Genomic DNA, 55,081 nt, shown 5'->3' with positions numbered 1-55,081 from the left:
TGGTGATCACCAAGGGCGCCGCCCGTATGGCCGAGGTGGGCGCAAGGTTTGCGCTGGATGGGATGCCGGGCAAGCAACTTGCAATTGACAGCGACATGTCCGCAGGGGCCATCGACCATCAGCAAGCCAAGGAACGGCGCGAAAGAGAACAGCAGGAAACGACTTTCTTCGGCTCGCTGGACGGTGCGTCCAAATTCGTCAAGGGCGACGCCGTTGCCGGGTTGCTGATTACGTTGCTGAACCTTGTCATGGGTTTGATCATGGGCGTGATTGTGCATGGGATGCCGGTTGCAGCCGCCTTCGAAACCTATGCGATCCTGACGGTTGGTGATGGGCTGGTCTCACAAATCCCTGCGGTCATTATCTCAATCGCGTCCGCCCTGCTGCTGGCGCGGGGCGGCACGCAGGGGGCAACCGACAGCGCAATCTTCTCGCAGTTGGGGCGGCACCCGGCTGCACTGGGCACAGTCTCGCTGCTGATGGCCCTGTTTGCGTCGGTGCCAGGCCTGCCGTTTCTGCCCTTCATTCTAGGCGCGGGGGTTTTGGGATACTCAGCCTACAGCGTTTACAGCAAACAAAAATCCGAGCTGACAAAAGCGCACTCACCGGCACCCGAGACCGATGCCCCGACCCCGCAGACCATCGGAGACATCCTGGACCTGGACGACGTTCATCTGGAATTCGCACCGGATCTGGTCAGCATGGTTCTAAACCCAGGCACCGGTCTGGACGCGCGGATCGCAAATATGCGGACATATGTCGCCTCTGGCTTTGGTCTGATCCTGCCCGAAATTCGGTTGACCGATCGCGCCGATCTTCCAACCGGCACTTACGTTATCAAAGTTCAGGGCGTCGAACAGGCGCGCGGTGTTCTGAACCCCGATCTCGTATTGGCGCTGGTTCAGGAAGGGCCGGACATTCTGCCGGAAGGAAATGATGTGACCGAACCCGTCTACGGCGCACCGGCCCGTTGGATCCTGCCCAAAGATCAGGAGGCTGCGGCCCTGAGCGGCGCGACGATCGTCTCGCCCCCCGAAATCCTGGCGACCCATCTGCTTGAAATCATCAAGCAGAATTTCTCCCGACTGCTGACACTCAAGTCGCTGCGGCGTCTTTTGTCCGAAATGACTCGGCTGAGCGATCTGGGCCGGGCCGAGGCCAACCGCAAGTTGCTGGACGAACTGATCCCGGACAAGGTCCCGATCGATACATTACATTCCGTTCTGCGGCTGCTGCTGGACGAACGGGTGTCCATCCGAAACATGGCCCTGATCCTGGAAACCGTGGCCGAGGCTCGGCTGACTACAACTCTGCCCGAAGGGATTTGCGAACTGGTGCGCCAACGTCTCGGGTTCCAACTGGTCGCCGACATGAAGCGCGAAGATGGGTCGATTCCACTGATCCAACTGGCACCGGAGTGGGAGGACACGTTCGCCACTTACCAAATCGACGCCCAAAGCGCAGGTCTCGACGTCGCGCTTCCGCCCAACCTGTTCAACAAGCTTGCAGACGGTGTCGTGCAAAGCATTGCGCAAACCGCGGATCGGGGCGTGTTTGCGGCCGTTGTGACTTCGACACGTCGACGCAGGTTGCTGCGCACGATCCTGCATGCACGCGGTGTCTCCAACCCGGTTCTGTCATTTGAAGAAATCGGCTTGGAAGCCAGGCCGGCACTTGTCGGTACGGTGCCCGCGTGATCGGCCTGCCCCCCGACTTGCTGCCGTTTATCAGTAGCGAGCTTGAGCACTTGTTCGCCGTTTTCCTGCGGGTTTCCGCTTTGGTTTCCCTTCTGCCTGCCTTCGGAGAGCGCAGCATTCCGGCCCGCGTAAAACTGGCGATAGCAGTGGCATTTACGCTCGTGGTTTCTTCCGCAATTGACCCGTCCGGGGCGATGTCTGGACTGTTCCCCGTAGTGCGGCTGATCGGCACCGAAATCCTGACGGGTCTGGCACTTGGCTTAAGCTTGAGGCTTTTCGTGCTTGCCCTTCAGACAGCAGGATCAATTGCCGCTCAGGCGACATCGCTATCCCAGCTTCTGGGCGGGGCGGCAGCAGACCCAGTGCCGGCCATGGGATATCTGCTGACCCTGGCCGGAATCACTCTGGCTGTTCTTATGGGGCTGCACATTCGTGCGGCGCAGTTTTTGATTGATAGCTACACTCTGATCCCAATGGGACAGCCCCCTGCGGCTGCGGATCTGTCCCAATGGGGTGTGCGACAAATTGCGCACAGCTTTGCGCTGGCTTTTGCGCTGGCAATGCCATTCGTTATCGCCTCGCTGATCTACAATCTTGCGCTTGGGGTCATCAACCGGGCGATGCCTCAGTTAATGGTCGCCTTTGTCGGTGCCCCGGCAATCACCTTTGCCGGTCTCTTTCTTTTGTTAGCCGGAGCGCCGTTGATCCTGTCCGCCTGGTCGGACGCACTCAACAGTTTTCTAACCAACCCGATTGGAGACAACTGATGAGCGCAGCAGACGACGACAGCGACAAGTCTTTTGACCCGACACCGCAGAAACTGAAAAAAGCCCGTGAAAAGGGCGAAGTGGCCAAGTCCGCCGATCTGTCGGTGGTTGCGGGTTATTCCGGGTTGCTCGTCGCGCTGGTAACAGCCGGTCAGCACGGCGCGGAAAATCTCGGCATGCTTTTTCTTGTAATGATTGATCAGGCCGACGATCTGTCCCGCCTGATGATTGATGGCCCGTCTGCAGGCCCGGTCGGCGGCATTCTGAAAACGTCCCTGGTCGCCATCGGGATTCTCTTTGCTATTCCGGCGGCTGCGGTCCTGCTCAGCCTCATTGCGCAGCGAGCTCTTGTCTTTGCCCCGTCCAAACTCAAACCCAAGTTGTCGCGTGTTTCCGTTGTGTCGAACGCTAAGAACAAGTTTGGCCGGAGCGGGTTGTTCGAATTCCTTAAGGCCTTTGTCAAACTGATAATCTATTGCACATGCCTTGCCGTTTTCCTACGCGCCAATCTGGTGGAAATCCTGTCTGCGGGTACGGCACCACCCCAATCTTCAATCCTGTTGATGATGAACCTGTTGTTTCGATTCTTGTTTATTGTGATTGTCATCGCCCTGGCCATCGGCGCAGCGGACTACCTTTGGCAATACTCCGAGCACATGCGCAAAAACCGTATGTCGCGCAAAGAGATTCAGGACGAAGCCAAGGATGCTGAAGGCGATCCTCATGTCAAACAACAGCGCAGGCAGCGCGCACAGGGCATTGCGGCAAACCAGATGATGGCGGCGGTTCCGGAAGCAGACGTTGTCATAGTCAATCCGACGCATTTTGCGGTTGCGCTGAAATGGTCACGGGCGGTCGGTGCCGCACCGGTTTGCGTCACGAAGGGCGTGGACGAAATCGCTGCCGCCATCCGGTCGGCAGCCGGACAGGCAGGGGTTCCGATCCATTCCGACCCGCCGACCGCGCGGGCGCTTCACGGCACCGTCGATATCGGGCAGGAGATCCAGGAAGAGCACTATCGATCCGTCGCGGCCGCTATCCGTTTCGCCGAAGCCATGCGCAAACGAGCAAAGAAGCAGGTATAATGCGACATACGCAGATCAAAGCATTGGTGCGGGTGACGGAGGCCGCGTTCCAAAAGGAATTTCAGGCCATTCGCCCCTTGGTCGAGGCCGAGACATTGGTTCTGAGGAAGCTGTCGCAACTGGACACGCAGGTAAAAGCGGCGCGCCTCGATAGTGCGCAGTCCCAAGGCTACAAAATCACAGGAACGGATATCTTGTGGAACGGCTGGGAAGCTTCAACACGCCGCCAGTTGAACATGGAACTGGCGCGCATCCGGGCGCAGAAGCTGAGCGCTCTGGACGCGCTGCGCCTTTCGTTCGGGCGCAAACGTGATGTTGAGAGCCTGTCGGAGTCGCTAGTGGCTGATCAGCTTTGCAACCCGTCAAAGGGCTTCTGTTCCACAACCGACTGAGTGGTCAGGTGTTCTGACGATTGACACTCATAATCAGAACCTGAGAAACGTCTTCACCCAAATCCTTACGCGCAACGTCCAGCAACGCTTTGCGCAACGCATTCAGGTTGCCGGACTCAGTAAAGGCACCGTCAAAGCCGCCGATATTGGCATGATCAAACAGCACCTGCAGGAACCTGTCGCGCAGTTTCGGTTCGGTCGCATAAAAAGTTTCCGAAAGCCCAGGCGTGGTTTCCAAACTCAAGGACACCGTCACCAGAGCTGAAATCTGGTCCTTCTTAACCACCGGAACAACGAATTGCTTGGTGAGTTTTAGATATTCGAACTCTCCCTCCTTCTTACCAGCTTTCTTTTCCTTTGGCTTTTCAGCCTCTGCAGTCGCCGCCTTGCTGTTGTCGTTTTCTTTCGGTCCGAGGAAGACCCCGGCCCCGACACCTGCGGCCAGCCCCAAGGCAAGACAAATCACCGGTACAAGTTTCCTGACCACAGCGGCACCTCAGAACGGCAGAAGCGAGTCGAGGATCTGCTGGCCGTAACGTGGTTGCTGCACATCCGTGATTTGCCCCCGGCCCCCGTAAGAAACCCGCGCCGAGGCGATCTTGTCATAAGTGATCTCGTTCTGGCGGGAGATATCCTGCGGTCGAACATAGCCGGTGACCAGCAGTTCCCGCAGTTCGAAATTGACACGCAATTCCTGCGAACCGGAAATCGACAATACACCGTTGGGCAAAACATCAATCACCGTGGCCGCCACCCGCAGGGTCAGTTTTTCCTTATGCTTGACCGAGCCTTTTCCCGAACTGTCCGATGAGGAATCGATGGACACGGCGTCATCCATCGAGGCACCTTCAGGCAACTTGTCTGCCACGCGCTGGGGCAGGCCGAACAATCCCGGAACGGCCAGACTTTCAGATCCGGCGCGCGATCGTTTCGTATCATTCGAAATCTCGGCTTTTTCGTCCAGCTCGATCACAACCGTCATGATGTCACCTTTTTTGATCGCTCTTTGGTCTCCCAGCAGCGACTGTTGCCCACCGCTCCAAAGCGAAGCGCGGTCCACACTCCGCTGCGGCTGAGTGTGTGTTGGCAGGCCTGGCCACAGCATGGCCACCTGTTCCGGAGACTCATCAGTGGGCGTAAAGCTCGGCGGTTTGCCCAGGTGGTCCAAGCGCCCGCACGCGGACAGGGCAATCAAAGTGACAAGCAGTTTGTAAGGCTCTACGGGCATTATCTTACCTCAATTTGGCCGTCGGGCCGGATATGCCCGGTTACAGTCGTTCTGGACGACAAATTCATGACCCGAATGCGGTCACCTGCAGCCCCGCGCCCCAGCGCACGGCCTTCTGCCGTGATCGACAGCGGCTGGCGGTTGAATACCAGGACAACCAGATCGTTCCGGTCCACAATGGCCGGAGGACCGACGTCCGTTTCCCGTATAGGGCGACCCGGATATAGCGCAACACGGGCTTCCTGGCCGATCAAAAGACCGGGATCCATGACAACGCCTTCAACCTCGGTGTTTGTCAGCTCGAGATCCGAGGCCACAATGATCTCCTTCGCACGAATGGTTCTGGTCGGCACGACTATCTCGGCCTGAACAGCCATGGGAGACATCACTATCAGCACCCAAAGAACACTGCGCATCATCGCACCTGAGTTGTCGCGCCCATCACCTGATCGACGGCGGATATGACCTTGGCGTTCATTTCGTAACCACGCTGAGCTTCGATCAGTTCCGTGACCTGTCGCACGGCATCAACCGAACTGTCCTCCAGGTACCCTTGACGCAAAGTTCCCAACCCGTCCTCACCCGGCGGACCCGTCACCGGTGCGCCAGAGGCTTCGGTTTCCTTGAACAGGTTGCTGCCGATCGCCTCCAGCCCCTTGGCATTCGAGAAACTGGCCAAGGTGAATTCTCCCAGCAGCTGACCCTCGGCTGTGTCATCGAAATAGGCGTATACTTCGCCGGATGCGTTGATGGATATCGACCGCGCATCATCGGGGATGGTAATCTCGGGAGCAACGGTAAAACCGTCCGAAGTCACGATCAGGCCCTCGGGCGATCGTTTCAGGCTACCATCGCGGGTATAGGCGGACTGGCCGCCCGGCATGGTCACTTCCAGATAGCCTCGCCCCTCGATAGCGACATCCAGATCGTTGCCAGTTGCGGACAAGGCACCTTGCGCCAGTTGGACGGTGACGGCTGCGGGCCGAACGCCCAGACCTAACTGGACACCGGTTGGCAAGACCGTGCCGTCAGAGGCATTCACCGCGCCCGCGCGGGCCATCTGCTGATAGTGCAGGTCCGCAAATTCGGCCCGCCGTGCGTTGTAACCGGTTGTGTTCATGTTTGCGAGGTTGTTCGAGATGGTCTCGACCCGCATCTGTTGTGCCGTCATTCCGGTGGCGGCAATCTTCAAAGCGCGCATTTCAAAATCTCCCCTGGTTAATAATCAGCGCATCAAGGCCTTGAGAGCCCCTCGAACCCGCTCGTCTTCGGCCTTAAGAAAGCTCTGTCCCAGCTCATAGGCCCGTTGAATTTCAACAAGCCGTGTGACCTGATCTATCGCGTTGACATTTGAACCTTCCAGGAACCGGTGCAGGACTACGGGTTCGTCAACCGGCTCAACGTCGCCCGCCGGGCGAAACCGGGTGCTGCCTTCGCGAATAAGCCCCCCTGTGTCGGCCACCTGATACACCCCGATCTGCCCCAGTAGCTGGCCATTGACGCTCAGAGTGCCGTCGCCGCCGACATCGAGTGTTGCGGCATCCGGCGGAACAAACAGGGGGGCGCCGTTGCTGTCCAGTACCCGCAGCCCGTCCATCGTCACCAGATCGCCATCCGCGTTGGGCGAAAAGCTCCCGGCCCGGGTCAGGCGATTGCCGTCGGGCGTTTCGATCATGAAGAACCCGTCACCTTCGATTGCAAAGTCGAACTGCCCGCCGGTCTCGGTCAGAACGCCTTGTTGCAGCGATGTATTGCGGACTTCGGCCCTGCTCATGGAGAGGGAAGGATCGTTTGACATGTCCCTCACGTACTCGGAAAACACCAGGCCTTGCTGCCTGTAGCCGGTCGTGTTTGCGTTGGCGATATTGTTGGCCACCAGCCGCATCTCGTTCATCAGCCCGGATTGGCGGGACAGGGTGACATAGGCGGTATCCATCAGCGGGCTCCTGCGATCAGAGGGATGAGTGTCGACGAGAAGAACGTCACGAGGGTTTGGGTCATGAAGCCCATGGAAATCCAGAACACGACGACTATCGCGATCAGCTTGGGGACAAAGGTCAGTGTCATCTCCTGCACCGATGTCAGCGCCTGAAAAAGGCCCACGACCAGTCCCGATACCAGCGCCACCGCCAGAATCGGCACAGACGTGATAACCGCAACCCACAGTGCCTGCCGCAGGATGTCGTAGAACTGCCCCTCGCTCAGCATCGATCAGACCGGCATCCGCAGGATTTCCTGATAGGCTTCGACGACTTTGTTACGCACGATAACCGCCGTTTCCACGGCAAGCTCGGTCTGCGCAAGGGCCTGCACCAGCGCATGCAGGTCGGCCTGCCCGACCATCGAAGCCTCTGCCACCTGCTCGCTATGTTTCAGGGTTTCCGCAAAATCTTGAAACGTTGACCGCAAGCCTTGCGCCATTCCAACGTGGTCTGTGGCAGCCTGAGTGGCTGGGCGCGCAACGGCGTAGTTCTGGGCGGCGGTTATTGAGCGGACATCCATTCTGGCTTCCTTTATTTTCTGAGTAGTTCCATCAGGCTCGACGACATCTGACGGGTCTGGTCGAACATCTTGAGGTTGGCTTCGTAGCTGCGCTGCGCCTCGCGCGCGTCGGCTATTTCGATCATCAGATCGACGTTCGACCCCCGGTAGTGCCCGGTCTCGTCCGCCATCGGATGGCCAGGATCGTAGATCCGGCTAAGGTCGCGACGGTCGAGCCTGACGCGCCCGGCCTGAACCGTTTCCCCGCCGCCTTGCGCAACCGCTTCGAACGGAACCGTCTTGCGGCGATACCCCGGAGTATCCGCGTTGGATATGTTTTCCGAAACATGGCGCAAACGAGCCGCCTGTGCTCGCAATGCGCTGGCCGAGGCTGTCAGGGAATGTGAAAAATCACTCATGTCTTCGCCCCTTTACGACCGGCCCAGGCTGGCGCGCAGGACATTCATCGAGGATCTGTAGAACGCCAGCGCGCGGTCATGCTGGCGCTTGACCTCGACGGCTTTCAGCATCTCCTCCTCCAGCGAGACACCGTTGCCGTTGGGATCGCCGGTCGGTTCTGCCTTGTACTCTGACCAGAGGTGATCACCGATGGTCGTTCCATGCAAATGGCCCGGACGGGTCGCAGACATGACCGATTCACGGTCTGTGTTGTCATACGCTGTGTGAAAGGCGTCAATATCGCGGGGCTGGAATCCCGGCGTATCCGCGTTGGCCATATTGCGCGAGATGACAGCCTGCCTTTGCCCGGCATGGGTTGCCATTGCGTACGCTGTTTTAAAGACGTTCAGGTCATAGAACATCGGGGCTTCTCCCTCGATCCGTTTCAATCAAGGCTTAACCCCGATTCCTTTAGAAAGCGTTTTCAGAACCAGGATGGAGGCCGGCCATGCCCGAGATCGAACCAACGCTTCTGAAATGTGAATTCGACCGGATGTCGGCCGTCCGAAACGTCGGGCTTGTCAGAGGCGTCTCTGGCGGTGTGATCGAAGTTGCCGGTCTGACGGGTCACGCCCGGATCGGAGACAACCTGACATTGCAGCGCCGGCCAGGTCCGGATTTGGCGGGTGAAGTACTGCGTGTGGATGCCGACCAAATTTACATGCTGCCCGAATCGGCACCGGACGGGGTCAGCCTTGGGGATCGGGTGCAGCTTGAACCGTCACCAGTTTTCGCGCCGGACACGCACTGGCTGGGCCGGGTTGTCGATCCGTTCGGCAAGCCGCTGGACGGCAAGCCCTTGCTGAGCGGTTCGCAGGAGAGGAACATTGTTCAATCTCCCCCTCCCGCCGTTGAACGCCGGGGATTGGGGCAGCGACTGGAAACCGGGCTGTCGATGCTGAACACGGTTCTTCCCATCGTGCAGGGCCAGAGAATCGGGTTGTTCGCCGGTTCCGGGGTCGGAAAATCCACATTGCTGGCGACGCTTGCCAAATCAGTGCAGGCAGATGTGGTTGTAGTCGCTCTGGCCGGGGAACGGGGCCGTGAAGTGAACGCGTTTGTCGCCAAAGCTCTGGGTCCTGAGACGATGAAAAGGTCTGTTGTCGTCGCAGCCACTTCTGATCAGTCCGCCCTTGCTCGACGGCGTTGCCTTTGGGCAGCGATGTCGGTTGCCGAATACATGCGCGATCAGGGGTTGCACGTTCTGTTCTTGGCGGATTCCATTACGCGATTTGCCGAGGCTCATCGTGAAATCGCCGTCACCACGGGCGAATCGCCATCGTTGCGCGGGTTTCCACCATCCGTCACACCACTGATTGCCGGTCTGTGCGAACGGGCCGGGCCCGGCACTGCCGGGCAAGGAGATATCACCGCGGTTTTCAGCGTGTTGGTTGCCGGGTCCGACATGGACGAACCGGTTGCCGACATTCTGCGCGGTGTTCTGGACGGGCATATCGTCCTAAGCCGTGACATCGCGGAACGTGGCCGGTTTCCGGCAATCGACCTCAGCCGGTCGGTTTCGCGCTGCCTGCCCGAAGCCGCGTCAGAAGACGAAAACAGGCTGATCTCGGAAACCCGCAAGCTCGTCGGCAGCTATGAGCAATCCGAGATCATGGTCAAAGCCGGGCTTTATACCGAAGGCACCGACCCGCTGCTGGATCAGGCCGTTCGCGCGCATGAAGATCTGGATGCGTTTTTCGCAAGACCCGATCCCGAAGGGATAGAGAACAGCTTTAACCGTCTGTCCCTGATCCTACGTCGTGCCGCTGGCGGATTGATGCGTTGAACGACGACAGATTTCGGAACAGTTTTAAGTGTTAAGCGGCCATTAAGACCTGCCCTGATAACCCGGTTGTGGGTGATAAAAGGTGGTGAAGATGGGTGCGCAATCCAATGCGGTGCCGGTCATCATCAAGAAGAAACGTGTTTCGGGTGGCGATGGCCATCACGGTGGCGCATGGAAAGTCGCATATGCCGACTTTGTCACGGCCATGATGGCGTTCTTCATGTTGATGTGGCTGCTGAATGCAACAACAGAAAAACAACGAAAAGGGTTGGCGGATTATTTTTCGCCCACAATACCGGTGAATCCGGTTTCTGGCGGTGGCGACGGCGCTTTTGGCGGCAACAACATGTTCTCGGAAAAGACCATGGTAATGGACGGCTCGGGTGCCAGCAGCCGACAGCCTACCATTGCCAGGCAGGCCCGCGGCGCAAGCGGCGTGGATGCCCGCAGCGGAAGCAAGGGGGCATTCGAGGATTTCACCTCGCTCGAAGCGAAACTGCTTGGACGCACCGGCGAAAGCCTGGTCTCGGACGAGGTCCTCAAACATATCGTGACCCGCGTCACGGATGAAGGCTTGGTGGTGGAACTGTTTGACACGGACGACCAGACCCTGTTCGAAACGGGAACGGACAATCCAACACCCGTCCTGCGAGCCCTGATGCTGCTGGTAGCCAGATCCTCGGACCTTGTGACCAATGCAATTGCTGCCGAAGGCCATGTCGCGTCGTCGCCGGTGGTGCTGGCACATAACCCCGCCTGGGAATTGTCCACGACACGTGCCCAAGCCGTGCGCAGGATGCTGCAGGACAAGGGCGTGGCAACGCACCGGCTGGATCGCGTTACTGGCCACGCGGACCGCGAACTGGTCAGCGAAAACCCCATGGCCACGCGCAACAACCGCGTTGAAATCATATTCCTTCGCAGGTCATGACCGCAAAAGGATAGGTCGCATTTTACCTGTTAGCGCGCTGTTAAGAGGCCGCGCGCTAGGTGTTGCATCAACGGTTGACGCAACAGAAGGGCGTTCCAATGACTATTTCTTCATCCCTGAACGCCGGTGTGGCTGCATTGAAGGCGAATGCGAACAGATTGGCCACTATTTCGGACAACATCGCCAATTCTTCCACGTTCGGATACAAGCGGGTCGAGACGGACTTTCACTCGATGGTCACATCCGGTCAGGGCGGCAGTTATTCAGCAGGCGGCGTCAGAACCACCAGTCAGCGCCTGATTGATCAGCGCGGCTCGCTGGTGACGACGAGCAATTCAACCGATCTGGCCGTCCGAGGCCGTGGCATGCTGCCCGTGCGCTCCAGTTCACAGATTGGGTCGAGTTCAAATGAGATGCTGCTGACCACCACAGGATCCTTTCGAACGAACGATCAGGGATATCTGGTCACGGAATCCGGCCTTGTCCTGCTGGGCTGGCGTGCCGGACCCGATGGTTCGATCCCCAGTGTTCCCCGCGACACCCCCGCTGCGCTGGAACCCATCCAGCTTAGCGTCAATCAGCTTTCGGGGGCGCCGACCACGCAGATGAACCTGCGCATGAACCTGCCCGCAACCGCGACGGATGCAGGGGCACCAGGCGATACCCAGCCCCTGTCGGTCGAGTATTTTGACAATCTGGGCAAGTCTGAAAACGTGGATATCGAACTTGCCCCGACTGTTCCGGCGACCGGGTCCAGCAATGAATGGGCCATGACCTTGCGCGATTCCGCGTCCGGCGGAACCATCATCGGAGAGTACACGCTGACCTTTACCGACAGTCGCACCGCCGGCGGAACGCTGGCCAGTGTCACGGCGGTTTCAGGAGGCGCCTACGATCCCGCAACAGGCAGCGTTGTCGTCAATGTTGCGGGCGGTCCAATGGAGATCAATATCGGACAGATTGGCGATACGGACGGCATCACGCAGTTGTCCGACACGTTTGCCCCGGTATCGATAACACGCGACGGTTCCGCTGTCGGCACGATGACCAGCGTTCAGGTTGACGAAAATGGCTATGTCTACGCTTTCTACGACACAGGCGTCAGTCGCCGCATGTTTCAGATCCCGCTGGTCGACGTCCCGAACCCCAACGGATTGACTGCCCTGGACAGCCAAACCTACGCGCCTTCCCGCGATAGCGGCACCTTTTTCCTTTGGAACGCAGGCGAAGGGCCGACGGGCGATCTGGTCTCATTCGCGCGTGAGGAATCGACGACGGATGTGGCAACCGAACTGACGTCGATGATCCAGACTCAGCGCGCCTATTCCTCCAGCGCCAAGGTGATTCAGACCGTGGATGAAATGCTTCAGGAGACCACGAATATTAAACGCTGATCCCTGTAACGGCCGATTGAAAGGACCTGTCTCATGAATATGTCGACTGCATTGCACAACGCTCTTGGCGGGTTGACGGCCGCAAGCCGCGGAGCCGCAGTCGTGTCGGGAAACATCGCAAACGCGTTGACACTGGGATACGCACGCAGAACCCTTGAACTGACGACCAGCCCGGTTTCAGGAAATGGCGTCCAAACAGTTGGCGTTGTCCGCCACCATGATCCCGTGATCACTGCGAACCGCCGCGTCACGGATGCCGATCTTGCGCGCCAAACCGCGATTTCGGACTTTCACGCAAGGCTCGAAACCTTTGTCGGAAAGCCCGACAACATGTCTTCCTTAACCGCTCGTCTTGCAACGTTTGAAGGCAGCCTTATCACTGCCGCCAGCCTGCCGGACTCTGCCGAAAGACTGGACCAGGTCGCCCGGGCCGGACGGAATCTTGCCGCAGGGCTTAACGCAGCGTCGGAAGGGGTTCAGCAACTTCGGTCGGATGCAGATCGCACGATCGGCAGTCATGTAAGTAAGCTGAACCAGATGCTTGCAGATATCGAGGCCCTGAACGCCAAAATCCCTGCAATTCGATATTCAGGCGGCGATATCGGGGCGCTGCTGGATCAAAGACAGGTTCTGGTCGATCAGGTCAATCAACTGGTCCCCGTCAACTCTGTTCCCCGGGAGAACGATCAAATCTCGCTTTATTCCGAAGGTGGTCTGATCCTGCTGGAAGGAAGCGCGGCAAAATTCTCGTTTGCAACGACGGGTGATACCAAGCCGCACATGACGGTGGCGAACGGGCTGCTGTCAGGCCTTCAAATGAATGGAAATCCTGTACGCACCAGCGGTGACTCGGCGCAAATTCGGGGCGGTGCGCTGATGGCGCAGTTCCAGATCCGTGATGAACTGTCGATCGACGCTCAGAGTGATCTGGACACCGTCGCGCGCGACCTTGTCGAGCGTTTCGAAACCCCGGGCCTGGATCCAACCGTGCTGCCGACAGAACCCGGCCTGTTCACCGATGACGGCGTACGTCTGAACCCAGCGCTCACCATAGGCCTCGCGTCCCGCGTAGGGTTCAATACTATCGCTGACCCTGACGCGGGTAGTGCAAGTTGGAAACTGCGCGCCGGTTTAGGCGCCACCCTTCCGGGTGCTCCCGGGGATTCCACTCAACTACAGGCTTTTGGAGCGATTCTAGAAACCGCGCGCCCGGTCGCAGGTTCACCGTTCGGAACCGGAAACATGCGGGCCACCGAGATTTCCGAGGCGATGATCTCTCGTGTCGGTGCCAAAGCACACACAGCCAGCGCACGCCTGGTCTTTGCAACAAACGCACAGCTTGAGATGGCAAAGATCGAGGCTGAACAAGGCGTAGGCACAGATCAGGAATTGCAACGCCTGATGCAGATCGAACAGGCCTACGCCGCGAACGCCCGGTTGATTTCGGTCGTGGACGAATTGATGGACACATTGCTGAGGTTGTAATCATGAATTTGACTGCCATTGGCGATTTGGCGCGGGGCATGACGCTTCGCTCTCGTGCGACGGAAATCAAAACCCAGATCGAAGATCTTTCATATGAGATGTCGAGTGGAAAAGTGCAGAACATGTCGCACCGACTGGGCGGTGACTATTCGCACTTACTGGATCTTGAGAACAAACTGACCCGGCTTGACGCTTACAAAGTCGCGACTGCCGAAGCTGGCCTTTTTGCGGATGCCATGCAGAAAAGCCTGACCATGTTCAGCAACTCGGTCGGAGAACTGTCCAACGCGCTGCTGGCGTTCGGCAGCGCAAGTCACGCTGTGACGCATGAACAGGCTTCGGTTCAGGCCCGGAACGAACTGGACACGATGATTTCCGCGCTGAATACAAGGATTGGCGGACGCAGCCTGTTTTCAGGGACCGCAACGGACAATTCTCCGCTGCCGTCGGCTGAAACGTTGCTGGCAGCGCTTCGCACGGAAGTGACCGGTCAGGTCACGGCATCTGACATCATGTTGGCGGCCGAGAACTGGTTCAACGACCCTCTCGGCTTCGACGCCGTCATTTTTCAGGGCTCCGCAACACCCCTTGCGCCCATGCAAATTTCGGAAAACGAACGTATTTCCCTGCCCGTAACAGCAACGGACCCATCCTTAAAAACCGCATTGAGGGACATAGCGCTTGCGGCGCTGGCTACGGATGCTTCATTGGCATTGGCGCCCGATCAGCGCACTGCGGTGTTCACGCAATTGGGTGTCAATTTGGCCAATACACGTGACGACGCCATGACGCTTCGCGCGCAGGTGGGCGCAGCCGAGGCCCGCGTCGACCAGGCAACGTCGCGCAACGCCGCCGCAAGGACAAGCCTGGAATACAGCCGGAATCAACTGATAGCTGCCGATCCCTATGAAACCGCAGCGCGATTACAGACCGTACAGTTTCAGCTCGAAAGTCTCTATTCCGTTACGGTTCGCAACGCCAACCTGTCGCTGGTGAACTTCCTGCGATGAAAATTCTGGTTCTCCTTTTGCTTCTGTTGCCGGGCATGGTTTCCGCAGGGGCAATACGATTAAAAGATCTCGTCAATTTCGATGGGGTCCGCGGCAATGACCTTGTCGGCTATGGCCTTGTCGTCGGCCTGAACGGAACCGGTGACGGGCTGAGAAATGCGCCTTTCACAGAAGAGATCATGTCCAACATTCTAGAACGGCTGGGTGTCAACGTTACCGGAGAAGACTTTCGCCCCAAAAACGTCGCCGCTGTTCTCGTCACCGCCAGCCTGCCCCCATTTGCACGAGTCGGTGGACAGATTGACGTGACCGTATCCGCCATCGGGGATTCAAAAAGCCTGCTTGGGGGGACATTGATCATGACACCGCTTAACGCGGCGGACGGTCAGATCTATGCAGTGGCTCAAGGCACGGTACTGGCCGGCGGCGCTGTGGCAGAGGGCGAGGCGGCATCCGTTGTGCGCGGAGTTCCGACGTCTGGCGTCATTCCGTCCGGCGCCCGGGTTGAACGTGAAATCGAATTTGATCTGTCGTCGCTCAGTCAAATCCGCTTGGCCCTGCGAGAACCGGATTTCACAACGGCTGAACGAATCGAAACTGCAGTCAATTCAGAATTCCGAAAGGCCGTGGCCATCATGAGAGATTCCGGCACGGTGGAACTGAGCATTCCTGCCACCGGCGCACGATCAGCTGCGCATGCACTTCGGCGCATCGAAAACATCCTGGTAGAGCCGGAAACCAAGGCTCGTGTCGTGGTTGATCAACGCTCGGGCACCATCGTGATGGGTCAAGAGGTGCGTATCTCGAGGGTGGCGGTATCCCAAGGCAATCTGACCCTCACCGTCGAAGAGGCTCCGATCGCAATCCAGCCCAACCCGTTCGCGCGTGGCGAAACGGTGGTCGTTCCCAGAACCGTCGCCGGTATTGACGAAGAAGAAGGCACCGGGCTGGCAGAAATACCCGAAGCGACAACCTTGTCAGAAGTGGTGGCAGGTTTGAACGCATTGGGCGTTTCTCCACGGGACATGATCGACATATTGAAGACGATCAAAGCCGCCGGTGCGCTGCATGCTGAATTCATTGTTCGGTGACACCAAGGCCGGCCCAGTCATATTCGGCCCCTACTTTGACTTCCAACTGTTCAGCCACCTGCGAAACCTGCTGCTGCGTTCCTCGATCGCGTCGCCTGCGGCATACAGGCCGTCTTCCACATTCTCCATCATTGGGTCGATGCGGGCTTCTCGGAACCTGCGCCAGCGCACCCAGATGGCCCAAACAAGGGCGAAGAAAACAGTCAGGAAGATGATGTTGAACCATGGAATGATCCGCACATCCGGGCTGTCGACCTGCCATATCTTAACGGCGTTCGGAAAGATCGAAAGGAATTCACTGCGCCAGCCGTAGTGACGTACCACCACCCAACGCGGCGCCTCGGTTGTTGATTTCAGGTCTGCCGCTTCTGCCTGCAGGTTCGAGGAGTTCAGCTTGAAGTAAGGCGGCCAGCCCCAGCCTGTATCCTCGTTCCGATAGACCATGACCTTGCCGTTGGTCTTGCGGGTCTGGATGAAGAACACATCACGGTTCGGTGTGGTCGGGTCGCTGCCGACATCATGAACCGACCAGAAGATGCTGTTCTCACCGGGGTCGATCCGTTTTTCATAGGTGTCCGAGATCCGAACCACGTCATGCTGCGGCAGGGTGTAGTTCAACACCGCCGCGATCGTACCCCAGAACAGGATGATGATGGCCCATTTGACATAACGCATTAGTCAAACCCTCACATGAAATTCGAAACATAAATCAGGATCGCGATCAGGCCCAGCGGCACGACATAGATCCCAAGGATCAGTTTGCGGCGAAACGATCCGTCGTACTTTTTCAGCCCGCGCTGGACAAAGGCGTCCCTGTCGCCTGTCATGCCCTTTTTCTCCCAATGTGCGATCAGTTTACTGCGTCGCACCCGGCGGGAATAGATCGACACGCCAACGTAAAGGACGGTCAGAACGATCAGCAACGGGATCAGAAAGCGGAGTGCGACCAACATTTAACTTCTCCCTACTGCGCCCCAGGGACCAACGCGCGCGATGATATCATCGCTGACCCGATCACTGCCACTCATGTCCGGCTCATGCCCGAACAGCGCGGCCCGGGCGCCTGCCTTGTCCACCTGATACTCTCGCGCAAGGAACTCGGCAACATAGGCTTTTTTGGTTTCCGGCCATGTCGAATAAGTGCGGTAGAACAGCTCTTTGTGGCAAATGAACATCTGGCGCGGATCCAGCGGGGCCAGTTCGGCCAACAGCATATTCACCAGATCGCGGTGCGGCGTATCGGCGGCGCGCAAAGTATAGAAATAGGCCGGATGATCCGAAGTTATACGCGGCCAGGGCCCGCCGTCCGTCGCCCAGCGCAGCAACTGCGCCAGACCGTGATAGGCCTCGGGCAGACGGTCCGAGTGGTTGCGCGCCAGACGGCGCATGTCGCTGCGGTCCAGCCCGGTCAGATCGACATCGGCATCCGCAGCAGCATCGATGGTCAGGAAATCCATCTTCTGCTGCAGGATTGCGGCGGCATCCACGCCGCGCGCCTTGACGATGGGTTCGACCAGATCGTTGTAGTCGAGAAATTTTGCAATTTGGTTCCGCTGCGACGGCCCAAAGATGTACTTGATCGGCAGGTCATCCGGCCTGCCCCCCATACAAATCGCCGCCGGGTGATCCAGATCCGGGAATAGGTACAAACCACCGAAATGCGCCGTCCAGAAGTTGCGCTGCTCAAACGCAGTATGGCGCAGTCGGACGGGGTTACGGGTGACGTCGCCGGTTTCCTTCGCGGTTGCGATCATCTTTGCAATCAGCACATCGTCGAACCAGGCATCCTCTTCGGACTTGAAGCGTTCGACCATGCCCGCCAGTTGCTGAGCCTTGCGCAGGGTGCCGCCTGCGGTATCAGCCTCAATCTCGATTTTGCGCAGGTTCAGCAAGTCGCGCGGCGTGGTGAGTTTGAAGACCGAGTTCACCAACTCTCCGGCCACCGCATCGGTGGCAGTCAGGGCGAATAGCTGCGCCTCGTTCATCTCGATGAATTCGCGCAGGATATCGCGCGAGGTCGAGAATTTGACGTTCAGCAAAGGCGCGCGTTTCTGTTCCGTCGTCAGCAGGATGAACTGACGGTTGACGCCGTTGGGGTTGAGGTAGAGCTCATCCTCCAGCTCAATCCCCACCTCCGGCGAATAGCCCGAGATATCGACATGAAAATCCGTCAGCTCTGTGGTTTTGCCCGCCAGATGCTGCAACGCGCGGTTATACCGCTCGACCAGAGCCGGGCTGGAGATGTGGACGAGGTTGCCGAACATCAGGCCTTGTTCGATGAGGCGGATCATCTGCCTACCCCGTTTCTCAGAAAGACCGGTGTTTTTCGCCCTTCAATTTCACCCACAAGCTCGGGCTCTAACCATAGCAATTTTTGTCTCGCGTTTCTATCCGGCAAGCGATCCAAAACTAATTCGGTTGCGATCAACTCGTATGCTTTGTTAGCCCACCGTGTCGCACTCAGGTTCCAGTCCAACCAGTCTTTCAGTAGCTGGTTTTTTTCCTCTTTAGTCCTAAGGGATGCGCCGGCTCGGTTTAGACGCCCACTAAACATTACTTCTTCGCCAAATGGATACCATGAGTTCCCATCTTTGTTGTGCAAGTACAGCTTGCAGTTCGCTCGATCTGAAACGTGACCCATGTTTTTTTTAGCGGCCTTGAAGGAATAGTGATTGGTAGCTTCGTGCCTTATGGCGCGGGCAATTTCGTATCCACTAAGTTCTTCAAGTTTTGAAAACGCATCGAAGGATTCCTTGGCGAGACGAATAACGTTATCGTCTTTTGTACCGCGGGAATTGGATATCTCAGAGATGCTTTCAAAAAACTCAAAGAGTTTTGCAGACCAGTATCTTAGCAAAACCATGATTTGAATTGAAATCGCCGAGTCCACGATTTCGTCCCCCGTCATCTTGTGAGTGGAAAACAAGTACAGCTTGCTAATCGTATTAGACTCAGAAGCGGCGTAGCTTGCCAACGCAAGAAGGGCTTTCTCGTCAAGTGAAAGCGATTTTAGGTCGTTCCAATAGATTGGGATTTCGACTATTTTCTCAATTGCTTTCATAAATGAATTCTACCCTTTCCCCTCCAGATACCGCCGCTTGGCCTCTTCCATCCGGCCCATCTCACGCACCGCGTTTTCGATGGCGACCTCGTCGCTCTTGTCGGCGTAGCGGAACTCGCTGTCAGCGTAGCGGTTGATTTCCTGGATCACCATTTCCACCGTGATCGGCTGGCGCAGGTCTTCGATCATCGCCTTCTTGGTGTCGTAGTCGCGGAACAGGAACAGGTCGGGGTTTTCCATCCATTCGTCGGGCAGTTCGAAATCCATCGCGCGGACCTTGACCGCGTCGGTGATGTTCTTGATCGCGCGGCCGGTAAAGCGCTCATCCGCCTGCTGGATCGCCTTGAGATAGGTGCCCAGCTTGGCGATCGTGTCCATATGGCCGATCTCGCTGGAAACCCGGTCATAGACCTGCAGCAAGGCATCCTCATGCGGGCGGGAATGGCTTTCGAAACTGGCGGCAACGGCCTTTTTGATCTCTTGCGCGGCATAGGCTTCGTGTTCGCCCAGCGGGATTTCGTGGTTGCGGCCCATCAGCAGGTGCAGGATGTCGATGTAATCCTCGCGCGTTTGCGGCCCGTCCACCAGAAAGCGCGCGCCCGCCCGCTGGCGCAGGGCGTCGTCCACATTCTCGGGGTAGTTCGAGAACATGCCAAAGGTGCAGTTGCCGCGCACGACGGTGTTGGCGCCCGCAAAGCTCTCCATCAGCACGGCGGTGATTTCCAGTTGCCCGGCCGAGGACTGACGGTCGCCGCGTTTGCCTGCCAGTTGGTCGATATCGTCGATGGTGCCGAACCCGATGACCGAGGGGTCGATAATCGTGTTGATAAACGCCTTGGCGTTCTGGCCTGATTTGCCCTGATAGCTGTCGATATTGTCGGTGCTCAGGTTCTGATAGCGGAACGGATAGCCCGCATTCTGGCAGTAGTCGTTGATCAGACCGGCCATCATCTGGATCAGGGTGGTCTTGCCGGTGCCCGGCTTTCCGTCACCCATGAAAGTAAAGATGAACCCGCCAAGCTCGGCGAATGGGTTCAAACGGCGGTCGAAATCATAGGCCATCACCATCTTGGCCAGCTTCATCGCCTGATACTTGGCGATATGGTTGCCGACCACCTCGTTCGGTTTCTTGAACGTCATGGTCAGGGTGGTGGATTTGGCCTTTGAGGCCGGCTCAAAACCCCGGATGGTCAGGTCATCGGCTTCGATATGCCATGCGGCGTTTTGGAATGGCGCCAGGTGACCCGCAGACTGTGCGCGCAGGGCCGCTTTCTCCATCAATTGCTCGGCATAGGCGCTGGTTGCGGCGATCAAATGCGCATCATCGGGAGCGTGTTTGGCAAAGGTCTGGTCCAGTTCCCACAACGCGCCGTGCAGAGCGAGTTGGCCGTTGTCGGTCAGAACCTCTTCGATCTCGCCGAGATCAACGGTTGTTTCGCCCAGATGTGAGGACATCAGGTAAGCCAGCGCATTGCCAAACACGTGCGACGTGATCAGAGCCTCCGCCGTCAGCAACTCCGAGAACTCGGTCTTGCGGGCGGCAGGCAAATCCCCGGCCAGATTGGCCCGCTTCAGATCGGCTAGCGGTGTCTGTTCCGCATAAGCCTCACCTATGGCCAGAGCGATGGCGATGGCGCGCCGGATGGCCTGCTGTGTGGTGGCCTGCGGTGGTGACACCAGCGCATCGCCCTCATCCGAGGCTTCGATCCGCTCAACCAGATGCACCCCATCGGCGCGCACCGTGCGCCGCGTCACCAAACCCGGTGTCGTCGACCGAAATCTTCGCCCAGTCGTAACGCCCGGAGACTGTTCAAGCGCCACCTCCACCGCCTTTGCAATCCGAGGCGCGTGTTCGAAACCGTTCAGCAAAGCGGTTGCCGCCGGATAATGCTTGCGAATATCCGCCTCACGCAATTCCATCTGATCTGACGTCAAACTCATCTCAAAAGCCGCCCTCACTTCATCTTTTCAAAAATACTCTCGCCGAAGGCGAAAACCTCAATATCTCAACACCTGCCCCGCCTTGCTGACCACGAACTTGCGCACATCTGCAAACCCCGGCGGGTTACGCTCGGCCAGCACCTGGAACGGGCGCTGGGGCAGGATGATCGACCGCTGGGTGCGCGTGGCCCCGGTCTCGGCCCCCTGCCCGCCGAACGGGTCCAGCGCAAAGACCTCGCGCTCAACGGTTGAGAACCAACCGGCGCGCTCCTCGATAACCTCTTCGCTTTGCAGTTCTTCGGTGGTCCAGGCCAGTGCCCAGTCCTGACCTTCGGGCGCCTGCGCATCCTCCAGCACCTGCCGCAGGGGGCCGGATTGCTCGGTATAGGCCGAGGAATACATCGGCCCCACATGGATGCGGCGCAGGTGCTTGGGGTGCAGGTCGTCGAAATCCTGATCGAAGCCCTTGGCGATGGTCACCAGCTTCAACCCGCCCAAGGATTGTGCCATCAAATGCGCCTGCACCTCAGGCCAGCGGCGCTGGTCTTTGGGCAGGGCCGTTTTGCCGCTGTCCTCCAACTGCATCAGATAGATGACCGGCAGGTTGATTTGGCTGTCATAGACCGCCCAGTGGATCATGAACTTGCGACGCTCGCCCTCATTCCCGATCCAGTGGCACTCGGGATCGTTGCGGGCCCAGAACAGCTGACCTTTCAGCAATTCCTCGTAATAGAGCCTTTGCGACAGCGCAAATTGTAGTTTGGTGGGGATTGCCTGATCACCAATGATCGTTCGAACCATGTCGGTTTTCAGATCATCCTCGGATGGCATATTCGCCAAATGCACCTGCGCCTGCTGCGCGTCATTGGCCATGGTCAGCAACTCGGCCGCCACCGGAAACCCGCTGTCACGCTTGTCCATCGCAAGGCTGCCAAAGAACCGCCCCGTGTCGCGCCCGACCAGCAGGTATTTCATGCTGAGCGCGCGGAAGGTGTAGAGCAGCCCCGAGAGGTAACGCGACACGATCCGCACCTCTTGCTTGCTGATCGCGCCCTCCGCCTCCATCGTCGCGGCCACGCGCAGAAGGTGGACGGTGATCACTTCGAATTTGCGGAAATAGCGGCGCGAGGCGAAAGTGTCGGTCAGGCCGATATGGTCTTGGGTGGGGTTAGTATTCATTAGTCTCCACCATCTCCATCACCATCGCCGTCACCCGAATGGTAGCCATCGTTCTCGTTGTAGAACGCAATTTCAGCGGAAACAGGATCTTCTTTCCGGTAATGGCGATAGACGATGTGACCGACCGCGAAGAATACCAGCATACTCAACGCAATAGCCCAATAGGACTCTGTGATCCAATATAGAACGACGCCAATCCCAATGGCGAACCACCGCACGATCATCGCCGTCTCAACCCAATCCGGTAGGTCAATGTCCTTGCGAGACAACGCCGGAGGAGGACGTCTTTCGCCTTCACTCATAGCGGAGCCTTTCCTTAAGAGCCCCCATACAAATTCTTATCATGCTTCTCGACAATCGAGGCGAACCGGCGGGCAAAGCGTTCATCGGCCTTGGCCTTTTTCTCCAGCACGTCGCGGGCAAAGACCATGTGGTCCTCATGCGCCTCAAGCATGTCGGCCATTTTCTGGTTGGTCGCCGTGCCGATGGCGGCCATGGCAGTTTGCGCTTCTTGGTCGGTCTGCACGCCGATCTCATTGATGCGGTGAGCCACGTCCTGCTGTTGCGCGGTTTTCAGCGATTTGGTCAGGGCGTCATACAGCACGACGCGCTGTTGCGTGTCTGTCTGCAGCTTGTTGATCAGCACCATCTGCGTCGCCGCTTGGTTCTGCAGTGAATCGACCCAGGTCTTGCCCTTTTCGATATAGCGCTCCAGCGTCTGAGATTTGGCCAGCTTGACCTGCTCCTCCTGAACCTTGGCGTTGTATTGCTTGTTCAACTCGGCCAGTTCGGTTTCCAACTGAGTGCGCGCGGCAGCGTCCTGTTCGACCGAAATCTTGTTCTCCAGCGTGATAATCGTCGGGTCCATATTCTGAATTTCAGCGCGCAGAGCCTCCAGCTCGGCAACAGTGGCCTCGCGATCATCCAGTGTGACGGTCAGGTTCTCTTCGACCTTCACGCGCTGTTCTTCCAGTACGGCCAGTTGCCCTTCCAGCAGCTTCACGATCACGTCGGATTTGGCGATCAGGTCCTGCAGCTTGTCGTCGATATTGGCGGTGCGCATCCGCTCCTGCCGCATCGACTCGGATTTGGCCTTGGCAAAGATGCCGACAAAGCTCTCCCACCCGGTTTTCGAGCGCATCTCGTCGAAATCCTTGGAAAAGGCGTTGGTCACGTCGTCCAGGCCCATGATCAGCTCGGCGATATTCGCATTCATCACCTCGGTATGGGCATGCACGTCCTCAAGCGTCGCGTTCTCGATGTCGATATCCGCCTCGGCAGTGCCGATCTTGGCGCGCGCGGCCTCAATCCGCGAGGTCAGCCCTTCGATCTGTGACTGACTTTCACGCACTTTGGTCTGAGTTTCCTGAATCAATGCCTCGAACTGTTGGTTCGACATCTGTCCTATCCTTGTTTTTTCTTATCTACCCAATGAGATAGTGGATGTTATGACAATTTACATCCCCATGGGTCTTGAAATCACCAGAACTTTGGCAAAATCAATAAGAAAAAGATAGGCGCGACGATACAATCCAAAGCTGTATTATCAGCCGACGCTGACGTTCTGTTGTCTATATTCTGGATTGATCCGTCCTCCGGAGTGGCCATGGACAAAACCCGCGGCACATGGTTGGGTGCGCGCAAATCTTTTCCTGCCGGAGACTGACTCATGCTGGACGCAACAACCGACCTTAAATCAATCCTGAAAAACCCCGATCTGCTGGTGACCAAAGCCTATATTGGCGGTCAATGGGTGGATGGCGACAATGGCACCTTTGCTGTAACCAACCCCGCGCGCGGCGATGTGGTGGCTGAGGTTGCGGACCTGAGCCGCGCCCAGGTTGCTGGCGCGATTGCACAGGCAGAGGCTGCGCAAAAGGAATGGGCCAAGCTGACCGGTAAAGAACGTGCGGTGATCCTGCGCCGCTGGTACGACCTGATGATGGAAAACGCCGAAGATCTGGGCAAAATCCTGACCGCCGAGCAAGGCAAGCCACTGGCCGAGGCCGTTGGCGAGATCGGCTATGGTGCATCCTTCATCGAGTTCTTTGGCGAAGAGGCCAAGCGCGTTTACGGTGAGACGATCCCCGGCCATCAGCGCGACAAGCGGATCATGGTTCTGAAACAGCCGATCGGCGTTGCAGCCTCGATCACGCCCTGGAACTTCCCCAACGCGATGATCACCCGCAAGGCAGGACCCGCGCTGGCCGCTGGCTGCGCGTTTGTCGCCCGCCCTGCAGCCGAAACACCGCTATCCGCGCTGGTTCTTGGCCTTCTGGCCGAAAAGGCCGGCATCCCGGCGGGTGTGTTCAACGTCGTGCCGTCCTCGCGTGCCAGCGAGATCGGCAAGGAATTCTGCGAAAACCCGGGTGTGCGCAAGCTGACCTTCACCGGATCGACCGAGGTGGGACGCATCCTGCTGCGCCAAGCCGCCGATCAGGTCATGAAGTGCTCGATGGAGCTGGGCGGCAACGCGCCTTTCATCGTGTTCGACGACGCCGATCTGGATGCGGCCGTCGAAGGTGCCATGCTGTGCAAGTTCCGCAATAACGGCCAGACCTGTGTCTGCGCCAACCGGATTTACGTACAGGCCGGTGTCTACGATGAGTTTGCAGCCAAGCTGAAAGCAGCGGTCGAAGCGTTGAACGTCGGCGACGGTCTGACCGCGGGCACCACGACCGGTCCGTTGATCAACGCCGAAGCTGTCGCCAAGGTGGAGGAACACATCAAGGATGTCACCGACAAGGGCGGTGCAGTTCTGACCGGCGGTCTGCCGCATGACCTGGGTGGCACCTTCTTCCAGCCGACGATCGTGACCGGCGTGACGCAGGACATGATGGTCGCGCAGGACGAGACATTCGGGCCGCTCGCGCCGCTGTTCAAGTTCGAGGACGAGGATGATGTGATCGCGATGGCCAACGACACGATCTTTGGTCTGGCCTCCTACTTCTACGCCAAGGACCTGAGCCGCGTCTACAAAGTGGCCGAGGCACTGGAGTACGGCATCGTCGGCGTGAACACCGGCATCATCTCGACCGAGCTGGGCCCGTTCGGCGGAGTCAAGCAATCCGGCCTGGGCCGCGAAGGCAGCCACCACGGCATGGAAGACTATCTGGAGATGAAATACGTCTGCCTGTCGGTTTGATTTGAAACGGCCCAGGTGCTGAACGCTTGGGCCGCTAAAATCTACGGCATCTCGTTGTCTGAACTAACCTCGATCGTTGGTTCATACTGGAAAAGATCGAATGTCTGGCTGTCGTGCCCGCTGGCGTAGCTTTGGTAATGGCCCAGAATGATGGGGTGCACGATGCCTCGGGCGAGACGATATTCTGGTCGATGGGATCAGTCACTGCTGGGAATTGATTGCCAGCCTAACAATGCCTGAAACCCCCGCGGGGAACTTGCGCGGGTTTTATGGATTGAAGCCTACTTTGAGCGGAAAGCGCTAAATTATTTGCTAGGTATTTCCTGTTTTGCAGTTTCGGAGTGGTGCCCTTGCAAACTGGGCTGTACTCGGGGTTAAAAAACCAGTCTCAACAAAAAGGAAAAAGACTGCAAATATCTTTCCGATTTCCGTTTGCGGAGACAAGTTTTCCAGTCCGACAGTAGTTGCTGGGGCGACGTCGAGTACAAAGTATCGACTCAGGACAATCCTTCAGCACCCCCGGTGATAGAGCGTTCCTGACGTTAAGAAACGACCGTCGAACCCAAACATTCGCGAAGCATGTGGCGGTTCAGCAAAATACACGCTGACCTTTCAAAAGTCGTACGATTTCAGGCGCAGTGCCAGCACCATAGACACCTTAGCCTATAGGACTTTAAATCAGGCAAAAGCGAAACTGACCAAGGTACTAACAGTTGCAAAATTTCAGTATGCTTTTGCGCAGGTTGAGCTATGTCTTGATCACTTTGAAGTTCTTACCTGACCCCAGTGAATTGAGGTGCTTTGAATGAAAATGCTTCTTGCTTGTTTGGCGTTATTGGGCGGAGCAGCCCAAGCGCAAACAGATGCGACGCCGATCTTGTTTACGAACGTGAACGTCTTTGACGGTCAGAACGAAGCTCTGATTGAGAACGCGAACGTCGTCGTTACCGGCAACTTGATAACGGCTGTATCGACTGAAACTCTCAGTGTTGCAAACGCGCAAATCATCGATGGCGGCGGACGTACAATGATCCCTGGTCTGATTGATGCACATTGGCACACGTCTTATGCCTATGCCCCGCAAGCAACAATTGTAGCTGGCGACATGTCTGAAGTAGCCATCCGAGGTGCCTTAGGTTCCCAAAAAACTCTGATGCGTGGGTTCACCACAGTTCGTGATGTAGGTGGTAACCCATTCACCATTAAGAAAATGATCGACCGTGGTGAGCTTGTAGGACCCCGTATTTTACCCTCTGGTCCGCCGATTAGCCAAACGTCTGGTCACTTTGACTACCGTGCACTTCAATCGACACCAACCAACCCCGGCGATGCGTTGGAATACTGGAACAGAAATTCGCTTCTTCTTGTGGCGGATGGTGTTCCCGATCTCCTAAAACGTAGCCGTGAGGTGCTGCGCATGGGAGCGGTACAATTGAAGTTCGCCGGGGGCGGAGGAGTATCCTCTGTTTTCGACCCACTGGATGTTCAAGAATACACGTTGGAAGAAATGGAAGCGATTGTAGACGTGGCCGAGACTTGGAACACTTATGTCGCAGCTCACATCTTTACCGACCGTGCGACGCAGACAGCCATCAGGGCTGGTGTCAAGTCAATCGAACACGGTTTCCTTGTCAGTGAAGAGACCCTTCAAATGATGAAAGATGAGGGCGTCTGGCTAAGCATTCAACCCTTGCTCAACGACGAAGACGCGTTCGTTTTCGATGATCCATTCAGCACAAAAAAATGGATACAAGTCACTGATGCGACTGATAAAATTTACCCTTTAGCCAAAGAGATTGGTGTCAATATCGCGTTTGGTACCGACATGCTTTTTGACCCGGAGACTGCGGAAAAACAGGGTAAGTTCCTGGCCAAGCTCGGCAAATGGTTTACGCCTTTTGAAGCGCTTAAGATGGCCACCCATGACAATGCGCAATTGCTCAAACTATCTGGTCCGCGCCATCCATACCAACAGGGTGAGTTGGGGATAATTGCCGATGGAGCCTATGCCGATCTGATCCTAGTGAACGGCAACCCGCTTGATGATCTGGACCTTGTGGCCGACCCGAATGCTAACTTTGATCTGATCATGAAGGACGGAATCATCTTCAAGAACGCGGTGGACTGACACCGCCGCCAGTTGGCTGCTCCATCTACTTTGCGAAAATTTTCGGACAAAAAACAACGCCCCGCGTCTGGAGGAACGCGGGGCGGGTGTTGCGACGGTCCGGGAGGAGGAGACCGTCGCAGGATCTTCAGGCGCGTTAGTTCACGGCCTTGGCGTCAACCACATCTTTTTCGATGGCTTTCGCCGAACTAATCTCAATCCGGCGCGGTTTCAGGGCCTCGGGCACTTCGCGCTTCAGGTCGATGTTCAGCATGCCGTTTTCATGGCTGGCGCCGGTGACACGGACATGGTCGGCCAGGGCAAAGCGGCGCTCGAACGCGCGCGTGGCGATGCCGCGGTGCAGGTAGCTGCGCTGTTTGTCTTCGGCGGCTTTCTTACCGGCGACGATCAGCGCGTTTTCCTTCACTTCGACCGACAGGTCATCTTCCGAAAAACCGGCGACAGCGACGGAAATCCGATAGGTGTCGGCATCGGTTTTCTCGATGTTATAGGGCGGGTAGCTGGGCTGAGCCACGTCGTTGGTCAGAACGCGGTCCATCATGTCGGCGATCTGGTCGAAACCGATGGTGGCGCGGTGCAGCGGTGCAAAATCAAATGTACGCATGTGTCGTATCCTCATGTTTGAGCGATTCACGATTTGTTGCCCTCCGTTCGGACGGGCGGTGATGTTTTCCGAACCCCGTTGTGGCGATCCGGTACAATTCACATGGGTAGCGATTTCGCCGAGTTCAAGACCCGCCAGCACCGATGAATTTCGCACCCGAGCTGGACTTGCCCGATCCCACCTGCAACCGGCGGATCGAGGCCTTGGGTTGCGGCGCATCCCGCCGCATGATCGACTTGAGTTCGGACACGACGCCGGCCAGTTCCATACCAAATCCGACCTTTTTTCCGTCATAGACTCCGACGGCGGACACCACGGACAGAATCTGCCAGCGCGGGCCATTTTTCGCCAGTATGGCCGAACCGGATGACCCAAAGGTAATATCGCAATCAAAGGTAATCAGACCCAGACGTCGTTCCAGAATTCGGCATGATCGTTCGCGCGTAATCGCCTCGGACCGGCCCAACCCGTATGAGGCAATGGTGATTTCCTTGTTGAGAATTTGCCCGCCATGCAAGGCGAAGGGATCGGCAATCGTGTAAGGGATTGGCTTTTCCAGACGCATGAGCGCGACGTCGGCGCGAACCGCTTCAGGCGAAAGCGGTTCATTCGCGCCATAGGCGGGATGGGCGGCGATCTGCACCACGTTGCGTTCGGCCAACGCCTTGCCGTTGCTCAGCCCGGCGCGGAAAACCACCTCGCCAGACCGGTAAGGTTTGCCGGTTTTCTTGTCCAGGGCGCAATGCGCTGCCGTCAGCACCAGGTCCTGCGCAATCAGCGTTCCGGTACAAAACGACCGCGACCCCACATCCAATCGTCCGACCGCTTCCCATCCATACAGATCATCGCGGTCCACCAGCGTGCGTTTGCTTGATGTCTGGGCGGATGCTGCACCGATCAGAACGGACTGGCAAAACAGGAAGAACAGCAGAAACCTGATCATGGCCTTACGAACCTTGCCCCGATGTTTTTGCCTGAATCACCGGTTTTAGAGCCGTATCCGCGCCCTGCCGACAGTTCTGCACGCAACAATTGCAGCGCATCCTCAACCGCCGTACCGATCGCGACGCTCTTGCCGCCCATCATCGCCTTGGCCGCAACGACCGAGACAATGCGGGGACGATTACCAGCAAAGGAAAACACCGGCGCGCCTGAAGCGCCAAAATCCACGTCGCAGGACATCACCAGAACACCCCCCTGCCCGGTCACGACAGAACAGACCTCCTGCAGGGATGGCGCCTCGGCCCTGTCCTGTGCGTAGGACACAACACCCACTTCTTCGCCCTGCACAGGGCGTTCACCAGTTTCGAAAGGAATGACCGTTGTGTTCCGGACCGGCTGCCACAATTCGATCAGCGCGATATCATGCCGGACACGTTCTGACGGGGTTCCGCCGTCAAAACGGTATTCTGGGTGGATTACGACCTGCCGGGCAGCGCGGTACGCCGATGCGCGGCCCAGGCGCCAACCGGCGAGAAACTCGATCAAAGCGGGGTCAATCCGACGGCGCGTCGATTTGTCGAAAAGGCAATGCGCTGCAGTCAGAACCAGTCCGGGTGCAATCAGTGTCCCGGTGCAAAAACCGGTTCCGGCGATATCCAACCGCCCGACGGCCATCCACTCGCGCCCGGAATCCGAAGTCTCAAGGCTTTTAAGCCCCGTGTCCTGCGCCATGGCTGCCATTGGCAACACAGCAAACGCTATGGCCCTGATCCAGTTTCGCACGCATGTCTCCGGCATTGCTAAAGACAGTTTGTTACGCAAACGGTGCGGCGAAAATAGGGCGCAGGCCCAGTCAGGGTTTTTCCATCACAATTGAGGCTGCGTTGCATCAACCGCGATTACTTCAGAATGGGTACGTCACCGGCGTCGGCTGGTCGGCTTTGTTGCAAGGCCCTGGGCATTGGGCCGCCTGTCGCCCAGTCCAGCAACTCGACCGTGTGCAGGACGGGCGTACCTGTTCCCGAACCGATCTGCACCATGCACCCAATATTTCCGGCGGCGATCACGTCGGGCTTTTTCGCTTCCAGTGTCCGCACTTTGCGTTGTCTGAGTTGGGCCGAAATTTCAGGCTGCAACAGGTTGTAGGTTCCGGCGCTGCCACAGCACAGATGACTGTCAGCCGGCTCGGACACGGTGAAACCTGCGCGCTTCAGCAAATCCTTGGGATAGGTTTTGATCTTTTGCCCGTGCTGCAGCGAACAGGCCGCGTGATACGCCACACTCATGCCCCGGCCTTCACTTTCGGGAAGTTCCAGCTGCATCAGAAGCTCGCTGACATCCATGGCAATTGCAGATACACGTTCCGCATCCGCAGCCAGCGCGTCGTTGCGGAACATGTGACCGTAATCCTTCACGGTTGTCCCGCAGCCCGATGTATTGATGACGATGGCATCCAGTCCCTTGCTGTCCATCTCGCGCGTCCAGGCCCGGATGTTGGTCGCGGCAGAAGCGTGACTTTCGCGCGTCTTGCCCATGTGATGGGTCAACGCTCCACAGCAACCGGCGCCATCGGCGACCACGACCTCGCACCCCAATCTGGTCAACAGGCGGATTGTGGCGTCATTGATATCGGTGTTCAGCGCCTTTTGAGCGCAACCTGTCATCAACGCCACGCGCTTTTTGCGTTCGCCCTTGGACTCAAAGCACTGCGGATCATCGTTTCGGCTCACTGGCGGGATGTGTTTTGGTGCCATATCCAGCATTGCACGCAAACGCGCATCAGGCATCAGAAAGCGAAATGGCCGCCCCAGCTTTGCCCCGATCAAAGCCCACCTGAACCGCATCGGGTAAGGCAGGATCTGCGCCAGCATCCAGCGCAGTGCACGATCCATGAAGGGGCGCTTGTAGTTCGTATCGATATACTCGCGCGCGTGATCGACCAGATGCATGTAATGCACGCCGGACGGGCAGGTGGTCATGCAAGCCAGACAGGACAGACAACGGTCAATGTGTTTGACGGTCTTTTCGTCCGGAACGCGATTGTTCTCCAACATGTCCTTGATCAGGTAGATACGCCCGCGCGGGCTGTCCAGTTCATCCCCCAGAACCTGGTATGTCGGGCAGGTCGCAGTGCAAAAACCGCAATGCACGCAACTCCGCAGGATGTCGTTGGACCTTCGGATTGCGGGATCCTGCAACTGTTCTTCGGAAAAAGTTGTCTGCATTACCCTACCCCATCAGGCCCGGATTGAATAAACCCTTCGGGTCAAACCGCTGTCGCAATCCCTGCGTCAGCGCGGCCAACCCTGCAGGTTCGGGCTGAAAACGACCAAACCTTGCGATTTCAGCATCGCTGCCCCGAACAAGCGTGGAATGCCCCGGAACCTCGGCCAGCGCGGCCCGAAGATCGAACCCTTCGGGCGCAAGCGCCCAGATCAGCCCTCCGCCCCAATCCAGAAGATGAATGCAGCCCGGCTGGTCTACGACGCGCAGCATGTCTGTCGGCTTGACGGACGTTTTCCAGACATTTCCCGCAGTGTCTGCAAAGGGCTCGACATCACGAACAGCCTTCCAGATCGCCTCGTTTTCCGCAGCGTCGGTCACTATTCGGTCGGGCTTTTGATGGTTGAACATTTCTGCCAGTTTGCCAACCCGATACGCAACTGAATCGCTGAACCCTTCAATACGAATGACCGTCTCGGACGTTGTTTGTTTCATCTGTGATCCGCCCGGCAGTCGCGCGGCACCCGTGACTTCGAAAGGGGACGCCAGCGCCTCGCTGAACAGTTTCAGGGATTGTGACCAGTCGCACCCGCTCCACACCAGAGTTGCCGAACTTTCCGAGCGCGGCAAAACTTTCAGCGAGACCTCGGTCAACACGCCAAGCGTCCCCCACGACCCGGCCAACAGCTTGACCAGATCGTATCCGGTGACGTTTTTCATCACCCGGCCACCGTTTCGGATCACTTGCCCCAAACCGTCGACATAGCGCACGCCCAAAAGAAAATCCCGACACGCCCCCGCCTGTACGCGGCGCGGCCCCGAGACATTGGCAGCAACCACGCCCCCTATTGTCGGCTCGCCTGTTGTGCCCATCAGCGCGCGATGATCCATCGGCTCGAACGCAAGCCTCTGGCCTTCGGCATCAAGCGCGGCATTGATATCCGCTACCGAAGTTCCGGCCCGGGCGACCAATGTCAGCGCACCAGGCTCATAGAGGGTGATCCCGCGCAATCCTGTCACACTCAGGTCCGCATCCGGCCCGGTCACACCTCGGGTACCTCCCCCGGCAATTCGCACCGGCTGCGCCAGCCCGGCCACCATTTCGGCCAATTCGGCCTCTGTTTCAGGTCTCATGTCTCTTCTTCTGTTCCAAAATCCTCGGGGCGATCGCGCGACGAGGGCAGTGCCCCCTACTCCGCAGCAATTCGGCGCGTCGCCGAAACATCCAGTGGAAACACTTTGGCCGGGTTCAGCAGCCAGTTCGGATCGAACACATCCTTGACCGCCATCTGCGCTTCAAGATCCTGCGCCCCGTACTGATGCGTCATCAGATCGCGCTTTTCGATTCCGACCCCGTGTTCGCCGGTCAGACATCCCCCGACATCGACGCATAGCTTCAGTATTTCGGCACCGAACGCTTCGCATTTCTCAAGATCGCCCGGTTTGTTGGCATCGAACAGGATCAGCGGATGCATGTTGCCGTCGCCTGCATGAAACACGTTGCCGACAGGCAGTCCGAATTCCTCACTCATCTCGCCGATACGTCGCAGCACTTTTGGAAGCGATGAAACCGGGATCGTGCCGTCGAGACACATATAATCGTTCATCTGCCCCATCGCGCCAAAGGCCGATTTGCGCCCCAGCCAAATTCGGGCGCTTTCCTCGGCGGACTGGCTTTCGCGCAGTTCGACCGGGTTGTGACGTTTGGCGATCTCGATGATCTTCGACAACTGGCTGTCGATCTCGGCCTCGGATCCTTCGACCTCGACAATCAGCAGGGCTTCGCAATCCGGATACCCGGCTTTGGCAAAGTTCTCGCAGGCCTGAATGCACAGACGGTCCATGAATTCGATTGCCACCGGCAAAATGCCTGACTTTATTATGTCGGACACGCACTGCCCGGCGACTTCGTTGTCGTCAAAACCCATCAGAACAGGCCGCGCGCCTTCCGGTTTGCGCAGGATGCGCAGCGTTGCCTCGGTCACGACACCCAATTGCCCTTCCGAGCCGCAGATGACGCCAAGCAGGTCCAGTCCGCCTGAATCCAGATGCGCCCCGCCGATTTCGACCACGCTGCCGTCCATCATTACCATCTTCACGCCCAGCAGGTTGTTGGTCGTCACCCCATATTTCAGGCAATGCGCCCCACCCGAATTCATTGCGATATTACCGGCAATCGCGCAGGCCAGTTGCGATGAGGGGTCCGGGGCATAGAAGAAATCATTGTCTTCGACTGCACCGGTAACACTCAGGTTCGTTCGGCCCGTCTGCACCCGGATGAAGCGGTTGTCGAAGTCTACCTCCAGCACATCGTTCATACGTGCGACGCCCAGAATGACACAGTCGGCGGTTGGCAGGGCGCCTCCGGCCAGAGACGTCCCCGCGCCACGCGGGACAACCGGCGCGCCTTCCTGATGGCAAATACGCAGAACCTCCGATACCTCCTGAGTGGTTGATGGCAAAACCACCAGCATCGGAGGGCACCTGTATGCCGTCAGGGCGTCGCATTCATACGCCCGGGTTTCAGCCTGATCGTGAATGATCGCATCGCTTGGTAAAACCTGTTGCAGGCGCGTTGTGATCCTGTGCTTTCGTGAAATCACGTCCGGATCAGGCAGTGGCATTTCCATGGCGAAACCTCCCTTTTGGTAAAATAATATTACCAAACGGGAGGGCTGACAAGCATTCATCGGTGGCAGCTTCGGCCCCACATGATCAGTACCGCCCAAACGCACCGTCACACCGATCAGCTCTTCACATTGCGCTGACAACCGGTCAGACAGACACACAGACGTGATTAACAATCCGCTTACAAAACCGTAGCTTCGGACCATGCGATACCTGATTCTCAACCTGCTCCTGGCTGCGCCAGCCCTCGCCGACCCGCCCGTGATCGAAAATGTCACGACCAGCAGAAACGGGAATACGTGGCGGTTTGATGTCACCATCCGTCACCCTGACACCGGCTGGGATCACTACGCGGATGGTTGGCGTATTCTCAACATGAACGGCGAACAGATCGGCATGCGCGTTCTGCACCACCCACACGAGACCGAGCAGCCTTTCACGCGATCCCTGAGCGGCATCACGATACCGGCGGGCACGTCGCAGGTTCAGGTGCAGGCCCGTTGCAGCGTGGACGGCTGGAACGCCGAGACGACAATCGTCCAGTTGAAGTGACGATCAGAACACACCCAGACTGAGGCCGGCGGCCATGGCTGCCCCAACTTCGGAGCATTTGTCCAGTTGGTCGGCCGGGATGGTCTTTTCGGCCAGTATAGCCTCGGACGTCTGGGCATGGGTGCAAACAATCAAAGGGGACTGCACCTCTTTCAATCGCCATCCCGTCGCGATCCTTGCGATCTGACGGGCGGCATTTTGGCCATCTGACCCGGCGCATATCATTTGTGCATACGGACGGCCTTCGATTTTTCCCAAAACCGGATAGTAGCTGCGGTCGAAGAATTCTTTCATCTGACCCGAAATCGCCGCCAGATTCTCGGGTCCGCAGAAGATGTATCCATCGGCGCGCAGCAGGTCCTCAGGCACAGCCTGACAGGCGGTTTTCAACACCACATCTGCCTCATCCCGCCCCGCCTCTGCCGCAACCTCGGCCATCTGGCGGCTACCGCCGGTGCGTGAATGATAGATGATCAGAAGCTGTGCCATGTCAGACCCGGTGATAGGGGCCGCCCGACAGAATAGTTGCGGCCCGGTAGAGTTGTTCGGCCAACATCACACGGACCAACATGTGAGGCCAGACCATCGACCCGAAGGAAATGGAAAAGTCGGCCTCGGCGCGCAGACCCGGATCTATTCCGTCCGCCCCGCCAATAATTAGCGCCAGTTCCTGTCGCCCGGCATCCCGCCAGTTGCCCAACTTCCGCGCAAAATCGGGAGAGGACAACACCTGCCCCCGCTCATCCAGCGTACAGATTACAGCCCCTTTGGGCAGTGCCTTGCGAAGTAGCGCGCCCTCGGCGCCCATACCGGCGTTTTTCTTGTCTTCAACTTCGATCACCCGCGCAGGACCAAGGCCCAGCGCGCGGCCGGTCCGGTCAAATCGGGTCAGATAATCGTCAAGCAGGGTCTTCTCCGGTCCGGCGCGCAATCGCCCGACCGCAACTATGCTGATACGCATGTCTCTCTCGCCTCCGGCCTGTTAATGCAGACCGGGATGGCGCCTCAGTTCGCCGAGGCGCTGCCGCCCTGAGGCAGCCACATCTTTTCCAGCTGATAGAATTCACGCACTTCAGGGCGGAAGATATGGACGATCACGTCGCCCGTATCGATCAGGACCCAGTCGCCTGCATCCTTGCCTTCGACCTTCGAGGTGAAACCGAATTCCTGCTTGATTCGATCCGTCAGCTTTTCCGCCATGGCCGAGACCTGACGGGTCGACCGACCCGAGGCAATTACCATGTGATCCGCAACCGACGATTTGCCCTGCAGGTTGATCTGCACGACGTCTTCGGCCTTGTCATCGGAAAGTGAGGAAAGGATGCGCTCAAGCAGCTTGTCGCTGATTGACTGAGAGTGGGCCATTACGCTGGCACCATCATCGGCGGGCAAACCCGCCTGTGTATGTAGAGACAGGACATAGTCCTCCTTTGCTGCGCGCCGCCAAAACCCCGGCGCTGGGGTACTATTAAGGTAACAAGGGGAATGCAACATTTCAATGAACGGGCGATTTCAGGGCGCCTGGCCCTTTCACTCTTTCGAGAGTTGTTGCGCGTCTGCGTCGTCGGGAAGCAAGCGAACCTCACGCTGCGGGAAGGGTATTGTTATTCCCTCATCCTTGAACGCGTCCCACAGCGCCAGGTAGACATTGCCCCGGATATTCGTCAGCCCCTTGGTCGGGTCGCTGATCCAGAACCGCAACACGTAGTCCACGCTGCTGTCGCAGAAACCGGTGATGTGGCAGACAGGTTCGTGCGAGCCGCCGCTCAGCACCCGGGCCACCGTTTTAACGGACCGGATGGCCGTGGCACGTACCTTGTGTGGGTCATCGCCATAGCTGGTGCCGAACTTCAGATCCAGCCGAACGAACTTGTCAGAATGCGACCAGTTCACCACCTGATTGGTGATCAGATCCTCATTCGGGATCAGATATTCGCGCCCATCTCGAGTGACGACCGAAACATAACGCGCGCCCAGCGCATTGATCCAGCCGAACGTGTCGCCCAGCGATATGACATCGCCGGGTTTGATCGACCGGTCCATCAGGATGATGATCCCGGAAATCAAGTTCGACACCACTTTCTGAAGCCCGAAACCGATGCCGACACCGATCGCACCGGACAACAGCGCGATCCCCGTCAGGTCGAAGCCAAGCGTGCGGATCGCGGCCATGAAAACCGCGCCGTAAAGCAGCACCTGAATGCCCTTGGCCAGCAACACCTGCATCGAGGGCGTAATGTCGTCGTTGCTTTTCAGCCCGCGCTCGGCCGCGCGCGTTCCAAGCCGGGCCAGCGTCAGCAGGATGCCGATCAGCAGGACAGCCTTGATGATCCCAAGCGCCGAGATATGCAGATCGCCGATGGAAATCGCCACCCCGTCCAGGAACCCGGCCACATCATCGGTCAACCCCAGGGCAATCAGCGTTGCGTAGACCCACATGGACCACTTGAATATCTGCCGCAGCGTTCGGTTCCGCACCAGCCGCGAGACCAGCGCGATGGCCAGCCAGGCCAGGCCCAATGTGGCAAAAACACCGATGATGTAACTGCGCGAGGGCCATGTCGCCTGCTGCATCCCCCAGTAAAGTCCCCAGGACAGCAGCGTGAAATATACGAGCGTCAGGCGCCGCATCAGTTGGACCAGAATGCGCAGTCGCCATTTCGGCCAGCCGGAACGCGCGCGGGCCCAGGCCTCCCACCGGCTCTGTGTCAGCAGTTTCAGCAGGAACGCCAACAACCACAGGAACAGGATGATGACGAGTTGGTACTGCCTCCAGCCCGGCGTGACGATCAATTCGATCAGATTTTCAAGCTGTTCTGAAAAAGCCGCCGTCATGTTCGCGTAAAGCTCGGACAGCGTTTCCGGTAGCAAATCCTGGTTCATGCCCGCCAGATTGGCGATCTGTGCGAGGCGATGCAAGCCCGCACGCGAACTGCACCGGTATTGAACCTTGATTGACGTGAGTGGCCGTTATATCTGAACCGCATGAGACTCAATGTGGCCCAACTTCAGAATCTGGAAGACCGCGCGCGTCTGCGTGAACGGTTCTACGGGGCTGCCCGCACGGTCCTGGCGCGCCTATCGGCCGCCTGAGCCAACTCGCCAGCTATTTCTCATTACTTACGGGAGAGGACCGATGTCCCCCAAGACACTCTATGACAAGATCTGGGATGCCCATGTCGCGCACGAAGCCGATGATGGCACCTGCCTGCTGTATATCGACCGCCACCTGGTGCACGAAGTCACCAGCCCGCAGGCGTTCGAAGGCCTGCGCATGGCGGGCCGCAAGGTGCGCGCGCCAGAAAAGACCATTGCCGTGCCGGATCACAACGTTCCCACCACGCCGGATCGCGTAAACGGAATCGAAAACCCCGAATCGCGCATTCAGGTCGAAGCGCTGGACAAGAACGCCAAGGATTTCGGCATTCACTACTACCCGGTGAATGACGTTCGTCAGGGCATCGTGCACATCGTTGGCCCGGAACAGGGCTGGACCCTGCCCGGCATGACCGTCGTCTGTGGCGACAGCCACACCGCCACCCATGGTGCGTTTGGCGCGCTGGCTCACGGCATCGGCACGTCTGAGGTCGAGCATGTTCTGGCCACGCAGACGCTGATCCAGAAGAAATCCAAGAACATGAAGGTGGAAATCACCGGCAAATTGCAGCCGGGCGTGACCGCCAAGGACATCACGCTGGCCGTGATCGGTGAGACCGGCACCGCCGGCGGCACCGGCTATGTCATTGAATATTGCGGCGAAGCGATCCGCGATCTGTCGATGGAAGGCCGCATGACCGTCTGCAACATGGCCATCGAAGGCGGTGCCCGTGCTGGCCTGATCGCACCTGATGAGACCACCTTTGAATATGTCAAAGGCCGCCCGCACGCCCCTAAAGGCGCGCAGTGGGAAGCCGCGATGGACTGGTGGAAGACGCTCTACACCGATGAAGGCGCGCATTTCGACAAGGTCGTCACCCTGCGTGGCGAAGACATCGCGCCGGTCGTGACCTGGGGCACCAGCCCCGAGGACGTTCTGCCGATCACCGCAACCGTGCCCCACCCCGAGGATTTCGAGGGCGGCAAGGTCGATGCAGCCCGCCGTTCGATCGAGTACATGGGCCTGACAGCCGGTCAGAAACTGAGCGATGTGGAAATCGACACCGTCTTCATCGGCTCGTGCACCAATGGCCGAATCGAAGATCTGCGGGCCGCCGCCGCGATCCTGAAAGGCAAGAAGATCAAGGACGGCATGCGCGCGATGGTCGTGCCCGGCTCGGGTCTGGTCCGTGCTCAGGCCGAGGAAGAAGGTCTGGCAGACATCTTCAAAGAGGCCGGTTTCGAATGGCGTCTGGCGGGATGCTCGATGTGTCTGGCGATGAACCCCGATCAATTGCAACCGGGCGAGCGCTGCGCCGCGACTTCGAACCGCAACTTTGAAGGCCGTCAGGGCCGCGGTGGGCGCACCCATCTACTGAGCCCGGCAATGGCTGCCGCAGCGGCAATCACAGGACGGCTGACAGACGTCCGTAAACTGATGTAAGCTACCCTCATATCTAGATATTTGAGGGAGAGACTGAAATGAGTGATTGGGTCAAATGGCTCCTGCTGGGGCTGCTGTCCATAGCGTTCGGCGTCTTTGTGCTGGGCGCGCCTTATGTGGCGTCCATTGCCGTCACACTGGTTACGGGTGTGCTGTTGCTGATCTCCGGCGTGCTGCAGGTTGCCGGGGGGTTTTCGGTTGAAGGAACGGGTAACAAAATCCTGTCCTTCATCATGGGGGCCGTGATGTTGTTCCTGGGTTGGTCCTTCCTGGACAACCCGCTGGAAGGTACGCTGACGCTGGCAACGGTTGTTCTGATCCTGTTCATGGCAGGCGGGATTGCCCGAATCATCCTTTCATTTCAGATGCGCGGAACGTCATTTTTCTGGCCGACCCTAATTTCGGGGATCTTGTCGATCATCCTGGCAGGCATCATCTGGTCTTATGCGGCTGCGGAACCAACGGTTCTGCTGCGGTTGCTGGGCATCCTGCTTGGCATCGAGATGCTGTTCAACGGGTTCGGTCTGGTCTTCATGGCGCTCTTCGTCAAAGGCGCACCAAACGAAACGACAGAAGCGAAAGAAGCTTAAACGCGGGGCATGGGCGCGGCCCTCTCCCGCAGGAGTGTGAACATGGAAAAGTTTGAAAAAGTCCACGGGGTGGCCGCCCCAATGCCGCTGATCAATATCGACACCGATATGATCATTCCGAAAGTACATCTGAAAACCATCAAACGGTCCGGCCTCGGTGTCGTGCTGTTTGACGAGATGCGTTATCACGATCATGGCGGCGAGAACGAAGACTTCGTCCTGAACAAGCCCGCCTATCGCAACACCGAGATTCTGGTGGCCGGTGACAATTTCGGCTGCGGCTCGTCGCGTGAACACGCGCCCTGGGCGATCAGGGATTTCGGCATCAAGGTCGTGATCTCGACCAGCTTCGCCGACATCTTCTTCAACAACTGCTTCAAGAACGGCATCCTGCCCATCGTGGTCGAGGCAGAGCATCACGCGATCCTGATGGAAGATGCACACAAAGGCGAAAACGCCCGCATGACCGTGCATCTGGAAGATCAGCAGATCACCACCTCGGACGGCGTTGTCATCGAGTTCGAAATCGACCCGCACCGCAAGCATTGCCTGCTGAACGGTCTGGACGATATCGGCCTGACGATGGAAAAAGACCATCACATCGACAGATACGAGGAACATGCCAGCCAGTCCCGCCCTTGGGTCTGATTCTGGAAACGAATCTGGGGATACTCAACCTGACGGGGTCGCCAAGGCGGCCCCGTTCGCATTCTTGGGGTTGAAAACTCGTGGCCCACAACATGTAGGTATCAATTTGACATACACGTCGGATTTGCGTCAAAAATGATGCAATCCCGCACCAGTTGCGCCATCATTTTGCCTGAAAGCACGTGTTTTCTGCCCCTTGGCTTGAGCTGATTGACCGGTTTTGTTCATCTTGCATCAAAACAGGCATCCGCCGATGACTCACTCGGCAGGCACAAGTTGGAATGAAGTCGGCACAGAACTGACTGGTCCAGTTTGAAAGGGTTCGGAATATTGATTGCGCGCACAACCGGGGCGGCGATACGCGGAATACTGGTGGCACTGATGGTGCTTACCCCTGCGTTATATCTGCCGATATCTTCGACGAACGGAACCGAGATTGTCGTCTTTCTCGCGATCCTCGCGTTTTTCCTGACCTTTGCAGAATACAACTCTGCCTTCCCCAGTTTCATTGAATTCCGTGATGCACCGCCGGTAAACCGGCTGCGCTTTGTCGGATTGCTGTCGATGGTCACGTTTCTGACGCTGATCTGCAAAAACATGTACGCCCCGACCGAGCTGACACGCGCGGTCTATTCCATGGGCCTCGCTGTAGCCAACGTGGCTGACTTTCCATATTCACCGGTTCGGCTGATCGTTCTGATGCTTCCTGCTGACGCCGGGCAGTCGATGATCGAACTGGTTCGGGCGACCGCCAGTGTGGCCTATGTCGCGGCCCTGGTGACAATTGCAAGCTTTGCTTATGCCGTGAAGCTGCGCGGCTGGCCGACAGGAAACGGAGCGTTCAATGTCTGGACCAATCTGCCGCTGTTCGACCCGACCAAGGGCGGTGACGTCGTCACCCGCCTGCAGCGCGATGGCCGACTGAATATCTCGATCGGTATCCTTCTGCCGTTCCTGATTCCCGCGCTGATCAAGCTATTGACCGATTTTGCCAATCCCATCTCGCTCAGCAATCCGCAGACGCTGATCTGGACCATGTGTGCGTGGGCCTTCCTGCCTGCCAGCATGATCATGCGTGGGATGGCGACCCTGCGCATTGCCGGGCTGATCGTCGAAAAGCGCCGCGCATACTCCACAGCCGAGTCAACGCAGACTGCATGATCCGCGCCCTTGTCGTGTTGTTGCTGCCCATCGCAGCGCAGGCAGAGACGGTGCGCGTCGCGACTTTCAACACAGAACTCAGCCGGGAAGGTCCGGGCCTTTTGCTGCGCGACATAAAGCGGGGTGACGATCAGGTTCAGGCAGTGGTCGAAGTTCTGGGCGCGGTTCGCCCCGACATCGTGGCTTTGCAAGGTATCGACTGGGATCTGGACGGCCTGACCCTGACTGCGTTCACCGAACAATTGCGCAGCCAAGGCCTCGACTACCCCCATAGTTATTCGGTACGGCCCAATTCCGGACTGGAAACGGAGTTCGATCTGGATGGAGATGGCGAAACGCAAGGACCCGGCGATGCACAAGGCTGGGGGCGTTTCACGGGGCACGGCGGGCTTGCGGTCTTGTCGCGATACAAGATCATTCAGTCCGAGACGCTGGATTTCTCCGCGCTGCTGTGGCGCGATTTGCCAGGGGAGCAACTGCCACAGCAGGCAGAAAGGCCATTTCCCTCAGCTCAGGCGCAATACGTGCAACGCCTGTCATCATCCGGTCACTGGGTCGTGCCAGTCGACACCCCGATCGGCAAACTGCGCCTTTTCACGTTTCATGCCACGCCACCTGTCTTCGACGGCCCTGAAGACCGCAACGGATTGCGCAACCGCGATGAGCTTCGGTTCTGGTCACTGCTTCTGGACGGGCATTTGGGACCGGCACCGACCGCCCCGTTTGTCATTGCCGGGGACGCCAATCTGGACCCCGAAGGTGGCGAGGGTCATCGCGACGAAATCCGGAAACTGCTGGCCGATCCACGCTTGCAGGACCCGATCCCCCGCAATGGTGAGGGTGACACCAACACAGTTCGCTGGAAAGGGGTCGGCGAACTGCGGGTAGACTATGTGTTGCCATCCTCGGATCTGACGGTTGCAGGGTCGGGACTGTTCTGGCCGCCAGAAGGCTCCGCCCTTCGCAAAACCGCAGAACGCGCCAGCAGGCACAGGTTGGTCTGGGTCGACCTGACTGCGCCCTGAGGCGTGCGCCCGTCAGGCGCCGACTGCGTGCGATGACTGGGATTGCGATACACGAAACTCTGGCAATGCACTACTCAATGCAACGTCCAGATCAGTTTGCGGAACCCGCCCAAGCAAGTCGCGCAGCGCAGTTCCATCCAGACTGTGCGGCACATTCCAAAGATACCGCATCTCAATCAGATGCGGCGCCAGCCGCCAGAACGGGCGGGCCAAATATATGGGCCACCACCGCATCGGCTTCACAAGGACCTGAGTTCCGGTCACACGCGACAGTGCCTTCGCCAGTTCCGAACCGGTCAGCGTATACCCCGCAAAGGACACATCGCAGAACCTGGGCAGGCTGGCCCTGCGTTCCGCCAGCTCTACCGCGGTTCTTGCAAGATCCGGCAGATAGGCCCAGGAATGCGGAATGTCCGGATCACCCGGATAGGTGATCCAACCCCTTTGCAATGGCTTGGCGATAACCTGATCGAACCAGTTTCCGGAGGCACAGGTATCTATGAAATCACCTGCCCGCAGGATGATCGTGCGAACCTGCGAGAAACGGTAAGCGTCTTCCATCTCGGCCCGAATACGACCCAAGGGATTCGTTGCCCCATGCGGCGTGTCCGCAGACCATGGCCCTGGCGCTTTGGCGTCAAAAACGTAGACGTTTCCGGGCACGACAACTGTGGCGCCTGTTTCCTTTGCGGCGGAAATCACCTGTTTGTGCAGTTTTGGAACCTGTCTTTCCCAATCCGGATATTGAGGGTTCCACGCGTTGACTATCACATCCACGCCTTGGGCTTCCGCCTGCAAACTCTGCTTTTTGCGATCGAAGGTGCGGACCCGCCAGCCCGCATCTTGAAACGCTGCCGTTGCATTTCGGCCGAACCGGCCTGTGGACCCCAGTATGAGAACGGTTTTTGTCATGGCTTTCTCCTGTCAGAGTCAAGATATCCATTCACATCACATGGGGAATTGCCGAAAACAGCAGATCATGTATTCATCTGTGAATGGATAAATCCCTCACCCACTCAGACTGGTCGCTGATTCAAAGCTTTTTGTCAGTGGCGGAAACCGGCTCTCTCTCGGCTGCGGCGCGTCAGCTCAATCGCAGTCAGCCAACGCTCGGACGGCAGATCCAGACCCTGGAAGCCGATTTGGGTGTTTCCCTGTTCGAACGGCATGCAAGAGGCCTGCGCCTCAGCGATGCAGGTGCTCAGCTTTTGCCGATGGCCCAGCAGATGCACGCGGCCATGAATGCCTTCAATCTGACTGCGGCCGGGCAATCGACGCAATTGGAAGGGTCGGTCCGCGTTACGGCTTCGGTCTTTGCCTCGCATCACCTTCTGCCGCCGATTCTGGCCCAGATCCGCATACAGGAGCCGTCCATACAGCTTGAGCTGGTTGCCACGGACGCCAGCGAAAACCTGCTGTATCGCGAGGCAGACATCGCCGTGCGCATGTACAGGCCCGAACAGGTTGACATCGTATCCCGTTATCTCGGGGACGTGCCGCTTTGTTTCTGTGCTGCCCGCTCGTATCTGGATCGGGCTGGCCGCCCTCAAAATCCCAAGGACCTGTTCCGGCATGATCTGGTCGGATTTGACGCCAACGAACAGATCATCACCGAGATGCGCAACAAGGGTTGGCCAGCCAATCGGGACAACTTTGCCACAAGATGCGATCTGCAAAGCGCCTATTGGGAGTTGATCCGCGCCGGCTGCGGCATCGGTTTCAGCCAGGTGCAGGTGGCTGAAGCGGATCCGGATGTCGAGATTCTGCCGCTGGACGTGGAGATTCCGGTATTGCCGGTGTGGCTGGCCGCCCCTCAGGCGATGCGACAGACACCGCGCATTCGCAGGGTCTGGGACCTGTTGGCCGAAGGTTTGCGGGCCAGCCTGTAAGCGATCAGAGCGCCCCTGTGTAGGTACCGCGCGGCGGATAGTTGTTGTCGAGCGCGTATTTGATACCGCCTTTCATGTCCCCAACCGACGGCCGGCCAAACGGGGTCGATTGCAGCCATGCGAAATACAGCGTCCGGTCCGGGGCAATATAGAAATGCCCGGGCTCGGCGAAAAATGCGGCCTCGGCGGTGCCTTCGCGCCCTTTGGACATATACAAACCCCAGTCATCTCGTGCCGCAGGCAGCGGCAGACTGTGCCCGACCCTCAGCCGCGAGGTGCCCGCTTTTCCAACAGTTTCAGCCGCCCGCTCGGCCGTGTCTGTGCTCAGCATAATCACTTCGACACCAAGCGAGGCGATGTCATCCAGCGCAGCTTCCACCTCACCCATCTGCCGGATACAGATCGGGCAATGCAAACCGCGATACTGAATCACCAGTGTCCCGTTTTCGCCCTTGTCGGCATCCAGATCGAACGTTCCCTGCCCCACGGTCTGGATTTTCAGATCAGGAACGGCGTTTCCCGGTATCAACATGTGTTTTCCTTCTGATTTGGCGGGTTCGTCTCATTGACCCGATGCGGCGCAGACGCTAGGGCCATTGCGACAAAACGCAAGGAGACCCTTCATGTCCAACCCCTCGCTCCTCATCCTGCCCGGAGACGGAATTGGCCCGGAAGTTATGGCCGAAGTGCGCAGAATCATCGACTGGTTCGGCGAAAACCGCGGCCTTCACTTTGACGTGAGCGAGGATCTGGTCGGCGGCGCGGCCTATGATGCGCACGGCAAGCCCCTGTCGGATGAGACTATGGCCAAAGCGCAGGAGGTCGACGCAGTTCTTCTGGGTGCCGTGGGTGGTCCGAAATACGATGATCTGGACTTCAGCCTGAAACCCGAACGCGGTCTGCTGCGCCTGCGCAAGGAGATGGACCTGTATTCCAACCTGCGCCCGGCACAATGCTTTGACGCACTGGCGGATTTCTCATCGCTGAAAAAGGACGTGGTCGCAGGCCTCGACATCATGATCGTGCGCGAGCTGACCTCGGGCGTCTACTTCGGCGAGCCGCGCGGCATTTTCGAAGAAGGCAACGAGCGTGTGGGCATCAACACCCAGCGCTATACCGAATCCGAAATCGAACGCGCCGCACGTTCGGCCTTTGAGCTGGCCATGCGCCGGAACAAGAAACTGTGCTCGATGGAGAAAGCCAACGTGATGGAATCGGGCATTCTGTGGCGCGAGGTCGTGACCCGCGTCGGCCAGGAATACCCCGAAGTCGAACTGAGCCATATGTATGCCGACAACGGTGCAATGCAGTTGGTTCGCGCACCCAAGCAGTTCGATGTAATCGTAACCGACAACCTGTTCGGCGACGTGCTGTCCGATTGCGCCGCGATGCTGACCGGTTCGCTGGGGATGCTGCCGTCGGCCAGCCTTGGTGCGCCGATGGCGAATGGCCGCCCCAAGGCGATGTATGAACCAGTGCATGGGTCAGCCCCGGACATCACCGGTCAGGGCAAAGCCAACCCGATTGCCTGTATCCTCAGCTTTGCCATGGCGCTGCGCTACAGCTTTGATCAGGGCGCCGAGGCCGACCGCCTTGAAGCCGCGATCGAGAAAGTTCTGGCAGATGGCGTGCGCACAGCCGATCTGCTGGCCGAAGAAGGGGTCGAGCCGGTCTCGACCACCGAAATGGGCGACGCTATTCTGGCCGCGCTGGACGCCAGCGTCTGAATAATACCGAAGGCGGCGCGTAGGTCGCCGCCTTCCCCTTTTTTGGCGCGAGTCAGTTCCCGCCAAAAATATCCTTCAGCAAGTTATCCACCGCTTTGGCAAAACCACCGGGTTTGCGTTTGGGATTTCTGGGCTTGGCCACCTGCTTGGGTTGCTCCGGCAGCATCATCGGCAATGGCGTGGGCGTCATCCCCTCGGTCACGCGCAGCATGGTTTCCCTCCATATCTCTGCGGGCAGACCGCCCCCTGTCACTCCGGACAACGGCGTGTTGTCGTCATAACCCATCCAGACACCCGCAACATAATCCGCCGTAAAGCCAATGAACCATGCGTCACGCGCTGCCTGAGTCGTGCCGGTCTTGCCTGCCACCTGCCAACCCGGCAGCTTGGCGCGTTGGCCGGTGCCTTCGGAAACGACACGCTCCATCATCCAGGTCAGTTGCCGAGCCGCGTCATCGCGGATCACACGCTCACCAATCCCTGTCGTCGTTACCATCACCGGCGTTTCATCACCCAGCAGCTTGAGTTCCGTCAGACCGTACGGTTCAACCGCTGAGCCACCGTTCAGGATGCCGGCATATGCTCCCGTCATCTCGATCAGCGTGCTTTCCGACGCGCCCAGCGCCAGTGCAGGGCCCTGCGCAAGATCACTGGCGATACCGAAACCGCTGGCAACCGTGCGAACGTTTTCCAGCCCGGAAATCTCGGCGACTTTTACTGCTGGTATATTCAGAGAGTTCTTCAGCGCATCCGCCAGCGTGACCCGGCCATAATACTTCTTGGTATAGTTCTTGGGGCACCACTGCCCGGAACCGGGAATGTCGATGCAGTAGGGCTCGTCCACGACGATATCCAACGGGGAATACCCCAGTTCCAGCGCCGTGGCATAAACGAAGGGCTTGAACGAGGAACCGGTCTGGCGCAGCGCCTGGGTCGCCCGGTTGAACGCACCCGATACACGGGTCTTGCGGCCACCGACCATCGCGCGCACGGCGCCATCGGCGGACATCACAACGATCGCGGCTTGCGCCTTGGACCCGTCGCGCACTTTTTCCTGAAAAATGTACTGCAGCGCCTCTTCAGCCGATTTCTGCAGGCGCTGATCCAGGGTGGTGCGGATTACCACGTCCTCGGTCGTATTGCGCGTAAAGAACTCGGGCCCGCTGGCCATGACCCAGTCGGCGAAGTACCCGCCTGCCCGCGCGGCGGCGGCTTCGGAAAGCTCTGCCGGGTTGTTTCGCGCCGCAGATGCCTGAGAGGCTGTCAGGTAGCCCTGCGCCTCCATCAACCCGACCACAAGCCGTGCCCGGTCCTGCGAGCGTTGGAGATCGTTGGTGGGTGCAAACCGCGTCGGGGCGACCAGCAACCCGGCCAGCATCGCAGCCTGGGACGGATTGACCTCGGCCGCCGATATCCCGAAGTACCGCTGACTTGCGGCCTCAAACCCGCGCGCACCGGCGCCAAGGAAAGCGCGGTTCAGATAGATCGTGAGAATCTCATCCTTGGAGTATTTGACCTCCATCGCCATCGCGTAGATGGCTTCCTTGGCCTTGCGCCAGAGTGACCCCTGACGGCAATCGGCTTCATATGCGGCCTCTGATTCCCATTCGCTTGGCACATAAGGCACACCCAGACACAACAGCTTGGCCGTCTGCTGCGTGATGGTCGACCCACCGTGGCCCGACAAGGGGCCGCGCCCTTCACTCAGATTGATGCGAACCGCGCTGGCCACACCCCGTGGGCTGACACCGAAATGGCGATAGAACCGCTTGTCCTCGGTCGCCACAACGGCGTTTTTGAGATGGGGCGAGACAGTGCTGGCCGTTATCACCCCGCCAAACTGATCACCGCGCCAGGCAAAGACTTTGCCGTTGCGATCCAGCAGCGTGACCGAACCACGCGCACGACCGTCCAGCAGCGCATCAACATCCGGAAGCGTAGAATAGACCACGCCGACGGCCAACATCAGCAACAGACCGACGATTGCGCCGACACGCCACGTCAGCCCCCAGAGCAGGCGGAAAACCCACCGGAACATGCGACGGAACACGCCGCCGCCACCACTGCCGGTGCGCCGCGTTTTCTTTCGCCCAGTCCTGCGCGTCGCCGTCTTGCGGGCGTTTGATTTCTTGCCAGCGGGTTTTGCAGCCCGCTTGGTCGCCGTGGGCTTGCGGCCCTTCGACGGATACCTTTTATCTGCGACCAGTGGCGGCTTTCGGCGCTTGGACTCAGTCATGCTCAAACTCTGCCCGATTGTGCTTTTGCGTCACCTTACCTTGGCAACGCAGTCATGTAGAGGTGTGAAATTCCGGTAATTCCCCTCTCAGATGCGCCTAAAAATTAAACATACCGGAAATTTTGTGCAAAAAATGTGCAACTTTGCCCTGATTTCCCTCGCGTCCGGGCTGTCAGACCGTTTCCTATGACGCCCGCTCAGGCTCTTTTTCTGCAGGTGCAAACAAACCGGCCTGCCCGGGAAGCAGAGGGGAAAGACGTGAAACTGATCATTGCGACAATCAAGCCGTTCAAGCTTGAGGAGGTGCGCGAGGCACTGACCGAAGCGGGCGTGCGCGGCATGATGGTAACCGAGATCAAGGGCTTTGGTTCGCAGTCGGGCCACACGGAAATCTATCGCGGCGCCGAGTACGCGGTGAACTTCGTGCCCAAGATCAAACTGGAAATCGTGGTTCCCGCCACGATGACCGACCAGATCGTCGAAACCATCACCAAAACAGCCAAAACCGGCAAGATCGGCGATGGCAAGGTTTTCGTCCTCGATGTCGAGCAGGCCCTGCGCGTGCGGACCGGGGAAACCAACGAAGAGGCGCTGTAAGGCGTCCCCACTCATAGTCATTCGAGGAAGTCACATGAACCTGATGAAATCTCTCATCCCTGCTGCCGCGCTTGTCGTGCTGCCGCAGATGGGCCTTGCGCAAGAGGCCGCCGCTGGCGAGACCGCGCAGCACACGCAATACATCCTGACCTCGCTGCTGTTTCTGGTTGGCGGGTTCCTGGTGTTCTGGATGGCCGCTGGCTTTGCCATGCTCGAGGCCGGTCTGGTGCGCTCCAAGAACGTGGCGATGCAGCTGATCAAGAACATGGGCCTGTTTTCCTTTGCCGCCATCATGTACTGGCTGGTCGGCTTCAACCTGATGTATCCGGGTGATGGCTGGATGATCCCTGGCTTCCTGGGCGCAATCGCACCCACATCGCTAGAACCCGTCGGTCTTGCCGGAGTGGAAACCGACCTGTCTTATGCCTCCGTCGGTTCGGACTTCTTCTTCCAGCTGATGTTCTGCGCCACCACTGCGTCGATTGTCTCGGGCACCATGGCGGAACGTGTCAAACTGTGGCCGTTCTTCGCCTTTGTGATCGTGCTGACCGGCATCATCTACCCGATCGAAGCATCCTGGCAGTGGGGCGGCGGCTGGCTGTCCGAGATGGGCTTCAGTGACTTCGCTGGCTCGACTCTGGTCCATGCCGCAGGTGGCTTCGCGGCGCTGGCAGGCGCCATCGTGCTGGGTCCGCGTATCGGCAAGTACAACAAGGACGGCAAGGTTGTTCCGATCCCCGGTTCGAACCTGGCGCTGGCCACTTTGGGCACGTTCATCCTTTGGCTGGGTTGGTTCGGCTTCAACGGTGGTTCGCAGCTGGCAATGGGCACCATTGGAGACATGGCCGACATCAGCCGTATCTTTGCCAACACCAACATGGCTGCTGCAGCGGGTGCCGTCGCCACGCTGATCCTGACGCAACTGATGTATGGCAAGGTCGATCTGACGATGGTACTGAACGGCGCGCTGGCTGGTCTGGTGTCGATCACCGCCGAACCGCTGGCCCCGTCACTGTTCCAGGCGCTGATCATCGGCGCAATCGGTGGCGTCATCGTCGTCCTGACCGTCCCGATGCTGGACCGCATGAAGATCGACGACGTGGTCGGCGCAATCCCGGTTCACCTGATCGCAGGTTTCTGGGGTACGTTCATCGTGGCATGGACCAACAGTGACGCCAGCTTTGTGACCCAGATCATCGGCTTTGCCGCCATCGGCATCTTCGTCTTCGTGGTCAGCTATGTCCTCTTCTCGGTTCTCAAGGCCACGGTCGGCCTGCGGGTTGGCGAAGAAGAAGAGATCAACGGGCTCGACATGGGCGAGCTGGGTATGGAAGCCTATCCGGAATTCTCCAAGGGCTAAACCTTGAGAAAAAACAAAAATACCCGGGCAGTTCTGCCCGGGTTTTCTTATTCAAAGCATGCGCATTCAAGCTCCAACGTCGACAATCGCCTTGGCCAGAATCGGCACGGTTGTTGCATTCAGTCCTGCGATATTCAGACGGCTGTCACCAACCATGTAGATACCGTGGTCGACCCGCAGTTTTTCAACCAGTTCCGGCGAGGCGCCGAGTCGCGAGAACATGCCGCGGTGCTGAGCGATGAAACCGAACCGGTCCGATCCGCTCAGGCGTTGCAGCTCGTCCGCCAGTTGCTTGCGCAATCCCAGCATGGACAGACGGGTTTCTTCCAGTTCGGTCTGCCATTCAGCACGCAACGCTTCGTCCATCAGGATGGTCGTTACAACCCGCGCACCGTGATCGGGCGGGAAGGAATAGTTCTGGCGGTTCAGGAAGGCCAGAGTGGCTTGGTTCAAAGCCGTCTGCCCCGCGTCCGCGCTGACGGCCATCAACAGGCCGGTACGCTCGCGATAGACACCGAAGTTCTTGGAACTGGACGCCGCGATCAGGCATTCCTTGACCGATGACGCCACCAACCGGACCGCCTGCGCGTCTTCTTCCAGACCGTCGCCAAACCCCTGGTAGGCAATGTCGATCATCGCCACCAGACCACGCTCGTTGATCAGGTTTACGACGTCCTGCCACTGCACCATGTTCAGATTGGCACCGGTCGGGTTGTGGCAGCAGCCATGCAGCAAAACAACGTCGCCCGCATTGGCGGTTTTCAGATCTTCGATCATGCCGTCGAAATCAACGCCGCGGGTATCGCCGTCGAAATAGCGATACTGAACCGTCTCCATGCCCAGATAATTCAGAATGGAAAGGTGGTTCGGCCATGTCGGGTTCGACACGAAGACGCGCGCCGACGGGTTGGCCATGCGGATCAACTCGAACGCCTGACGGCAGGCGCCGGTCCCACCGGGGGTCGCAACGGCCGCAATGTTACCGCGCGGTACAGACGTTCCCAAGATCAGGCCAATCATCACATCCGCAAAGACCGGATCGCCGGCCAGCCCTGTATAGGCTTTGGATTCCTGCTCTTCCAGTATGCGCTGCTCGGCGGCCTTGACCGAGCGCATTACTGGCGTCACACCCTCGGCATTTTTGTAGACGCCCACGCCCAGATCAATCTTCTGATCACGCGGGTCCTCGCGGTACATCTGCATCAGCATCAGGATTTTATCCGCAGGCTGCGGCTTGAGGAATTCGAACATCAGTTCTCTCCGGTTGCGACGGGAAGGGTCGGGAAGGCGCCCCATTCAGCCCAGGAGCCGTCATAAAGCGAGTGATCTTTCTTGCCCATGCGTTCAAGCGCAAGGCTGAGGATTGCAGCGGTAACGCCAGATCCGCAGGACGTGATCGCCGGTTTCGACAGATCAACGCCAGCAGCCTCGAAAACGGCACGGCAATCTTGGGGCGATTTCATTGTGCCATTGGCGTTCAACAACTGGCCAAACGGGACATTGCGCGATCCTGGAATATGCCCCGAACGCAGGCCTTCCCGCGGCTCGACCTCAGTTCCTGCGAAACGGGCGGCAGAACGGGCGTCAATGATCTCGTGATCTGCCAGTTTCGCTGCCGCAGACACTTGCGTGACGTCCCGAACCAAATGGTTCTGCACCCGGACTGTCATGTGGCGGTCGCGAATGACGGGCGGCAGATCCTCGAGCTCGCGCCCTTCCGCGTTCCATTTCGGCAAACCCCCATCCAGAATGGCAATGTTTTCCTGACCCATTAGCCGGAACAGCCACCAGACGCGGGCTGCCGACATCAGACCGGCCCCGTCGTAGACGACGACCTGATGACCATCACCCACACCCATCGCCCGCAGGCGCGACATGAATTTCTCGACCGGAGGCGCCATGTGCGGCAGGTCGGACCGGTGGTCAGAAATCTCGTCGATATCGAAGAACCGCGCCCCGGGAATATGGCCCGCGTCATATTCAGCCCTGGCATCGCGGTTTTGCGAAGGCAAATACCACGACCCGTCCAGAATCCGCAGATCCGGGTCCTTGATATGTGCGGCCAGCCATTCGGTAGATACGAGGGTTTTCGGATCGTCCTGCATCAATGCCTCCCCTGAGCGAGCTTGATTTTTCCCTATACCCGGCAGCATAGGGGTTCAAGGCTGGATAGGGCTATTCTGCCGCGCTGCGCAGGCGAAAATGCTGAATAATTCCGATGAAACTGATCAAAATCCAGAACCCTTCGATCAGCATCGAAGCCAGATTGAAATTGTGCAACAGAGAATAGACGATCAGCACCGAGCCCAGAAGGTTGATCACCGGAAAGGCCAGATCGTCGGAATTCATCATTCGCATTTGCGTTGCGAAATACGCGGCGACCACGATCAAGGCGCCAAACGAACCGATTGCATCCACGATCGTGAGGGTGTTCAGAACATCGGTCATCAATGAGCCTTGCCGTTTTCAGAATTGTCAGAGAGCTGTCCGTAATGGTGCATATTCAAAAACGCAGCACCCTGCGCCCCCGCGCGATACCCATGAGGCACGTCGGCTGCAAAGCGCAATCCCTGTCCGGCATGTAAGGGCACCCATTCCTCACCACGCAGAATTTCAAGTGTTCCGCCCAGAACAAAGACTTCCTCGGTAACACCAACCGCATGTGCAGGCGATTCGTGGCTCTGGTTCGGGTTCAGGTTGACGTGGAATGTCTCCGCCCCCAATGCGGGATCGAAAGGGAACACGATCTTGACCTCTATACTGCCGGGAAACGTGACCGTCTGAAAGACGGATGGATCGCCGATCGCCGTGTCGATCAGAGCGCTCAGCGGCACTTGAAACCCTTTGGCGATTTTCCAGAGCGTAGCGATCGTCGGGCTGGATTCGCCGCGTTCGATCTGACCCAACATTGCTTTGCTGACGCCTGTCATTTCGGCCACTTTGGACAGGCTGAGGCCGGATGCTGCGCGCACATCCCTCAGCTTCAGTGTAATATCGTCAGAGTTCATGTCAGCGTCCCGCGAATCCTCTTGTGCGTTATAGCGCACATGTGATACGTGCGCTATAACGCACGAAACCCGATCTATGCAACCCGAGGCAACAGGGAAACAGCATCATGCCATTGTACCGATCCAGAACCTCCACTCATGGCCGCAACATGGCGGGCGCACGCGGCTTGTGGCGCGCCACTGGCATGGAGGATGACGATTTTGGCAAACCGATCATCGCCATCGTCAATTCGTTCACCCAATTCGTGCCCGGGCATGTGCACCTGAAGGATCTGGGCCAGATGGTTGCCCGCGAGGTCGAGGCCGCAGGCGGCGTCGCCAAAGAATTCAACACCATCGCTGTGGATGACGGCATCGCAATGGGCCATGACGGCATGCTCTATTCGCTGCCCTCGCGCGAGGTAATCGCGGATTCGGTGGAATACATGGTCAATGCGCATTGTGCCGATGCGATGGTCTGCATCTCGAACTGCGACAAGATCACCCCGGGCATGTTGATGGCTGCCATGCGTCTGAATATCCCGGCGATTTTTGTCTCGGGTGGGCCAATGGAGGCCGGCAAGATCGACATCGCCGATCTGGAGGCGAAAAAGATCGACCTCGTTGATGCGATGGTTGCCGCCGCTGATGACAAGTTCACCGATGAGCAGGTGCAACATATCGAGGAGAACGCCTGCCCCACCTGCGGGTCGTGCTCGGGCATGTTCACCGCCAACTCGATGAACTGTCTGGCCGAGGCGTTGGGTCTGGCATTGCCGGGCAACGGGTCTACGCTGGCTACCCATGCCGACCGGAAAGAGCTGTTCCTTGAGGCCGGTCGCCGGATCGTCGAGATCACCAAACGTCACTACGATCTGGATGAAAAAGGCTTCCTGCCGCGCGAAATCGCGACCTTTGAAGCCTTCGAGAACGCCATGAGCCTTGATATCGCCATGGGTGGGTCGACCAATACCGTGCTGCACCTTCTAGCCATCGCGCATGAGGGCGAGGTGCATTTCACCATGACCGACATGGACCGGCTCAGCCGTCAGGTGCCCTGCCTGTGCAAGGTCGCACCCAACACCGAGAACGTCCACATGGAGGACGTGCACCGCGCCGGTGGCATCTTCTCGATCCTTGGTGAGCTTAGCCGTGCCGGTCTGCTGCACGAAGACTGCAGCACGGTGCATTCGGCAACCATGGGCGAAGCGATTGCCAACTGGGACATCAAGATCGCCAACAATCCCAAAGCGCAGGATCTGTTCAAGGCCGCCCCCGGCGGCGTGCGCACCACTCAGGCGTTCAGCCAGTCGAACCGGTACAAGGAACTGGACACCGACCGCGAAGGTGGTGTGATCCGCTCGAAAGAACATGCGTTCAGCCAGGACGGCGGTCTGGCGGTTCTGTTCGGAAACATCGCGCGCGACGGCTGCATCGTGAAAACTGCCGGGGTGGATGCAAACATCCTGAAGTTCACCGGGTCGGCCTATGTCTGCGAAAGCCAGGATCAGGCGGTGAACGATATCCTCACCGGCAAGGTCAAGGAAGGTGACGTGGTGGTCATCCGCTACGAAGGTCCGCGGGGCGGGCCGGGGATGCAGGAAATGCTCTACCCGACTTCGTATCTGAAATCCAAAGGTCTGGGCAAAGCCTGCGCATTGCTGACAGACGGGCGCTTCTCGGGCGGCACGTCGGGGTTGTCCATCGGTCACGTCTCGCCTGAAGCCGCCGAGGGCGGCGAGATCGGCCTGGTGCAGAACGGCGATACAATCGAGATCGACATTCCAAACCGCTCCATCCATCTGGCCGTGTCGGACGAAGAACTTGCCGCCCGTCGCGAGGAACAGGACGAGAAAGGCTGGGTGCCCACGCAGCCGCGCAAACGCAAAGTTTCAACCGCGCTGAAAGCCTACGCGAAACTGACCACCAGTGCAGCCAAAGGGGCCGTTCGCCAGGTTTGACCCCGAAACGGACCGGTTCTTTTCGCGAAGAACCGGCGGGTCTGCCTACTTAACAAAAGCTCCCGCGCCCAATCGCACCATCGGCCTTGCCGATGCCACGTTCGGATTTGGGCCCGGCGCCGGGCATTGCGCGGCGCCCGGACCAAGCAAA

The 55,081-nt window shown here is 58.3% G+C and carries 59 protein-coding genes (1 of these 59 cut by a window edge); 24 read left to right on the top strand and 35 right to left on the bottom strand.

What is annotated here, in order from left to right; translation table 11 throughout:
• The 4 genes in view from ACR0J8_RS18730 to ACR0J8_RS18715 are tightly spaced (each overlapping or abutting the next) and all read left to right on the top strand, a layout consistent with a single transcriptional unit that may run on beyond the window.
• Positions 1-1,697, top strand: the 3' portion of a protein-coding gene (locus ACR0J8_RS18730; RefSeq protein WP_480891680.1) for a flagellar biosynthesis protein FlhA. It extends 169 nt beyond the left edge of the window; 1,697 of the gene's 1,866 nt are visible here — the last part of the coding sequence; its start codon lies beyond the left edge, outside the window; its stop codon occupies positions 1,695-1,697.
• Positions 1,694-2,464: a flagellar biosynthetic protein FliR gene (locus tag ACR0J8_RS18725; RefSeq protein ID WP_480526595.1), complete on the top strand. Its 771-nt coding sequence runs from the start codon at positions 1,694-1,696 to the stop codon at positions 2,462-2,464. Before ACR0J8_RS18730 ends, ACR0J8_RS18725 begins: the two co-directional genes overlap by 4 nt.
• A complete protein-coding gene (locus tag ACR0J8_RS18720) occupies positions 2,464-3,549 on the top strand; it encodes an EscU/YscU/HrcU family type III secretion system export apparatus switch protein (protein ID WP_480891640.1) in 1,086 nt (361 codons plus the stop codon). Before ACR0J8_RS18725 ends, ACR0J8_RS18720 begins: the two co-directional genes overlap by 1 nt.
• Positions 3,549-3,941 (top strand): hypothetical protein, encoded by a 393-nt coding sequence (locus tag ACR0J8_RS18715; protein WP_480526592.1) that lies wholly within the window; start codon positions 3,549-3,551, stop codon positions 3,939-3,941. Before ACR0J8_RS18720 ends, ACR0J8_RS18715 begins: the two co-directional genes overlap by 1 nt.
• Before the next feature lie 4 nt (positions 3,942-3,945).
• Here the strand turns inward: ACR0J8_RS18715 and ACR0J8_RS18710 are convergent, their stop codons facing one another.
• Genes ACR0J8_RS18710 through ACR0J8_RS18670 form a run of 9 tightly spaced genes read right to left on the bottom strand, consistent with a single transcriptional unit; the run spans position 3,946 to position 8,471 of the window.
• Positions 3,946-4,392, bottom strand: a complete 447-nt coding sequence (locus ACR0J8_RS18710) for a flagellar basal body-associated protein FliL (RefSeq protein WP_480526590.1) — start codon at positions 4,390-4,392, stop codon at positions 3,946-3,948.
• A 45-nt stretch (positions 4,393-4,437) separates the two neighbouring features.
• Positions 4,438-5,169 (bottom strand): flagellar basal body L-ring protein FlgH, encoded by a 732-nt coding sequence (flgH, locus tag ACR0J8_RS18705; RefSeq protein WP_480891637.1) that lies wholly within the window; start codon positions 5,167-5,169, stop codon positions 4,438-4,440.
• The gene (gene flgA / locus ACR0J8_RS18700; protein WP_480891634.1) at positions 5,169-5,585 is read right to left on the bottom strand and encodes a flagellar basal body P-ring formation chaperone FlgA; all 417 of its coding nucleotides are present in this window, start codon (positions 5,583-5,585) and stop codon (positions 5,169-5,171) included. Before flgA ends, flgH begins: the two co-directional genes overlap by 1 nt.
• Positions 5,585-6,370, bottom strand: coding sequence for a flagellar basal-body rod protein FlgG (gene flgG / locus ACR0J8_RS18695; protein WP_480891631.1), 786 nt, complete (start codon positions 6,368-6,370; stop codon positions 5,585-5,587). The genes flgA and flgG overlap by 1 nt, the downstream gene beginning before the upstream one ends.
• Positions 6,371-6,394: 24 nt before the next feature.
• Positions 6,395-7,105 carry a flagellar hook-basal body complex protein gene (locus ACR0J8_RS18690; RefSeq protein ID WP_480526583.1) on the bottom strand — a complete coding sequence of 237 codons (711 nt, stop codon included), beginning with the start codon at positions 7,103-7,105 and terminating at the stop codon, positions 6,395-6,397.
• Complete coding sequence (locus tag ACR0J8_RS18685; RefSeq protein WP_170805827.1) at positions 7,105-7,377, bottom strand: flagellar biosynthetic protein FliQ; 273 nt, start codon at positions 7,375-7,377, stop codon at positions 7,105-7,107. Before ACR0J8_RS18685 ends, ACR0J8_RS18690 begins: the two co-directional genes overlap by 1 nt.
• A 3-nt stretch (positions 7,378-7,380) precedes the next feature.
• The gene (gene fliE, locus ACR0J8_RS18680; RefSeq protein WP_480891628.1) at positions 7,381-7,671 is read right to left on the bottom strand and encodes a flagellar hook-basal body complex protein FliE; all 291 of its coding nucleotides are present in this window, start codon (positions 7,669-7,671) and stop codon (positions 7,381-7,383) included.
• An 11-nt stretch (positions 7,672-7,682) separates the two neighbouring features.
• Positions 7,683-8,069 carry a flagellar basal body rod protein FlgC gene (flgC, locus tag ACR0J8_RS18675; RefSeq protein WP_170805825.1) on the bottom strand — a complete coding sequence of 129 codons (387 nt, stop codon included), beginning with the start codon at positions 8,067-8,069 and terminating at the stop codon, positions 7,683-7,685.
• Between the two features lie 12 nt (positions 8,070-8,081).
• Positions 8,082-8,471 carry a FlgB family protein gene (locus ACR0J8_RS18670; protein ID WP_480891677.1) on the bottom strand — a complete coding sequence of 130 codons (390 nt, stop codon included), beginning with the start codon at positions 8,469-8,471 and terminating at the stop codon, positions 8,082-8,084.
• Between the two features lie 86 nt (positions 8,472-8,557).
• Between ACR0J8_RS18670 and ACR0J8_RS18665 the strand changes: the two genes are divergently transcribed.
• From ACR0J8_RS18665 to ACR0J8_RS18640, 6 genes are all read left to right on the top strand, one after another.
• A complete protein-coding gene (locus ACR0J8_RS18665; RefSeq protein WP_480891625.1) occupies positions 8,558-9,895 on the top strand; it encodes a FliI/YscN family ATPase in 1,338 nt (445 codons plus the stop codon).
• A gap of 91 nt (positions 9,896-9,986) precedes the next feature.
• Positions 9,987-10,826 carry a flagellar motor protein MotB gene (locus ACR0J8_RS18660; RefSeq protein WP_480526577.1) on the top strand — a complete coding sequence of 280 codons (840 nt, stop codon included), beginning with the start codon at positions 9,987-9,989 and terminating at the stop codon, positions 10,824-10,826.
• A 98-nt stretch (positions 10,827-10,924) separates the two neighbouring features.
• Complete coding sequence (locus tag ACR0J8_RS18655) at positions 10,925-12,220, top strand: flagellar hook protein FlgE (protein ID WP_480526575.1); 1,296 nt, start codon at positions 10,925-10,927, stop codon at positions 12,218-12,220.
• A 33-nt stretch (positions 12,221-12,253) separates the two neighbouring features.
• On the top strand, positions 12,254-13,705 hold the full coding sequence (gene flgK / locus ACR0J8_RS18650; RefSeq protein ID WP_480891622.1) for a flagellar hook-associated protein FlgK: 1,452 nt from the start codon (positions 12,254-12,256) through the stop codon (positions 13,703-13,705).
• Between the two features lie 38 nt (positions 13,706-13,743).
• Positions 13,744-14,715: a flagellin gene (locus ACR0J8_RS18645; RefSeq protein WP_480891619.1), complete on the top strand. Its 972-nt coding sequence runs from the start codon at positions 13,744-13,746 to the stop codon at positions 14,713-14,715.
• Positions 14,712-15,806, top strand: a complete 1,095-nt coding sequence (locus ACR0J8_RS18640) for a flagellar basal body P-ring protein FlgI (RefSeq protein WP_480526569.1) — start codon at positions 14,712-14,714, stop codon at positions 15,804-15,806. Before ACR0J8_RS18645 ends, ACR0J8_RS18640 begins: the two co-directional genes overlap by 4 nt.
• 30 nt (positions 15,807-15,836) lie before the next feature.
• On the opposite strand, the gene ACR0J8_RS18635 is transcribed toward ACR0J8_RS18640, so the two are convergent.
• Genes ACR0J8_RS18635 through ACR0J8_RS18600 form a run of 8 tightly spaced genes read right to left on the bottom strand, consistent with a single transcriptional unit; the run spans position 15,837 to position 23,386 of the window.
• Positions 15,837-16,481, bottom strand: coding sequence for a DUF1523 family protein (locus ACR0J8_RS18635; RefSeq protein ID WP_170805817.1), 645 nt, complete (start codon positions 16,479-16,481; stop codon positions 15,837-15,839).
• Between the two features lie 11 nt (positions 16,482-16,492).
• Positions 16,493-16,759 (bottom strand): hypothetical protein, encoded by a 267-nt coding sequence (locus ACR0J8_RS18630; protein WP_170805816.1) that lies wholly within the window; start codon positions 16,757-16,759, stop codon positions 16,493-16,495.
• The gene (locus ACR0J8_RS18625; protein ID WP_480526566.1) at positions 16,760-18,097 is read right to left on the bottom strand and encodes a DUF6638 family protein; all 1,338 of its coding nucleotides are present in this window, start codon (positions 18,095-18,097) and stop codon (positions 16,760-16,762) included. It lies immediately after the preceding gene.
• On the bottom strand, positions 18,094-18,867 hold the full coding sequence (locus ACR0J8_RS18620; RefSeq protein WP_480891614.1) for a hypothetical protein: 774 nt from the start codon (positions 18,865-18,867) through the stop codon (positions 18,094-18,096). Before ACR0J8_RS18620 ends, ACR0J8_RS18625 begins: the two co-directional genes overlap by 4 nt.
• Positions 18,868-18,876: 9 nt before the next feature.
• Positions 18,877-20,808 carry an AAA family ATPase gene (locus ACR0J8_RS18615; RefSeq protein WP_480526564.1) on the bottom strand — a complete coding sequence of 644 codons (1,932 nt, stop codon included), beginning with the start codon at positions 20,806-20,808 and terminating at the stop codon, positions 18,877-18,879.
• 57 nt (positions 20,809-20,865) lie between these two features.
• Positions 20,866-21,987 carry a hypothetical protein gene (locus tag ACR0J8_RS18610; RefSeq protein ID WP_480891611.1) on the bottom strand — a complete coding sequence of 374 codons (1,122 nt, stop codon included), beginning with the start codon at positions 21,985-21,987 and terminating at the stop codon, positions 20,866-20,868.
• Positions 21,987-22,289, bottom strand: a complete 303-nt coding sequence (locus tag ACR0J8_RS18605) for a hypothetical protein (protein ID WP_480526561.1) — start codon at positions 22,287-22,289, stop codon at positions 21,987-21,989. Before ACR0J8_RS18605 ends, ACR0J8_RS18610 begins: the two co-directional genes overlap by 1 nt.
• Positions 22,290-22,303: 14 nt before the next feature.
• Entirely contained in the window at positions 22,304-23,386 is a 1,083-nt protein-coding gene (locus tag ACR0J8_RS18600; RefSeq protein ID WP_480526559.1) for a hypothetical protein, read from the bottom strand.
• A gap of 270 nt (positions 23,387-23,656) precedes the next feature.
• On the opposite strand from ACR0J8_RS18600, the gene ACR0J8_RS18595 reads away from it, so the two are divergent.
• A complete protein-coding gene (locus ACR0J8_RS18595; RefSeq protein ID WP_480526557.1) occupies positions 23,657-25,132 on the top strand; it encodes an NAD-dependent succinate-semialdehyde dehydrogenase in 1,476 nt (491 codons plus the stop codon).
• Positions 25,133-25,444: 312 nt separating this feature from the next.
• On the opposite strand, the gene ACR0J8_RS18590 is transcribed toward ACR0J8_RS18595, so the two are convergent.
• Positions 25,445-25,633: an ion channel gene (locus ACR0J8_RS18590; RefSeq protein ID WP_480526652.1), complete on the bottom strand. Its 189-nt coding sequence runs from the start codon at positions 25,631-25,633 to the stop codon at positions 25,445-25,447.
• Between the two features lie 304 nt (positions 25,634-25,937).
• Between ACR0J8_RS18590 and ACR0J8_RS18585 the strand changes: the two genes are divergently transcribed.
• Positions 25,938-27,260, top strand: coding sequence for a metal-dependent hydrolase family protein (locus ACR0J8_RS18585; RefSeq protein WP_480490816.1), 1,323 nt, complete (start codon positions 25,938-25,940; stop codon positions 27,258-27,260).
• 136 nt (positions 27,261-27,396) lie between these two features.
• Here the strand turns inward: ACR0J8_RS18585 and ACR0J8_RS18580 are convergent, their stop codons facing one another.
• The 6 genes from ACR0J8_RS18580 to ACR0J8_RS18555 form a co-directional block, all read right to left on the bottom strand.
• Positions 27,397-27,864 carry an Hsp20 family protein gene (locus ACR0J8_RS18580; protein WP_170681897.1) on the bottom strand — a complete coding sequence of 156 codons (468 nt, stop codon included), beginning with the start codon at positions 27,862-27,864 and terminating at the stop codon, positions 27,397-27,399.
• 124 nt (positions 27,865-27,988) lie between these two features.
• A complete protein-coding gene (locus ACR0J8_RS18575) occupies positions 27,989-28,807 on the bottom strand; it encodes a trypsin-like serine protease (protein ID WP_170825262.1) in 819 nt (272 codons plus the stop codon).
• On the bottom strand, positions 28,804-29,589 hold the full coding sequence (locus ACR0J8_RS18570; protein ID WP_321250447.1) for a trypsin-like serine peptidase: 786 nt from the start codon (positions 29,587-29,589) through the stop codon (positions 28,804-28,806). Before ACR0J8_RS18570 ends, ACR0J8_RS18575 begins: the two co-directional genes overlap by 4 nt.
• Positions 29,590-29,705: 116 nt before the next feature.
• Entirely contained in the window at positions 29,706-31,031 is a 1,326-nt protein-coding gene (glcF, locus tag ACR0J8_RS18565; RefSeq protein WP_480891605.1) for a glycolate oxidase subunit GlcF, read from the bottom strand.
• A gap of 4 nt (positions 31,032-31,035) precedes the next feature.
• On the bottom strand, positions 31,036-32,163 hold the full coding sequence (locus ACR0J8_RS18560) for an FAD-binding protein (RefSeq protein WP_480526553.1): 1,128 nt from the start codon (positions 32,161-32,163) through the stop codon (positions 31,036-31,038).
• 56 nt (positions 32,164-32,219) lie between these two features.
• Positions 32,220-33,659 carry an FAD-linked oxidase C-terminal domain-containing protein gene (locus ACR0J8_RS18555; protein ID WP_480526551.1) on the bottom strand — a complete coding sequence of 480 codons (1,440 nt, stop codon included), beginning with the start codon at positions 33,657-33,659 and terminating at the stop codon, positions 32,220-32,222.
• Between the two features lie 202 nt (positions 33,660-33,861).
• Here ACR0J8_RS18555 and ACR0J8_RS18550 point away from each other — a divergent pair, with 202 nt between their 5' ends.
• Positions 33,862-34,209 carry a hypothetical protein gene (locus tag ACR0J8_RS18550; RefSeq protein WP_480891602.1) on the top strand — a complete coding sequence of 116 codons (348 nt, stop codon included), beginning with the start codon at positions 33,862-33,864 and terminating at the stop codon, positions 34,207-34,209.
• 3 nt (positions 34,210-34,212) lie between these two features.
• On the opposite strand, the gene ACR0J8_RS18545 is transcribed toward ACR0J8_RS18550, so the two are convergent.
• The 4 genes from ACR0J8_RS18545 to ACR0J8_RS18530 form a co-directional block, all read right to left on the bottom strand.
• Entirely contained in the window at positions 34,213-34,698 is a 486-nt protein-coding gene (locus tag ACR0J8_RS18545; protein WP_480526547.1) for a flavodoxin family protein, read from the bottom strand.
• Between the two features lies 1 nt (position 34,699).
• Positions 34,700-35,170: a 23S rRNA (pseudouridine(1915)-N(3))-methyltransferase RlmH gene (gene rlmH, locus ACR0J8_RS18540; RefSeq protein ID WP_480526545.1), complete on the bottom strand. Its 471-nt coding sequence runs from the start codon at positions 35,168-35,170 to the stop codon at positions 34,700-34,702.
• Positions 35,171-35,214: 44 nt separating this feature from the next.
• Positions 35,215-35,574, bottom strand: coding sequence for a ribosome silencing factor (gene rsfS / locus ACR0J8_RS18535; RefSeq protein WP_058276550.1), 360 nt, complete (start codon positions 35,572-35,574; stop codon positions 35,215-35,217).
• A gap of 165 nt (positions 35,575-35,739) precedes the next feature.
• Positions 35,740-37,092 carry a mechanosensitive ion channel family protein gene (locus ACR0J8_RS18530; protein ID WP_480891599.1) on the bottom strand — a complete coding sequence of 451 codons (1,353 nt, stop codon included), beginning with the start codon at positions 37,090-37,092 and terminating at the stop codon, positions 35,740-35,742.
• Between the two features lie 114 nt (positions 37,093-37,206).
• Here ACR0J8_RS18530 and ACR0J8_RS18525 point away from each other — a divergent pair, with 114 nt between their 5' ends.
• From ACR0J8_RS18525 to ACR0J8_RS18500, 6 genes are all read left to right on the top strand, one after another.
• Positions 37,207-37,302 (top strand): isopropylmalate isomerase, encoded by a 96-nt coding sequence (locus ACR0J8_RS18525; protein ID WP_480441683.1) that lies wholly within the window; start codon positions 37,207-37,209, stop codon positions 37,300-37,302.
• Between the two features lie 43 nt (positions 37,303-37,345).
• Complete coding sequence (gene leuC / locus ACR0J8_RS18520) at positions 37,346-38,749, top strand: 3-isopropylmalate dehydratase large subunit (RefSeq protein WP_480526544.1); 1,404 nt, start codon at positions 37,346-37,348, stop codon at positions 38,747-38,749.
• 38 nt (positions 38,750-38,787) lie between these two features.
• A complete protein-coding gene (locus tag ACR0J8_RS18515) occupies positions 38,788-39,339 on the top strand; it encodes an HdeD family acid-resistance protein (RefSeq protein WP_480526542.1) in 552 nt (183 codons plus the stop codon).
• Between the two features lie 42 nt (positions 39,340-39,381).
• The gene (gene leuD, locus ACR0J8_RS18510) at positions 39,382-39,987 is read left to right on the top strand and encodes a 3-isopropylmalate dehydratase small subunit (RefSeq protein ID WP_480526541.1); all 606 of its coding nucleotides are present in this window, start codon (positions 39,382-39,384) and stop codon (positions 39,985-39,987) included.
• A 330-nt stretch (positions 39,988-40,317) separates the two neighbouring features.
• A complete protein-coding gene (locus tag ACR0J8_RS18505) occupies positions 40,318-41,148 on the top strand; it encodes a hypothetical protein (RefSeq protein ID WP_170615584.1) in 831 nt (276 codons plus the stop codon).
• Positions 41,145-42,173 carry an endonuclease/exonuclease/phosphatase family protein gene (locus ACR0J8_RS18500; RefSeq protein ID WP_480891595.1) on the top strand — a complete coding sequence of 343 codons (1,029 nt, stop codon included), beginning with the start codon at positions 41,145-41,147 and terminating at the stop codon, positions 42,171-42,173. Before ACR0J8_RS18505 ends, ACR0J8_RS18500 begins: the two co-directional genes overlap by 4 nt.
• A 12-nt stretch (positions 42,174-42,185) precedes the next feature.
• Here the strand turns inward: ACR0J8_RS18500 and ACR0J8_RS18495 are convergent, their stop codons facing one another.
• On the bottom strand, positions 42,186-43,085 hold the full coding sequence (locus ACR0J8_RS18495; RefSeq protein ID WP_480526535.1) for a Rossmann-fold NAD(P)-binding domain-containing protein: 900 nt from the start codon (positions 43,083-43,085) through the stop codon (positions 42,186-42,188).
• An 83-nt stretch (positions 43,086-43,168) separates the two neighbouring features.
• On the opposite strand from ACR0J8_RS18495, the gene ACR0J8_RS18490 reads away from it, so the two are divergent.
• On the top strand, positions 43,169-44,062 hold the full coding sequence (locus tag ACR0J8_RS18490; RefSeq protein ID WP_480526534.1) for a LysR family transcriptional regulator: 894 nt from the start codon (positions 43,169-43,171) through the stop codon (positions 44,060-44,062).
• A gap of 4 nt (positions 44,063-44,066) precedes the next feature.
• Here ACR0J8_RS18490 and ACR0J8_RS18485 read toward each other — a convergent pair whose 3' ends face one another.
• Complete coding sequence (locus ACR0J8_RS18485) at positions 44,067-44,594, bottom strand: redoxin domain-containing protein (protein ID WP_480526532.1); 528 nt, start codon at positions 44,592-44,594, stop codon at positions 44,067-44,069.
• A 91-nt stretch (positions 44,595-44,685) separates the two neighbouring features.
• On the opposite strand from ACR0J8_RS18485, the gene leuB reads away from it, so the two are divergent.
• Positions 44,686-45,789: a 3-isopropylmalate dehydrogenase gene (leuB, locus tag ACR0J8_RS18480; RefSeq protein ID WP_170681881.1), complete on the top strand. Its 1,104-nt coding sequence runs from the start codon at positions 44,686-44,688 to the stop codon at positions 45,787-45,789.
• 52 nt (positions 45,790-45,841) lie between these two features.
• On the opposite strand, the gene ACR0J8_RS18475 is transcribed toward leuB, so the two are convergent.
• On the bottom strand, positions 45,842-48,025 hold the full coding sequence (locus ACR0J8_RS18475; RefSeq protein ID WP_321250414.1) for a PBP1A family penicillin-binding protein: 2,184 nt from the start codon (positions 48,023-48,025) through the stop codon (positions 45,842-45,844).
• Positions 48,026-48,283: 258 nt separating this feature from the next.
• On the opposite strand from ACR0J8_RS18475, the gene ACR0J8_RS18470 reads away from it, so the two are divergent.
• Entirely contained in the window at positions 48,284-48,622 is a 339-nt protein-coding gene (locus ACR0J8_RS18470) for a P-II family nitrogen regulator (protein ID WP_170615599.1), read from the top strand.
• Between the two features lie 34 nt (positions 48,623-48,656).
• Positions 48,657-49,982 (top strand): ammonium transporter, encoded by a 1,326-nt coding sequence (locus ACR0J8_RS18465; RefSeq protein WP_170615601.1) that lies wholly within the window; start codon positions 48,657-48,659, stop codon positions 49,980-49,982.
• Between the two features lie 66 nt (positions 49,983-50,048).
• Here the strand turns inward: ACR0J8_RS18465 and ACR0J8_RS18460 are convergent, their stop codons facing one another.
• From ACR0J8_RS18460 to ACR0J8_RS18445, 4 genes are all read right to left on the bottom strand, one after another.
• A complete protein-coding gene (locus ACR0J8_RS18460) occupies positions 50,049-51,233 on the bottom strand; it encodes an amino acid aminotransferase (protein WP_480526527.1) in 1,185 nt (394 codons plus the stop codon).
• On the bottom strand, positions 51,233-52,087 hold the full coding sequence (gene sseA / locus ACR0J8_RS18455) for a 3-mercaptopyruvate sulfurtransferase (protein ID WP_480490835.1): 855 nt from the start codon (positions 52,085-52,087) through the stop codon (positions 51,233-51,235). The genes ACR0J8_RS18460 and sseA overlap by 1 nt, the downstream gene beginning before the upstream one ends.
• Before the next feature lie 70 nt (positions 52,088-52,157).
• Entirely contained in the window at positions 52,158-52,430 is a 273-nt protein-coding gene (locus ACR0J8_RS18450; RefSeq protein ID WP_480526525.1) for a CBU_0592 family membrane protein, read from the bottom strand.
• The gene (locus tag ACR0J8_RS18445; protein ID WP_480526524.1) at positions 52,430-52,990 is read right to left on the bottom strand and encodes a helix-turn-helix domain-containing protein; all 561 of its coding nucleotides are present in this window, start codon (positions 52,988-52,990) and stop codon (positions 52,430-52,432) included. The genes ACR0J8_RS18450 and ACR0J8_RS18445 overlap by 1 nt, the downstream gene beginning before the upstream one ends.
• Positions 52,991-53,097: 107 nt before the next feature.
• Between ACR0J8_RS18445 and ilvD the strand changes: the two genes are divergently transcribed.
• On the top strand, positions 53,098-54,930 hold the full coding sequence (ilvD, locus tag ACR0J8_RS18440) for a dihydroxy-acid dehydratase (RefSeq protein WP_480526522.1): 1,833 nt from the start codon (positions 53,098-53,100) through the stop codon (positions 54,928-54,930).
• Positions 54,931-55,081: the final 151 nt, after the last annotated feature.

This window comes from Ruegeria sp. N11, assembly GCF_056531525.1.
Note: the sequence above shows the minus strand (reverse complement) of the source record. Positions and strands in the feature narration are given on the sequence as shown.

What these genes read in the sequence shown, in the direction of transcription:
- ACR0J8_RS18720 (WP_480891640.1), top strand. Translation starts at nt 2,464, where the DNA reads ATGAGCGCAGCAGACGACGACAGCGACAAGTCTTTTGACCCGACACCG.
- ACR0J8_RS18715 (WP_480526592.1), top strand. Translation starts at nt 3,549, where the DNA reads ATGCGACATACGCAGATCAAAGCATTGGTGCGGGTGACGGAGGCCGCG.
- flgH (WP_480891637.1), bottom strand. Translation starts at nt 5,169, where the DNA reads ATGCCCGTAGAGCCTTACAAACTGCTTGTCACTTTGATTGCCCTGTCC.
- flgA (WP_480891634.1), bottom strand. Translation starts at nt 5,585, where the DNA reads ATGCGCAGTGTTCTTTGGGTGCTGATAGTGATGTCTCCCATGGCTGTT.
- flgG (WP_480891631.1), bottom strand. Translation starts at nt 6,370, where the DNA reads ATGCGCGCTTTGAAGATTGCCGCCACCGGAATGACGGCACAACAGATG.
- ACR0J8_RS18690 (WP_480526583.1), bottom strand. Translation starts at nt 7,105, where the DNA reads ATGGATACCGCCTATGTCACCCTGTCCCGCCAATCCGGGCTGATGAAC.
- ACR0J8_RS18685 (WP_170805827.1), bottom strand. Translation starts at nt 7,377, where the DNA reads ATGCTGAGCGAGGGGCAGTTCTACGACATCCTGCGGCAGGCACTGTGG.
- fliE (WP_480891628.1), bottom strand. Translation starts at nt 7,671, where the DNA reads ATGGATGTCCGCTCAATAACCGCCGCCCAGAACTACGCCGTTGCGCGC.
- flgC (WP_170805825.1), bottom strand. Translation starts at nt 8,069, where the DNA reads ATGAGTGATTTTTCACATTCCCTGACAGCCTCGGCCAGCGCATTGCGA.
- ACR0J8_RS18670 (WP_480891677.1), bottom strand. Translation starts at nt 8,471, where the DNA reads ATGTTCTATGACCTGAACGTCTTTAAAACAGCGTACGCAATGGCAACC.
- ACR0J8_RS18665 (WP_480891625.1), top strand. Translation starts at nt 8,558, where the DNA reads ATGCCCGAGATCGAACCAACGCTTCTGAAATGTGAATTCGACCGGATG.
- ACR0J8_RS18660 (WP_480526577.1), top strand. Translation starts at nt 9,987, where the DNA reads ATGGGTGCGCAATCCAATGCGGTGCCGGTCATCATCAAGAAGAAACGT.
- ACR0J8_RS18655 (WP_480526575.1), top strand. Translation starts at nt 10,925, where the DNA reads ATGACTATTTCTTCATCCCTGAACGCCGGTGTGGCTGCATTGAAGGCG.
- flgK (WP_480891622.1), top strand. Translation starts at nt 12,254, where the DNA reads ATGAATATGTCGACTGCATTGCACAACGCTCTTGGCGGGTTGACGGCC.
- ACR0J8_RS18645 (WP_480891619.1), top strand. Translation starts at nt 13,744, where the DNA reads ATGACGCTTCGCTCTCGTGCGACGGAAATCAAAACCCAGATCGAAGAT.
- ACR0J8_RS18640 (WP_480526569.1), top strand. Translation starts at nt 14,712, where the DNA reads ATGAAAATTCTGGTTCTCCTTTTGCTTCTGTTGCCGGGCATGGTTTCC.
- ACR0J8_RS18635 (WP_170805817.1), bottom strand. Translation starts at nt 16,481, where the DNA reads ATGCGTTATGTCAAATGGGCCATCATCATCCTGTTCTGGGGTACGATC.
- ACR0J8_RS18630 (WP_170805816.1), bottom strand. Translation starts at nt 16,759, where the DNA reads ATGTTGGTCGCACTCCGCTTTCTGATCCCGTTGCTGATCGTTCTGACC.
- ACR0J8_RS18625 (WP_480526566.1), bottom strand. Translation starts at nt 18,097, where the DNA reads ATGATCCGCCTCATCGAACAAGGCCTGATGTTCGGCAACCTCGTCCAC.
- ACR0J8_RS18620 (WP_480891614.1), bottom strand. Translation starts at nt 18,867, where the DNA reads ATGAAAGCAATTGAGAAAATAGTCGAAATCCCAATCTATTGGAACGAC.
- ACR0J8_RS18615 (WP_480526564.1), bottom strand. Translation starts at nt 20,808, where the DNA reads ATGAGTTTGACGTCAGATCAGATGGAATTGCGTGAGGCGGATATTCGC.
- ACR0J8_RS18610 (WP_480891611.1), bottom strand. Translation starts at nt 21,987, where the DNA reads ATGAATACTAACCCCACCCAAGACCATATCGGCCTGACCGACACTTTC.
- ACR0J8_RS18605 (WP_480526561.1), bottom strand. Translation starts at nt 22,289, where the DNA reads ATGAGTGAAGGCGAAAGACGTCCTCCTCCGGCGTTGTCTCGCAAGGAC.
- ACR0J8_RS18600 (WP_480526559.1), bottom strand. Translation starts at nt 23,386, where the DNA reads ATGTCGAACCAACAGTTCGAGGCATTGATTCAGGAAACTCAGACCAAA.
- ACR0J8_RS18595 (WP_480526557.1), top strand. Translation starts at nt 23,657, where the DNA reads ATGCTGGACGCAACAACCGACCTTAAATCAATCCTGAAAAACCCCGAT.
- ACR0J8_RS18585 (WP_480490816.1), top strand. Translation starts at nt 25,938, where the DNA reads ATGAAAATGCTTCTTGCTTGTTTGGCGTTATTGGGCGGAGCAGCCCAA.
- ACR0J8_RS18580 (WP_170681897.1), bottom strand. Translation starts at nt 27,864, where the DNA reads ATGCGTACATTTGATTTTGCACCGCTGCACCGCGCCACCATCGGTTTC.
- ACR0J8_RS18575 (WP_170825262.1), bottom strand. Translation starts at nt 28,807, where the DNA reads ATGATCAGGTTTCTGCTGTTCTTCCTGTTTTGCCAGTCCGTTCTGATC.
- glcF (WP_480891605.1), bottom strand. Translation starts at nt 31,031, where the DNA reads ATGCAGACAACTTTTTCCGAAGAACAGTTGCAGGATCCCGCAATCCGA.
- ACR0J8_RS18560 (WP_480526553.1), bottom strand. Translation starts at nt 32,163, where the DNA reads ATGAGACCTGAAACAGAGGCCGAATTGGCCGAAATGGTGGCCGGGCTG.
- ACR0J8_RS18555 (WP_480526551.1), bottom strand. Translation starts at nt 33,659, where the DNA reads ATGGAAATGCCACTGCCTGATCCGGACGTGATTTCACGAAAGCACAGG.
- ACR0J8_RS18550 (WP_480891602.1), top strand. Translation starts at nt 33,862, where the DNA reads ATGCGATACCTGATTCTCAACCTGCTCCTGGCTGCGCCAGCCCTCGCC.
- ACR0J8_RS18545 (WP_480526547.1), bottom strand. Translation starts at nt 34,698, where the DNA reads ATGGCACAGCTTCTGATCATCTATCATTCACGCACCGGCGGTAGCCGC.
- rlmH (WP_480526545.1), bottom strand. Translation starts at nt 35,170, where the DNA reads ATGCGTATCAGCATAGTTGCGGTCGGGCGATTGCGCGCCGGACCGGAG.
- rsfS (WP_058276550.1), bottom strand. Translation starts at nt 35,574, where the DNA reads ATGGCCCACTCTCAGTCAATCAGCGACAAGCTGCTTGAGCGCATCCTT.
- ACR0J8_RS18530 (WP_480891599.1), bottom strand. Translation starts at nt 37,092, where the DNA reads ATGAACCAGGATTTGCTACCGGAAACGCTGTCCGAGCTTTACGCGAAC.
- leuC (WP_480526544.1), top strand. Translation starts at nt 37,346, where the DNA reads ATGTCCCCCAAGACACTCTATGACAAGATCTGGGATGCCCATGTCGCG.
- ACR0J8_RS18515 (WP_480526542.1), top strand. Translation starts at nt 38,788, where the DNA reads ATGAGTGATTGGGTCAAATGGCTCCTGCTGGGGCTGCTGTCCATAGCG.
- leuD (WP_480526541.1), top strand. Translation starts at nt 39,382, where the DNA reads ATGGAAAAGTTTGAAAAAGTCCACGGGGTGGCCGCCCCAATGCCGCTG.
- ACR0J8_RS18500 (WP_480891595.1), top strand. Translation starts at nt 41,145, where the DNA reads ATGATCCGCGCCCTTGTCGTGTTGTTGCTGCCCATCGCAGCGCAGGCA.
- ACR0J8_RS18495 (WP_480526535.1), bottom strand. Translation starts at nt 43,085, where the DNA reads ATGACAAAAACCGTTCTCATACTGGGGTCCACAGGCCGGTTCGGCCGA.
- ACR0J8_RS18490 (WP_480526534.1), top strand. Translation starts at nt 43,169, where the DNA reads ATGGATAAATCCCTCACCCACTCAGACTGGTCGCTGATTCAAAGCTTT.
- ACR0J8_RS18485 (WP_480526532.1), bottom strand. Translation starts at nt 44,594, where the DNA reads ATGTTGATACCGGGAAACGCCGTTCCTGATCTGAAAATCCAGACCGTG.
- leuB (WP_170681881.1), top strand. Translation starts at nt 44,686, where the DNA reads ATGTCCAACCCCTCGCTCCTCATCCTGCCCGGAGACGGAATTGGCCCG.
- ACR0J8_RS18475 (WP_321250414.1), bottom strand. Translation starts at nt 48,025, where the DNA reads ATGACTGAGTCCAAGCGCCGAAAGCCGCCACTGGTCGCAGATAAAAGG.
- ACR0J8_RS18465 (WP_170615601.1), top strand. Translation starts at nt 48,657, where the DNA reads ATGAACCTGATGAAATCTCTCATCCCTGCTGCCGCGCTTGTCGTGCTG.
- ACR0J8_RS18460 (WP_480526527.1), bottom strand. Translation starts at nt 51,233, where the DNA reads ATGTTCGAATTCCTCAAGCCGCAGCCTGCGGATAAAATCCTGATGCTG.
- sseA (WP_480490835.1), bottom strand. Translation starts at nt 52,087, where the DNA reads ATGCAGGACGATCCGAAAACCCTCGTATCTACCGAATGGCTGGCCGCA.
- ACR0J8_RS18450 (WP_480526525.1), bottom strand. Translation starts at nt 52,430, where the DNA reads ATGACCGATGTTCTGAACACCCTCACGATCGTGGATGCAATCGGTTCG.
- ACR0J8_RS18445 (WP_480526524.1), bottom strand. Translation starts at nt 52,990, where the DNA reads ATGAACTCTGACGATATTACACTGAAGCTGAGGGATGTGCGCGCAGCA.
- ilvD (WP_480526522.1), top strand. Translation starts at nt 53,098, where the DNA reads ATGCCATTGTACCGATCCAGAACCTCCACTCATGGCCGCAACATGGCG.